The organism is Kineococcus haloalkalitolerans, assembly GCF_050871905.1.
Taxonomy (GTDB): domain Bacteria; phylum Actinomycetota; class Actinomycetes; order Actinomycetales; family Kineococcaceae; genus Kineococcus.
On record NZ_JBJLSH010000026.1, the window covers coordinates 1 to 57,010 of the forward strand.

Genomic DNA, 57,010 nt, shown 5'->3' on the forward strand with positions numbered 1-57,010 from the left:
TGTGACACCCACACGCCCCACCGGATAAACAACCTCCCCCCCCCCCCCCCCGGCGGCCGCCACCGCGCGGTGGCGCTGCAGGCCCTGGGCCACCTCGTCCTGGGGCACGGCGTCCCCGCCGGGTACCCGGAGTTCCTGCGCCAGCGGGTGGAGGTCAACTGCTTCGCCGCCGCGATCCTCGTCCCGCGCCGGGACGCGGTGCGCCTGCTGCGCGCGGCCAAGCGCGAGCGCGACATCGCCGTGGAGGACCTGCGCGACGCCTTCAACGTCTCCTACGAGACGGCCGCGCACCGCTTCACCAACCTGGCCACCCACGACCTGGACCTGCCGGTGCACTTCATGCGCGTCCACCAGAGCGGCACGGTCCACAAGGCGTACGAGAACGACGGCGTGCTGTTCCCCGTGGACGCCACCGGCGCCATCGAGGGGCAGCCGGTGTGCCGGCACTGGACGGCCCGCACCGTCTTCGAGCGCCCTCCCGGCGTCCCGCACCACCAGTACACCGACACCCCCGCGGGCACCTACTGGTGCACCGCGCAGGCCGAGCAGGAGGCCACCGGCCTGTTCTCCGTCAGCGTCGGCGTGCCGTTCGCGCACGCGCAGCACTTCCGCGGCCGGGCGACCACGTCGCGCTCGCGCTCGCGCTGCCCGGACCCCACCTGCTGCCGCCGGCCGCCCGCCGACCTGGCGCGGCGCTGGGCCGAGTACGCCCGCCCGGCCGCGCGCGCCCACTCGCACCTGCTGGCCGCCCTGCCGCCCGGCACGTTCCCCGGCGTGGACGACACCGAGGTGTACCGGTTCCTGGAGGAGCGCGCCCGAGGTGCCGAGGACTGAGGAGCGGTGCAGGCTGGGCGCGTGAGCGAACCGACGACCGGCACCCCCGACCCCGCCGCGGCCCCCGACGCGGACCCCGACGCCGACCCCGGCGAGCTGAACCCCCGCGACCTGCGCGGGGAGGAGACCGGCGACGGCGCGGACACCTCCCGCGACGGCGACGAGGCCCCCGACAGCGACGCCGACCCCGGGCAGCTGAACCCCCGCGACGACACCTGACACCGCGCCCGACCCCGTCGCGCCCCCGCCCCCGGGCGGGGGTGCGCCTGCGCCGGACGGGTGGGGAGACCGCGGCGGGGCCGGCCGGGGTCCGGACGCCGGTGCCCCGCGTGCAGGTCCCCGCCGCCCCGGTGTCAGCGACCGACCGGTGCGGGGTGCTCCAGCGGCTGCGGATCGGGCGACAGGTCGATGCCGAAGTCGGAGGCGAACACCGTGCGGGTCCCCACCAGGACGTCCTCGTGGGACTCGTCGAGGTCGAAGACGCGGGCACCGCGCATCCGGTGCACCTCCTCGCCCTCGAGGCCGTAGGTCCCGAACCCGGTGCCCGGCCCGTAGCCGAGCTGGATGCCGAAGTAGTCGCCCACGTAGTCGTTGACGTGGTCGTGACCGCAGAACATGCCCTTGACGTCTCCGCGCTCGAGGGCGGTGTGGAACAGGCCCGGGTTGAACTGCGCCGTGTACTCGCGCTCGTTGCGCTCGCCGACGATGCCGTGCTTGACGACGGCCGCCTCGTGGTCGGCCTCCGTGGAACCGGTCGGCGACCCGAACCACATGTGCCGGAACTCCCAGAGCGGGATGTGGAAGAACATCAGCCCGGGCATCGGTGCGGGGGAACGGCCCTGCAGCTCCAGGGACGTCCGCCGGTACCAGTCCACCTGGTCGGAGTGGATCGTCTCGTAGGTGTACTCCTCGACGGCTTGCCCGGCGATCGTCTCGGGGGAGTAGCGGCCGGAGTCCAGCAGCCACAGCGCGAAGGCGGTGCGCCGGGAGGAGCGCGAGCGGATCCGCAGGACCTGGTTGGAGTCGCCGCGCACACCGTCGGCGGTCGAGCCGACGTACCAGCGGTACCCGCCGAGGAACGCGCGGATGCGCGGTTCGGTCATGCCGGTGACCGGGGCGGAGTCCTCGTCGTGGTTGCCGAAGGTGATGGCCCAGGGGATCCGGCGCTCCTCCATGGGCAGGACGACGTTGTGGTACGCCTGCTGCACCTGCCGCTCCGTCTCCATGTCCCCGTTGACGACGTCGCCGTTGACGACGACGAACCCGGGCTCCTCCTGGTCGAGCGTGCGCTCGATGAGTTCGATGGTCCGCACGTCGGTGCGGTGGCTGTCCTGCGTGTCGTTGAACTGCACGACCCGGAACGTGCCGTCGTCGGCGAACCGGAGCCGGTCCGCGTGCGGGTGCTGGTGCGAGGACGCGGCGGCGGTGGCGGGGGCGGCGGCCGCCGCGACGGTGCCGAGGCCGGCGCCGAGCAGGTGGCGGCGGGAGGGCTGGGGAGGGGTCACGGCGCCACCCTGGTCCGGGCAGGTGGCGCGCGCGTTGCCGGTGGCCGACGCGCCGGTGCTCAACCGGTGACGGACGGCGTCAGCCGGCGGGCTCCACCTCGAGCAGGACCTCCACGTCGCCCGTCACCTCCGGGGTGGTGGCCGCGCTCACCCGGCCGAGCAGCCGGTAGGTGCCCGGTGCCGGGTCGAGGAGGGTGACGAACCAGGCGGTCTGGTCCTCCAGGTCACCGGCGCGCGCGTGGGCGGGCAGCGAGGACTCCCACGTCGTCCAGTCGACCGCGACCAGCTCCCCGTCCGCGCCGTCCACCGCGGTCACGGGCGTCGGCGCCGCCGCCAGCGTCCCGGGCACCGACCCGCCCGCCGGGTCCTGCAGGTGCAGGCGCACGTGCACGACGTCGCAGGGGGCCAGGTCGCGCGCCTCGTACCCGGCGAGGTCCCGCACGCTGGCGCCGACCCCCGGCCCCGTCGCCGCCCCGCCCAGCGCCGGCGCGGGCGAGCCACCGGCGCTCAGGGGCCGTGCGCGCACGACGACGTCGACCGGGCCCGCCCCCTCGCCCGTGCTGCACCCGGGCACGCCGTACGGCGCCGCAGCCTGCTGCCCGGGCTCCCCGTCGCCGGGGAGCAGGGAGCCGGCCAGCGCGCCGACGGTCAGGAGCGCGCCGAGGACCAGGCCGTGCCGCACCAGGTCGCGGCCCGGGCCCCGTCCCGCCGCCGTGCTCCCCCCGTCCACGGGCCCAGTGTCACCCCGCTCCCGCGCCCCCGCCGCCCCGCCGCCGCCCCGCCGTCGCCCCGCCCCGCGTGGACGAGCCGCGCGCCGAGCGCGTACGGTGCTGGACGTGGCTCGACGGGAGACCCTGCTCCTTCGTCGCCGCGTCGGGGCCAGCTAGGCCGGTCTCCCCGCCGCGGGACCTCGTCGTGCGCGCCGGCCGCCCCGCAGCCAGCCCACCCGAGGAGCAGAACCGTGGACAACCCGCAGACCGCGTCGCCGATGCCGGTGCACAAGTACCGCCCCTTCCACGAGCAGATCACCGTCGACCTGCCCGACCGCACCTGGCCCGCCAAGCGCATCGAGAAGGCCCCCCGCTGGTGCGCCGTCGACCTGCGCGACGGCAACCAGGCCCTCATCGACCCGATGAACACCGAGCGCAAGCTGCGCATGTTCCAGCTGCTGGTGCAGATGGGCTACAAGGACGTCGAGGTGGGTTTCCCCTCGGCCAGCCAGACGGACTTCGACTTCGTGCGCACCCTCATCGAGGACGACCTGATCCCCGGCGACGTGCGCATCCAGGTGCTGACGCAGTCGCGCGAGCACCTCATCGAGCGCACCTTCGACGCGATCCGCGGGGCGAAGCAGGCCATCGTCCACCTGTACAACTCCACGTCGGTGCTGCAGCGGCGCGTGGTGTTCGGGATGGACGAGGACGGCATCGTCGACCTGGCGCTGCAGGGCGCGCGGCTGTGCAGGAAGTTCGAGGAGACGGTCCCCGGCACGACCGTCTACTACGAGTACTCCCCGGAGAGCTACACCGGCACGGAGCTGGAGTTCGCCGCCCGCGTCTGCAACGCGGTGCTGGAGGTGTTCGAGCCCACCGCCGAGCGCAACGTCATCGTCAACCTGCCGGCGACGGTGGAGATGGCCACCCCCAACGTGTACGCGGACTCCATCGAGTGGATGTCCCGCCACTTGAACCACCGCGAGCACGTCCTGCTCAGCCTGCACCCGCACAACGACCGCGGCACCGCCGTGGCGGCCGCCGAGCTGGGGTACCTGGCCGGCGCCGACCGCATCGAGGGCTGCCTGTTCGGCAACGGCGAGCGCACCGGCAACGTCTGCCTGGTCACGCTGGGGATGAACCTGTTCAGCCAGGGGATCGACCCGCAGGTCGACTTCTCCGACATCGACGGGATCCGCCGCACCGTCGAGCACTGCAACCAGCTGCCGGTGCCCGAGCGCCACCCCTACGGCGGCGACCTCGTCTACACGGCCTTCTCCGGTTCCCACCAGGACGCCATCAAGAAGGGCCTGGAGGCGATGGAGCGCGACGCCGCGGCCGCCGGGAAGGGCGTCGACGAGATCGAGTGGGCGGTGCCGTACCTGCCGATCGACCCCAAGGACGTCGGCCGCAGCTACGAGGCCGTGATCCGGGTCAACTCGCAGTCCGGCAAGGGCGGCGTGGCCTACCTGATGAAGACCGAGCACCAGCTGGACCTGCCGCGCCGGCTGCAGATCGAGTTCAGCCGCGTGGTGCAGGAGCGCACCGACGCCGCCGGCGGGGAGGTCACCGCGGCGGAGATCTTCTCGATCTTCTCCGACGAGTACCTGCCCTCGCCCAGCGGCACCCCGGACTGGGGCCGGTTCGCGCTGCGCGCCACCCGGTCGGCCAGCGAGGTCGACGGGACCGACGCCCTGGAGGTCGACCTCCTGGACTCCGGGACGGCGACCACGGTGAGCGGCACGGGCAACGGCCCGATCGCCGCGTTCTGCGCGGCGCTGGCCGCCCTGGCCGACCGGCCGGTCGACGTGCGGGTCCTGGACTACGCCGAGCACGCGCTGTCCGCCGGTGGCGACGCCCGCGCGGCCGCGTACGTCGAGTGCGCCGTGGGGGACCGGGTGCTGTGGGGCGTGGGCGTCGACGCCAACATCACGACGGCCTCGCTGAAGGCGGTCGTCTCCGCGGTCAACCGCGCGCTGCGCTGACCGGCGGGGTGCTCCGGGCCGCTCGCGCGGTCCGGGGCACCCGCCCGGGCTCGTGTCACGTTCAACCTCGTCGCTCGCGCGCCGCGACGTCGCCCGACCGATACAGTCGTGACTTCCAGTGATCGAGCACGTGCGGAGAGGGGTGGTGCGCGTGCGTCCCCCCGAGCGCGGCGACGCGGCCGGTGCGGTCGAGCACGTCACGGGCTTCGGGCCGTACGACCTGCTGGCCGAGTGGGCCCACCGCCTCTACCTCGACGGGTTCGGCGAGCGCGCCATCACCGCCGCCCGCGAGGGGCTGGCGTTCTGCGAGGCCGCCGGCGACGAGCGCACCGCCCGCTACCTGCAGTTCATCGCCGGCGTCGCCCTGCACCAGCTCGGCCGCGCCACCGAGGCCAGCGAGGAGGCCGGGCACCTGCTGGACCGCCTCGGCACGGGCGCCGACCCGGTCTGGCGCGCCAAGGCGCTCGCGCTGCTGGCCGAGGCGCGCGTCGACCTCGGCCAGACCGCCCTGGCGATGGACCACCTGGCCGAGGGCCGGATGATCGTCTCCGCCCAGCCGCTGCGCACCTACGACCAGCTGTCGGCGACCATGTCGGTCGCCCTCGCGCTGCGCGCGCTGGCCCTGTTCGAGCCCGCCGACGAGCTCATGCGGCAGATGCTCGCCGCCACCTTCCCGCCCCCGCGCGTGCAGCTGAACGTCGCCCAGGAGGCGGCCGTCCTGCAGGTGTCGTGGGGGGCGATGCTGGAGGTGTCCGGGCGTCCCGACGAGGCGCGCGGGCACTACGCCGCCGCCGGCTCCGTCATCGCGCGCATGCGCGCGCTGGCGCTGGAGGCCGGGTACCCGGAGATGCTGGCCCGCGCCGAGGCGCTGGAGGGGTTCGTCGCCCAGCGCGGTGGCGAGGACGCCCTGGCCGAGGCGCGCCTGCGCCCGGCGATGGCCGGGTTCCGGCTGCGCGAGGAGCTCGTGGAGACGCAGGTCGCCCGCGTCGGCCTCGCCCTGGCGGTCGCCGCCCGCGGCGGGCACGCCGAGGCCCGCGACCTGCTCGCCGCCGTGCGCCGCGCCTCCTCCACCACGCAGCTGGACGTGTGGGGGATGACGGCCATGGCCGCCGAGGCCCGCACCGCCGTCCTCGAGCACGGTGACCACCCCGGTGTCGAGGCGCTGCGGACCCTGTCGCGGATCGCCTTGGCCCGGCTGTGGGAGGACCGCGAGAGCCGCTTCGAGACCCTGCGCGACCGCGTGCGGCAGCGGGAGATGGCCGAGCAGCACGCGCGCCTGGGGCGCGCGTCCCTCGTCGACCCCCTCACGGGCCTGGGCAACCGCCGCCGGCTGCAGCAGGTCCTGGAGCGCCCCGACCGCCGCTTCAGCGCCGTCCTGCTCGACGTGGACGGCTTCACCGCCGTCAACGACGAGCACTCGCACGAGACCGGTGACGCCGTCCTGCGCGCGGTGGCGGCGCTGGTGGCCGACGCCGCCGACGCCGCGGGGGGGACGGGCGTCGTCGTGCGCTACGGCGGCGACGAGTTCGCCCTGCTGCTGCCCGCTGCCCCCGGCGGCGGCCCGGACCCCCTCGTGGTGGCCGAGAACCTGCTGGACGGGGTGCGCAAGGCGCCCTGGATCGACCTGGCGGTCGGGCTGCGGGTGACCGCCTCGGCCGGCGTGGCGGGCCCGGCGCCGGCCGCGGAGGCCCTGCGCGACGCCGACCTGGCCTGCACGGCCGCCAAGCGCGCCGGTCGCGACCGCGTCCACGTCGCCTGACCCGGCGGCGCGGGGAGGGCCCGTGTCGGGGGTGTGGGGGACGATGGACCGGTGAGCCCGGGGATCGCAGGACCGCGCAGCTACCGCGACGAGGCGGTCGTCCTGCGCACCGCCAAGCTCGGCGAGGCCGACCGCGTCGTCACCCTCCTCACCCGCCACCACGGCCGGGTCCGGGCGGTCGCCAAGGGCGTGCGCCGCACCAGCTCCCGCTTCGGCGCGCGGGTGGAGCCGTTCACCCACGTCGACGTGCAGCTGGCCCGCGGCCGCTCCCTGGACGTCGTCACCCAGGTCGAGGTGATCGCCCCGCACGGGGAGGCGATCGCCGCCGACTACGGCCTCTACACCGCCGGGCACGCCCTGCTGGAGACCGCCGAGCGCTTCACCGAGGTGGAGGGCGAGCCGGCCACCCAGCAGTTCCTGCTGCTGGTGGGCGCGCTGCGGGCGCTGGCCCGCCGCGACCACGACGCGGTCCTCGTCCTGGACGCCTACCTGCTGCGCTCGCTGGCCGTGGCCGGGTACGCCGCCAGCTTCGCCGACTGCGCGCGCTGCGGCGAGGACGGCCCGCACCGGGCGTTCGCCGTCGCGGCCGGCGGGGCGGTCTGCGCGGCGTGCCGTCCGCCGGGCGCCGCCGCCCCCGACCCGCGCACCCTCGGCCACCTGGCGGCGCTGCTGTCGGGCGACTGGCCGACGGCCGAGGTCAGCGAGGAGCGCTGCCGCCGCGAGGGCAGCGGCCTGGTGGCCGCGTTCCTGCAGTGGCACCTGGAGCAGGGCATCCGCTCGCTGCGGCACGTCGAGCGCGACGTGCACCCGCGCCCGCCGGTGGCCGCCGCGGTGGTCGCGGGGAGTGACGCACCTCTCGGATGAGGTGAGCCTCACCATCGTCAGTTCAGGCTACCCTCACTCGCGGCCCGGGCGGGGTGACCTCCGCCCGGTGGACCACCGAGCCGACGAGGGAGCAGAACCGCGTGACGACCACCTCCGCCAGGACCCGCCTCGGCCTGGCGCTGACCGTCCTCGTCGCCGCCACCGGGTGCGGCGCCTCCGAGCCCGTGCAGAGCGCGCCCGTCGCCGTGCAGCGCGAGGGCGCCACCCGGTACCCGCTGACGCTGGAGAGCTGCGGGCAGGAGCTGACGATCGACGCGCCGCCGCAGCGGGTGGTCTCCCTGGACCAGGGGTCCACGGAGATCCTGCTCTCCCTCGGCCTGCAGGACGCCGTCGTGGGCACCGCGTCCTGGACCGACCCCCTGCCGCCGTCGCTGGAGGGGGCCGGCGCGGACGTGCCGCGCCTGGCCGACAACGCCCCCACCTGGGAGGTCGTCCTCGGCGCCGACCCCGACCTCGTCACGGCGTCCTTCGGGCGGCACTTCACCCGGGGCGGCGTGGCCGAGCGCTCCCGCTTCGCGGAGACGGGGATCCCGACGTACCTGTCGCCCACCGACTGCGACGGCGGCACGAGCGTCAACGGCGGCGGCACCCGCACGGCGCCGGTGACGATGGACGCCGTCTACGCCGAGGTCCGCGAGCTGGCCGAGGTCTTCGACGTGCAGCAGCGCGGCGAGGAGCTCGTCGCCGACCTGCAGCGCCGCCGCGAGGCGGCCCTGCGCGACGTCGACGCGCAGGACGTCACCGTCGCCCTCTGGTTCGCCGACACCCGCACGCCCTACGTCGCCGGTGGCCTCGGCTCGGCGAACCTGCTCACCGCCGACGTCGGCGCCCGCAACGTCTTCGCCGACCTCACCGACGACTGGCCCGCCGTCGGCTGGGAGACCGTCGTCGAGCGCGACCCGCAGGTCCTCGTCCTCGGCGACCTGGCCCGCGACCGCTTCCCCGGCGACCGGCTGGCCGACAAGGTCGCCTTCCTGCGCTCGGACCCGCTGACCGCGACGATGCCCGCCGTGCGCGAGGAGGCGTTCATCGCCCTGCACGGGGCGGAGATGAACCCCTCGATCCGCGCCGTGGACGGCCTGGAGAAGATCGCCGCCGGGCTGCGGGAGATCCGGGAACGCCCGTGACGACCACCGCCACCCGCCCCGGCGCGCCCGCCCGCGCGAGCGCACCGCGCGCCCGCCCGGCGCTCGCCGCGCCCCTGACCGTCGTCGCGGCGGCGAGCGCCCTGGTCCTGTCGGTGCTCGCCGCCACCACCCTGGGACCGGCCGACGTCTCGGCCGTCAACGTCCGCGACGTCCTGCTCAACCACCTGGGCCTGGCCGACGTCCCCGTGCGGGTCTCCGACGACGCCATCGTCTGGAGCGAGCGGCTGCCGCGCGCCCTCGTCGCCGCCTGCACGGGCGCGGGCCTGGGCGTGTGCGGGGCGGTCCTGCAGTCGCTGCTGCGCAACCCGCTGGCCGACCCCTTCGTGCTCGGGGTGTCCTCCGGCGCCTCCACCGGCGCCGTCGTCGTCGGCGTCCTGGGGCTGGGCGCCGGGCTGGGCCTGTCCGCCGGCGCGTTCGCCGGGGCGCTGCTGGCCTTCGGGCTGGTCGTCCTGCTGGCGCGCCTGACGGGCGGCTACGGCGACCGCGTCGTCCTGGCCGGCGTGGCGAGCACCCAGCTGTTCTCCGCCCTCACCTCCTTCACGGTCTTCGCCTTCGCCGACTCCGACGAGACCCGCGGGATCGTGTTCTGGCTGCTGGGGTCCCTGGAGGGCGTGCGCTGGGACGACGTGGCGCGCTGCGCCGCCGTCGTGGCCGCGGGGACGCTCTACTGCCTGGCCCGCGCCCGCACGCTGGACGCCTTCGCGTTCGGCGACGACGTCGCCGCCTCGCTGGGCGTGCACGTGGCCCGCACCCGCACCCTGCTGCTCGTCGTCACGGCCCTCGTCACGGCCGTCCTCGTCAGCGTCGTCGGTGCTGTCGGGTTCGTCGGCCTCGTCCTGCCGCACGCCGCGCGCTTCCTCGTCGGCCCCCTGCACGCCCGCCTGCTGCCCGCGACCGCCCTGACGGGCGCGGTGTTCCTCGTGTGGGTCGACGCGCTGTCCCGCGTCGCGTTCGCGCCCACCCCGCTGCCGGTGGGGGTCGGGACGGCGCTCGTGGGCGTCCCGGTGTTCATGGTCCTGATGTTCCGCCGCCGGGGCGCGTCGTGAGCCTGCGGGCCGAGCGCGTGACGTGGGAGCGCGGCGGCGCGCTCGTCGTCGACGGCGTCCACCTCGCGCCGCGGGCGGGGGAGACCGTGGGGCTGCTGGGGCCCAACGGCTCGGGCAAGTCCTCCCTGCTGCGGCTGCTCGACGGCGTCGCGCGTCCCACCAGCGGGGTCGTCCGCCTCGACGGCGAGGACCTGTCCGCGTTGCCGCGCAAGCGGATCGCCCGCAGCGTCGCCTCGGTGGGGCAGACGTCCGCGACCGAGGTGGACCTGCGCGTGCGCGAGGTCGTCGCCCTGGGGCGGCTGCCGCACCGCGGGGTGCTCGGCGGCGACCGCGCCGCCGACGAGGCCGCCGTGGCGGCGGCCCTGGCCAGCACGGGGCTGACCGCGAAGGCGGAGCACCCGTGGCACCGGCTGTCCGGCGGCGAGCAGCAGCGCGCGCAGATCGCCCGCGCTCTCGCGCAGGAACCGCGCGAGCTGCTGCTGGACGAGCCGACCAACCACCTGGACGTGCGCCACCAGCTCGACCTGCTGGGGCTGGTGGCCCGGCTGCCCGTGACGAGCGTGGTCGCGCTGCACGACCTGAACCTCGCCGCGATGTTCTGCGACAGCCTCGTGGTGCTGCGCGCGGGCCGGGCGGTCGCGGCCGGGACCCCGGCGCAGGTGCTGACGCCCGAGCTGGTCGCCGACGTGTACGGGGTGCGGGCGGAGGTCTCGCCGGACCCGGACACCGGCAGGCCGAGCGTGCGCTTCCGGCCGGGGGCGGTGCTCGCGCCGCGCGCCTGAGCGGCCCCGGCGCCCGGCGCTCAGCCGGCCGCCGGGCCGCCCAGGTTGACCCCCGTCACCCGCCACGCCCCCGGCCCGCCCTCGACGAGGGTCACCGTCGCGTTGACGATCCGCTCCACCGTCGTGCCCGTCCACGCGAGCACCCCCAGCCGGATGAGCGTGCCGTGGCAGACGACGACGAGGTCGCGCCCGTCGTGCTCGCCGGCCAGCCGCTCGAACGCCGCCGCCCCGCGCGCACCGACCACGTCGTCGGCCTCCATGCCGGGCCGCGACCCGTCGGGCCAGCGCTCGGCCAGCTCCAGCAGGTCCATGCCCTCGGCCTCGCCGAAGTCCCGCTCCACGAGCGCGTCGTCGGTCCCCGTCAGCGGGATCCCGGAGCCGGCCGCGACGATCCCGGCGGTCTCGCGGGCGCGGGCCAGCGGCGAGCTGACCACCGCGCTCCACCCACCGCCGGTGAACCAGGGCGCCAGCGCCCGCGCCTGCGCGCGGCCGGTGTCGTTCAGGGGCACGTCGGAGCGGCCCTGGAGCCGGCCGTGCAGGTTCCAGTCCGTCTCGCCGTGGCGGACGAGGGCGATGCGGGTCACGGGCGCCATCCTGCCCGCGCCCGTCCCGGTGCCCGGACCCGCCGTCCTGCGGCACGGGTGCGCCGCGCGGCGTGCCAAGCTCCTGCGTCGTGGAGACGCCAGCCCGCCGCACCGCCCTGGGCCGCCGCCGAGCCGCCGCACGCACCCCGGACGCCGCCCGGCGCGTCGTGGAGGCCCCGCCGCCGCACCCGTCGGGGGCGCGGCCGCCGCAGCTGCCGCCGGAGCTGGTGCCCCGGCACGTGGCCGTCGTCATGGACGGCAACGGCCGCTGGGCCAACGCGCGCGGGCTGCCGCGCAACGAGGGCCACCGGCGCGGGGAGGCGTCGCTGCTGGACGTCGTGGCCGGCGCCATCGAGGTCGGCGTCACCCACCTGTCGGCGTGGGCGTTCTCCACCGAGAACTGGAAGCGCAGCCCCGACGAGGTCCGCTTCCTCATGGGTTTCAACCGCGACGTCATCCGCCGCCGCCGCGACGAGATGCACCGCTGGGGCGTGCGGGTGCGCTGGGCCGGGCGCCGGCCCCGCCTGTGGCGCAGCGTCATCAGCGAGCTGGAGGCCGCGGAGGAGCTGACGCGGGACAACGACGTCCTGACGCTGACGATGTGCGTGAACTACGGCGGGCGCGCGGAGATCGCCGACGCGGCCCGCGCCATCGCGCTGGAGGCCGCGGCCGGGCGCCTGGACCCCGCCCGTGTCGACGAGCGGACCGTGGCGCGCTTCCTCGACGAGCCGGACATGCCCGACGTGGACCTGTTCTGGCGCTCCAGCGGCGAGCAGCGCACGTCGGGGTTCCTGCCGTGGCAGGCGGCGTACGCGGAGATGGTGTTCTCCGACGTGCTGTGGCCGGACGTGGACCGGCGCGCGCTGTGGGCGGCGGTGGAGACGTACGCGCGGCGCGACCGCCGCTTCGGCGGCGCCCTGGACAGCCCTGCCGCCCCGGCCGCGCCGGACGACGCGCCGCCGGTCCCGTGAGCGTCCTGGGGCGGGTGGCCGCGCCCGTCGTGCGCGAGGTGCGCGGCACGCTGCGCTGGGGCGTGCAGCACGGGATGCCGCGCCTGGCGGTGCGCCGCGGCGCCCGCGCCGGCGACCTGCAGTCGCTGCTGCTGGCCGACCCCGCCACCTGGCGCGAGCCGTACGCCTTCCACGAGCGGGTGCGCGCCGCCGGCCCCCTGCTGACGGGCCGCTTCACGTGCATGAGCGCCTCGCACGCGGTGGTGCGCGAGGTGCTGTCCGGCGCCGACTTCGGCGTCGGGGCCCTGCACGACGCGCCCGTGCCGGCGCTGCGCCGGCCGCTGGCGTGGGCCTCGCGCGAGCGGCCCACCCACCCCGTCGAGCCGCCGTCGATGCTGGCGGTCGACCCGCCCGAGCACACCCGCTACCGCCGGCTGGTCTCCAAGGTGTTCACGGCCCGCGCCGTGGAGGGCCTGCGCCCGCGGGTGGAGGAGCTGGCCGCCGAGCTGCTCGACGAGCTGGCCGGCCGCGGTCCCGTCGTCGACGTGGTGGAGGGCTACGCGCTGCGGCTGCCGCTGGCGGTCGTCGCGGAACTGCTGGGGGTCCCGGCGCACCGGCGCGAGGAGGTGCGCCGCTTCGAGGCGGGGGTGGCCGGCAGCCTGGAGGTCGCGGCCGGCTGGCGCGAGGTGCGCGCCGTGGACGCGGCGCTGCGCGGGTTCGACGCGTGGGTCGGGGAGCACCTGCAGCGGCTGCGCCGCGACCCCGGCGACGACCTGCTGAGCGGACTGGTCACCGTCACCGACGACGAGCACGGCGGCCAGCGGCTGAGCGAGCGGGAGCTGCGCGCCACCGCGGGCCTGCTGCTGGCCGCCGGGTTCGAGACGACGGTGAACCTGCTGGGGTCGGCGACGGCGCTGCTGCTGCAGCACCCGGACCAGCTCGCCGCGGCGCGCGCCGACCCGGACCTGTGGCCGGGGGTCGTGGAGGAGTCGCTGCGGCTGGAGGCGCCCGTGCAGCTGACGTCGCGGCGCGCGCTGCGCGACACCGTCGTGGCCGGGCAGCCGGTGCGCCGCGGCACCCGCGTCGTGCTGCTGCTCGGTGCGGCCGGGCGCGACCCGGACGTGTTCACCGACCCGGCGCGCTTCGACGTGCGCCGCGCCAACGCCCGCGAGCACCTGGCGTTCTCCGGCGGCCGGCACTTCTGCCTCGGCGCGCCGCTGGCCCGCCTGGAGGGGCAGGTGGGGCTGCGGGCGCTGTTCGAGCGGTTCCCCGCCCTGCAGCCGGCCGCGGGAGCGCAGCGCACCACCACGCGCGTGCTGCGCGGCTGGCGGCGCCTGCCGGTGCGGCTGGGCTGACCGCACCACCCGCAGGACCGCTCAGGCGCCCGCGCGGTGCAGCCGGGTGCGCGCCGGGACCGGCGGGCGCGCCGCGGGGCCCGCGCCGCCCGCGAAGGCGCGCGCGAACCGGTCGAAGGCGTTGAGCAGGTGGGCGCGCATCGCCTCCTCCGCCGCGCCGGGGTCGCAGGCGCCCACGGCGCGGGCCACGGCCGCGTGCTCGGCGGCCGTGACGCGGCCGTCGGTGTCGGCGGGGTAGAGCCGGAAGGCGTGCAGGTGCCCGTGCGTGCCGGCGTAGGCGCGGGCGGCGACCCGGTTGCCGGCCGCGTCGATGAGCGCCGCGTGGAAGCGGGTGTCGTGGGCGACGAGGGCGCGGCGCACGTCGCCGCCGGCGTCCAGCTCCCGCGACAGTCCGTCCACGTCGCGCAGCAGGGCCGCCGCGGGGTTCGCCAGCCGGTCCACCGCGGCCGCCCGCACCGCCCACAGGTCCACCAGCAGCCGGAACTCGAACAGCTCGCGCAGCCCGTCCAGGTCGAGCAGTTCCGTCGTGCGGTAGCCGGAGCCGCTGCGCACCACCAGGCCGTCGCCCTCCAGCCGGTGCACGGCCTCGCGCACCGGCGTCTGCGAGACCCCGAGCCGCCGGGCGAGCGCGTCGATGACGACGCGCTCGCCCGGCGCGATCTCGTTGGTGAGCACCAGCTCCCGCAGCCGCTCGTACACCGACCCGCCCGCGTTCACGGGCGTCGTCCCGCCTCCTGCGCCGCACGGTCCAGCAGGTGGTCCAGCAGCCGGCCCACGCCCCACTCCCACGGCGGCAGCTGCTCGGTGGGGCCGACCTCGTTGACCAGCGCCCCCAGGTGCGGGCCGGCGATGGTGACGACGTCGCCGTGCACGTGGGTGAACCCGCGGCCGTGCTCGCCGCGGTCCTGCACGGGCGCGAACAGCGTCCCGGTGTGCAGGACGAAACCGTCGGGGTACTGGTGGTGCGGTCCCCACGTGGCGGCCACCAGCTCCTCGAAGCTGCGGCTGAGCCGGCCCACGTCGTTGACGGCCTCCAGCAGGTACCCCTCGGGGCCGTCCACGCGCAGGGAGATCCGCTCGGTGCGGGCGTCGTCGAGGGTGAAACCGTCGTCGAACAGCCGCACGAACGGGCCCAGCGCGCTGGAGGCGGTGTTGTCCTTGGCGGCGCCCAGCAGCAGCGCGCTGCGGCCCTCCACGTCGCGCAGGTTCACGTCGTTGCCCAGGGTCGCTCCGCGCGGGACGCCCTCGGCGTCGACGACGAGGACCAGTTCCGGCTCGGGGTTGTTCCACGAGCTGGTGGCGGGGATCCCGACGCGCTCGCCGTAGCCCACGGAGGACAGCACGGGCGCCTTGGTGAACACCTCCGGGTCGGGCCCCAGGCCCACCTCCAGGTACTGCGACCACATGCCCCGCGCGAGCAGTGCCTCCTTCACGCGCGCCGCCTGCGCGGAGCCGGGCACCACCGCGGACAGGTCCCCGACGTCGCCGAGGGCGTCCAGCACCTGCGCGCGCACGCCCTGCGCGAGGTCCGGGTCGCCCGCGCAGCGCTCCTCGATGACCCGCTCGAGCATGCTGTCGACGAACGTGACGCCGCACGCCTTGACCACCTGCAGGTCCACCGGGGCCAACAGCCGCACCGCGGCCGTGTCCCGGCCCAGCGAGGCGGCCAGGACCTCCCGCACGTCCCAGCGTGCGGGGGCGTCCTCGACGGCCTCCCGCACCCGCGGGGTGGGCAGGCGCAGCAGGTGCGCGACGGTGGGGGCGGTGCCCGACAGGTCGACCAGCTCCCCACCGCGCACCGCGACGGGCACCGGCCCCCCGGTGACCGGGTCGTGCACGCGCCCGACGAGCAGCGCCCGCGGGTCCGCCGGCAGCGCGTCCGCGGGATCGACCGGGTGCGGCGTGCTCACGCGTCGCTCCGGGACGCCGCGGTCGCCGGCACCCGCCCGGCGCCGTCCGCGCCGCCGGCGAGCAGCTCGCGCCACCCCTCGCCGCCGGGGAACGTCCAGCGCTCCACCGACTCGGCGTGCATCCGCGCCCCGGTGCCGGGGCCGGTGGGGGCCGCGTAGCGCCCGCCGCGCACGACGACGGGGTCGGTGAAGTGCTCGTGCAGGTGGTCGACGTACTCGATGGCGCGGTCCTCCTGCGTGCCGGTCACGGCGGCGTAGTCGAAGAACGAGAAGTGCTGCACCAGCTCGCACAGCCCCACCCCGCCGGCGTGCGGGCACACCGGCACCCCGAACCGGGCGGCCAGCAGGAGGTTCGCGACGTTCTCGTTGACGCCCGCCACGCGCGTGGCGTCGATCTGCAGGACGTCGATCGCGCCGGCCTGCAGCAGCTGCTTGACGACGATCCGGTTGGCGACGGCCTCGCCGGTGGCGACCTTGACGGGCGCCACGCCGCGGCGGATCGTCGCGTGGCCGAGGACGTCGTCGGTGCTGGTGGGTTCCTCGATCCACCACGGCTCGTGCTCGGCCAGCGCCCGCATCCACTCCACGGCCTCGCCGACCTCCCAGCGCTGGTTGGCGTCCACCGCGATCCGCACGCCGGGGCCGACGGCCTCGCGCGCCAGCCGCATCCGGCGGCGGTCGTCGTCCAGGTCCCCGCCGACCTTCAGCTTGATCATCCCGAACCCGTCGGCGACCGCCTCGCGGGCGAGCCGCACGAGCTTGTCGTCGTCGTAGCCGAGCCAGCCGGGGGTGGTGGTGTAGGCGGGGTAGCCCTCCCGCTCCAGCTGCTGCACGCGCTGCTCCTTGCCCTCGGCGCCGGCCACGAGCAGGTCGCGCGCGGCGGCGGGGGACAGGGCGTCGGAGATGTGGGTGAAGTCGACGACGTCGACGAGCTCGTCGGGCGCGGCGCTGGACAGCACCCGCCACAGCGGCTGCCCGTCGCGGCGCGAGCGCAGGTCCCACAGCGCGTTGACCAGCCCCCCGCACGCCATGTGCGAGACGCCCTTCTCCGGGCCCAGCCAGCGCAGCTGGGAGTCGTGCACGAGGCGGCGGGAGGCCTCGCCGAGGTCGTCGAGGTCCACCTCGCTCCCGGTCAGCAGGTGCCCGTAGCTCTCCAGCGCGGCCACGACGACCTCGTTGCCGCGCCCGCAGGTGAACACGATGCCGGTGCCGACGGCGCCGTCGTCGGTGTCCACCTCCACGTGGGCGGCGGAGTAGTCGGGGTCGACGTTGACGGCGTCGGAACCGTCGAGCTCCAGCGACGTGGGGAAGCGGACGTCGCGGGTGCGGACGGCGGTGATGACGGGCACGGGTCCTCCGGGTCGGTCGCGTGGTGCGCGCCGGACCCGCCAGTGGGCAGCGGTGCGCCGTCGCACCCCCTCCTACAGGGATGCGCAGGACCGTATAGGCCTGCGCGCGCGCCCGGCAACCCTCCGGACGCACGACGGGCCCGGCACCGGGTCGCCCCGGTGCCGGGCCCGTCACGGGCGTCAGCGGGTGTCAGCCGGTGTTGCGCATGCCGGCCGCGATGCCGTTGATCGTCAGCAGCAGCGCCCGGCGCAGCACCGGCGCCGGGTCCTCGCCGGCCGCGCGCGCCCGGCCCAGCAGGCTGACCTGCAGCGCGTGCAGCGGCGCCAGGTAGGCGTCGCGCAGCTCCAGCGTCCGGCGCAGCACCGGGGCGGACTCCAGCAGCTCCGACTGCCCCGTCACCCACAGCACCTGCTCGACGGTGCGCGCGTGCTCCTCGCGGATCGTGGTGAACACGCCGCGGTCCTCCGGGCGCACCAGCTCCTCCACGTAGTGCCCGGCGATGGCCAGGTCCGTCTTGGCCAGCGTCATCTGCACGTTGGACACGAAGCTGCGGAAGAAGTTCCACGAGCCGTACATGTGCCGCAGCGTCTCGCCGTGCCCGGCCTCGCGGGCCGCGGCCAGACCCGACCCGACGCCGAACCAGCCGGGCACGTTGATCCGGCTCTGCGTCCAGCCGAACACCCACGGGATGGCCCGCAGGTCCTCCAGGCCGCCCGTGCCGCCGGGCCGGCGCGAGGGCCGCGAGCCGATGTTGAGGTTGCCCAGCTCCTCCACGGGCGTGGCCGCCAGGAAGAACGGGATGAGCGCCGGGTCGCCCACCAGGGCGCGGTAGGCGCGCTGGCCGGTGCCGGCCACGACGTCCATCGCCGCGTCCCACACGTCGAGCACGTCGCGCGGCAGCGCCGAGGTGCGGTGCAGCGTCGAGGCCTCCAGGACGGCCGACAGCGCCACCTCGAGGTTGTGCCGGGCCAGGCGCGGCTGCACGTACTTGTCGCTGATGACCTCGCCCTGCTCGGTCACCTTGATCGGGCCGTCGAGGCTGCCGTACGGCTGGGCCAGGATCGCCTCGCCCGTCGGGCCGCCGCCGCGGCCCACGGACCCGCCGCGGCCGTGGAACAGGCGCAGGACGACGCCGTGCCGGCGCGCCACGTCGCGCAGGGCGCGCTGGGCGCGGTGGATCTGCCAGCGCGAGGCGGCGATCCCGCCGTCCTTGGAGGAGTCGGAGTAGCCCAGCATGATCTCCTGCACGTCCCCGCGCGCCGCCACCACGCGGCGGTACGACGGGTCGGCGAGCAGGCCCTCCAGCAGCTCCTCGGCGGCCTCCAGCTCGGTGACCGTCTCGAACAGCGGCACGAACCCGATGCGCGCCACGTCGCCCGCGGCGTCGTCGGCGGGGTCGGCCAGGTCGACCAGGCCGACCTCGCGCGCCAGGACGACGACCGCCAGCAGGTCGTCGATGCCCTGGGTCATGGAGACGATGTAGCTCTCCACCGCGTCGTCGCCGTAGCGGTCCAGCGCCTGCCGGACCGTGCTGAACAGGCGGAACACCTCCGCGGGGGTGCCGGTGAGGTTGCGCGCCGCGGCGCCGATGAGCGGGCGGTGCCCGGTCAGCTCGCGCGAGAGCAGCGCTCGGCGCTCGGCGCGCTCCAGCTGCGCGTAGGGGCGGTCCAGCTCGCCGAGGCGGTCGTAGACGGCGGCCAGCGCCGCGTGGTGGCGCCCGGCGTGCTCGCGCACGTCGAGCGTGGCCAGGCTGAACCCGACCGCGTGCACCACGCGCAGCAGCCGCGCCACGGCCCCGTCGGCCACCAGCTGGCCGTCGTGGGCGCGCAGCGAGTCCGCCAGCAGCCGCAGCTCGGCCACCAGCTCGTCGGCGTCGGCGTAGTCCAGGCCGGGCGCGTGCGGCGTCTGGTCGTGCAGGCGCGCGCGGGTGCCCTCCAACCGGGCGGCGATGTAGGACAGCTTGAGGCGGTAGGGCTCCTGGCTGTTCAGCCGCACCCGCTCGGCGTGCACCTCGGGCAGCAGCTCGCGGTCCGTCTCCAGGCTCGCGGCCAGCTCCTCGCTGACGCCGACGACCTGGGTGGAGGCGGCCAGCTCGGTGCGCAGCTCCTCCACGGCGCGCACCAGCAGGTCCAGCGCGGCGTCGTGCTGCAGGGCCAGGACCTCCATCGTCACCTCGGGGGTGACGTTGGGGTTGCCGTCGCGGTCGCCGCCGACCCAGCTGCCGAAGCGCAGCGGGCGCCCGTCCTCGGGCAGCTGCAGGCCCAGCTCGGCCAGGCCGGCCTGCAGGTCCTCCACGAGGTCCGGCAGCACGTCGGAGGTCAGGGTGCGCAGGTAGTGCAGGGCCGAGCGCGCCTCGTCGACGACCCGCGGGCGGTCCACGCGCAGCTCGTCGGTCTGCCACAGCAGGTCCACCAGCTCGGCCAGGCGCCGACGGCCGCGCTCGGCGTCCAGGGGGCGCTGCTGCGGGTCCTCGGACGCCTCGACGATGCCGGTGATGCGCAGCAGCAGGTCCAGCACCGAGCGGCGGCTGGACTCGGTGGGGTGGGCGGTGAAGACGGGCCGCAGCTGCAGGCGGCCGATGACGGCCGCGGCGTGCTCGCGGTCCAGCTCGCCCGAGCGCAGGCCCTCGGCCACGCGCTCCAGCGTCGGCGGCAGCCCGCCGGTGGGCTGGCGGGACAGCTCCAGGCCGCGGTGCAGCTGCTCGGAGGCGTTGGCCAGCTGGAAGTAGGCGGTGAAGGCGCGGGCCAGCACGATCGCCGTGCGGTCGTCCACGCCCGACAGCAGCGCGGCCAGCTCGGTGCCGCCGTCGGGGCGGCGGGCCAGCCGGCGCACCCGCTCGACGAGGTCGAGCAGCTCGGGGCCCTCGTGCCGCGTGAGGGACTCCCCGAGCAGCTCGCCGAGCCGGCGCACCGAGGCGCGCAGGGCGGCGTGGCCCTCGTCGGAGGAGACCCCGTCCACGGACAGGGCGTCGGTCGCGGCGCGCCGCGCCGCCGGTGCCTGGTCGTCCGCAGCGGTCGACTGCGTGGTGGAGCTGCTCATCGGTCGCCCTCGCCTCCGTGCCGGTGCGGGCGTCGACGCTGACCCCGGCGCACTGCCTGCTCGTCCCGACCGCGCGGAGCGACCGCGCGGCACCGGCGCGGTGCCGGTGCGGTGCAGTCTTGCGCCTCGCCCCGCCCGGGGGGAACCGGGGTCCCCGCCGGGCGCGGGCCGGCGCGGGGCCGTGGCCGGGCGGGCGCCCGGCCGGGGCGTCAGTCGTTGCCGGCGGCGGCGGCCTTCAGCTTGGAGCCGGCGGTGAGCTTGGCGCCGTAGGAGGCGGCGATCTCGAGGGTCTCCCCGGTGCGGGGGTTGCGGCCGGTGCGGGCCGCGCGCTCGACGCGCTCGAGGGTCAGCAGGCCGGGCAGGCGGACGTCCTCCCCGCGGCCGACGGCCTCGATGAGGACGTCGCCGAAGGCGCTGAGGACCGAGTCGGCGTCGGTCTGGGTGACGCCGCTCTTCTCGGCGAGGGCGCTGACGAGTTCGCTGCGGTTCACGTGGTCTCCCTGGTCGTGGACAGTCCCGGGCACGTTACCCGCCGTGACCCGGCGCGGCGGTCCGCCCCGCCCCGGCGCGCCGAGGCCGTCTGCTACCGTCCGACTGACTGACAATCATTCTCAACAAGCGTGACCCGGAGGAGACAGCCCGTGCCCCTCGCCCCCCTGCCCGTGACCGTCCTGACCTGCCTGGACCCCGTGCTGCGCGACACCGCCGGCGCCGTGGCCGCCTGGGAGGTGCCCGGCACCGTCGTCCTGCGCTACGACCTCGGCCCCGGCCGCGACGACGGGTTGCGCCGCGTGGTGAGCGACGTCCACGGCGTCGAGGAGGACGTGCGCGTGCCCCTGGAGCACGCCTGCCTGGACTGCGCGCTGCGCGAGGACGTGCTGCCCACGCTCGTGGCGGTCGCCGCCAGCGGCCGCTGGCGCCGCGTCGTGCTGGCCCTGCCGCTGGCGGCCGAGCCCCTCGTCGTCGTGCGCGCGCTGCGGTTCGGCGAGGTCGACGGCCGCCCCGTCGCCGGCTCCTGCCGGGTGGCCTCCGTCGTGGCCACCGCCGACGCGGCCACCCTGGAGGACGACCTGCTCGGCGACGACCTGCTCGCCGAGCGCCTGCCCTCGCACGCCGGCGTCCTCGACGACGGCCGCGCCGTGGGCGAAGCCCTGGCCCACCAGCTCGACGAGGCCGACCTGGTGCTCCTGGCGGGGGAGGGCGGGGGAGACGTGCCCGCGGGGCGGGCCCGCCGGCTGCTGGCGCACCTGAGCACCGCGCCCGTGCGCGGCGTCCACGCCGTCACCGGCGCCGAGCTCGTCGCCGACCGCTGGGCCGGCCGACCCGACGCCGCCCACGACCCCGGCCGCGACGCCCCCCTGGAGCTGCGCCGCGCCCGCCCGACGGGCGCGCTGGACGGCGACGGCGTGTGGACCCTCGAGCTGACGTCCCGGCGCGCCTTCCACCCCGGCCGGCTGCTGGACGGCATCGAGGAGATCGGCAGCGGCCGGCTGCGCGCCCGCGGCGTCTTCCACCTGCCCGCGCGCCCCGGCGTCGTGTGCGCCTGGGACGGGGCCGGGGGGCAGTTGAGCATCGGCGAGGTCGGCACCTGGGACGCGGCCGGGCCGCGCACCCGCCTCGTCGTCACGGGCACCGACCCGGCCGACCGCGAGCGCGTGGCCGCCTGCTTCCCCCGGCTGCTGATGCGCGCCGACGAGCACGACCGCTCCCGGCCCGGCACGCCCGACGGCTTCGAGCCGTGGCTGGGGTCGGCGGGCGCGGACGTCCCGCACCTGGCCTGAACCGCGGGGCCCGGCGACCCCGCGACCCGCGGGTCAGCCGGTGGGCTGCTGGGCGGTGAGCTCGGCGGTGCACTGCGCGCACACGCCGAACACCTCCACGACGTGCTCGACCTGGGTGAAGCCGTGCTCGGCGCCGACCCGGCGCGCCCACGTCTCCACGGTCGGGCCCTCCACCTCCACCGTGCGCCCGCAGCGGCGGCACACCAGGTGGTGGTGGTGGCCGGTGGAGCAGCGCCGGTAGACCGACTCGCCCTCGTCGGTGCGCAGGACGTCCACGCTGCCGTCCTCGACCAGCGCCTGCAGCGCCCGGTAGACGGTCGCCAGGCCCACGCCGTCGCCGCGCTCGCGCAGCCGCGCGTGCAGGTCCTGCGCCGACAGGAAGCCCTCGGCCTCGTCCAGCAGCGCGGAGACGGCCGAGCGCTGCTTGGTGGAGCGCCGCTGGGGGGTGGCCGTCGTCGTGGCGCCCGTGGGGCGCGCGCGCTCGGGGCGCGGGGTCTGCGGGGCTGCCACGGCGGTCCTCCTCGTGCTCGTCCTGCCGCGCGTCCCGTCCCGTGACCGGCGCGCCGCGCTGCGGCCGTCGCGGACGTGCTGCCGCGACGCCCGAGCCTACGTCACCGGCGCCCCGCGCCGCCCCGCCGCGGGCCGCCGCCGCCCCGCCGCCGCCCCGCCGCCGCCCCGCCGCCGCCCCGTCACCGCGCGCCGGGACCGTCTACGCTGATCGACCGCCCCGCCCACCGCGGCGGGGTGCGCGGCCGGCCGTCCGGGCCGGTGCGCCCGTCCCTCGCCGACAACCAGCCGGATGGAGATCCCGTGGCCCAGTCCCCGACCAGCCGCCTCGACGCCGTCACCAACCTCGCCAAGCGCCGGGGGTTCGTCTTCCCCAGCGGCGAGATCTACGGGGGCACCCGGTCCGCGTGGGACTACGGCCCGCTCGGCGTGGAGCTGAAGGAGAACATCAAGCGCCAGTGGTGGCGCGCGACGGTGACCACCCGCGACGACGTCGTGGGCCTGGACTCCTCGGTCATCCTGCCCCGCCGCGTGTGGGAGGCCTCCGGGCACGTCGCCGTGTTCACCGACCCCCTCGTGGAGTCGCTGGTGACCCACAAGCGCTACCGCGCCGACCACCTGCTGGAGGCCTACGAGGCCAAGCACGGCCACCCGCCGGAGAACGGCCTGGCCGACGTCGTCGACCCGGACACCGGCCTGAGGGGCCAGTGGACGGAGCCGCGCGAGTTCTCCGGCCTGATGAAGACGTTCCTCGGCCCGGTCGACAACGAGGAGGGGCTGCACTACCTGCGCCCCGAGACGGCCCAGGGGATCTTCGTCAACTTCGCCAACGTCATGGGCTCGGCCCGCAAGAAGCCGCCGTTCGGCATCGGCCAGATCGGCAAGAGCTTCCGCAACGAGATCACCCCGGGCAACTTCATCTTCCGCACGCGCGAGTTCGAGCAGATGGAGATGGAGTTCTTCGTCGAGCCCGGCACCGACGAGACCTGGCACGAGTACTGGCTCGAGGAGCGGATGAGCTGGTACGTCGGCCTGGGCATCGACCCGGGCAACCTGCGGTTCTTCGAGCACCCGGCCGAGAAGCTGTCGCACTACTCCAAGCGCACCGTCGACATCGAGTACCGCTTCGGGTTCCAGGGCGGGGAGTGGGGCGAGCTGGAGGGCATCGCCAACCGCACCGACTTCGACCTGTCGACGCACTCGAAGGAGTCCGGCGTCGACCTGTCGTACTTCGACCAGACCAAGGGCGAGCGCTGGACGCCCTACGTCATCGAGCCCGCGGCCGGCCTGACCCGCTCCCTCATGGCGTTCCTCGTCGACGCCTACTCCGAGGACGAGGCCCCCAACACCAAGGGCGGCGTCGACAAGCGCACCGTGCTGCGCCTGGACCACCGCCTGGCCCCCGTCAAGGCCGCGGTGTTCCCGCTCTCGCGCAACGAGCAGCTCTCGCCCAAGGCCCGCGACCTGGCCGCCGAGCTGCGCGCGCACTGGAACGTGGAGTTCGACGACGCCGGCGCCATCGGCCGCCGCTACCGCCGCCACGACGAGATCGGCACGCCGTACTGCATCACCGTCGACTTCGACACCCTCGAGGACCAGGCGGTGACCATCCGCGAGCGCGACACCATGGCGCAGGAGCGCGTGGGCATCGGCCAGGTCTCCGCCTGCCTGGGGGCTCGCCTGCTCGGGGCCTCACACCCCCGGCGCGCACCCCGTACCTGCGGTAAAGCTTGCGGAAGGCCCACCGGGGACCCTCGGTGCCGCGGGGGGCCCGACGCGCGGGCCCTCCCAGCTACGAGGAGGTAGCTCGTGCACCCCCGTGCCCCCCGCCGCGCCGTCCGCCGCCTGGGCGCGTCGGCCCTCGCCCTCGCCGCCGCCGCGACCCTGACCGCCGTCGCCGCCGGCCCCGCGCAGGCGAAGAACCCCACCGCCGAGGTCGTCACCAGCACCCAGGGCGGCGGCAAGGCGGTCAGCCTCACCTTCGACGACGGCCCCAACGGCGCCGACACCCTCAGGCTCCTCGACGTCCTGCGCGAGCACCGCGTCAAGGCCACGTTCTGCCTGTGGGGCGACCACGTGCGCCAGTACCCCGACGTCGTGCGGCGCATCGCCGCCGACGGGCACACCCTGTGCAACCACACCACGCGCCACGGGTCCATGGGCGCCGAGGACCCCGAGGTGATCCGCGCCGAGCTGCGCGAGACGAGCGCCCTCATCCGCTCGGTCGTGCCGGGCGCGAAGATCCCGTTCTTCCGCGCCCCCTACGGCGACTGGGGCGCCGACGGGCGCGTGGCCCGCGTCGCCGCCGAGGAGGGCATGCAGCCGCTGGGCTGGCGCTTCGTCGTCAACGACTGGGAGCCGGCCACGGCCGAGGAGCTGGCCCAGCGGGTCCGCGACCAGCTCACCCCCGGCGCTGTGGCGCTCCTGCACGACGGCGGCGGCGACCGCCGGCCCACCGTCGACGCGGTCGCCGCGCTCGTCCCCGAGCTGAAGGCCGACGGCTGGCGCTTCGCCCGGCCGGAGGTCCGCGTCACCGCCGCCGAGGAGGGGCGCTGACGGGCACCGCGCCCGACGCCGTCCCGATCCACCTCTCCCGCTGACCCTCCCGTCGTACGCTCGTCCCGACCCGCTCGCCGCACCGTCGCGGCGCGAGATCCAGGAGACACCCGTGACCCCGAACCCGACCCCCGGCGCCCTCCGCGCCACCAGCCGGCGCTCCCTGCTCGCCGCGGTCTTCGCCGCCCCGCTGGCCGCCACCGCCCTGTCCGCCTGCGGCGGCTCCTCCGGCCCCGGCCAGACCGGCGGTGAGGGCGGCGGTGGCGCCGGCGGCGGGGCCACCATCTGGTACCTGACCGGCGACCCGAAGGAGTCCATCCGCGACGCCTACGTCGAGGCGTTCAACGAGTCCTCCGACGGCCCGGACCTGACCCCCACCGCCTTCCAGAACGACGCCTACAAGACGAAGATCCGCACCGCCGTCGGCGCCGGCCAGGCTCCGACGATCATCTACGGCTGGGGCGGCGGCGGCATGCGCGACTTCGCCCGCGCCGGCCAGATCGAGCCCCTGACGGCCTGGCTGGACGAGAACCCGCAGGTGCGCGACCGGCTGCTGGAGTCCACCTGGGCCGCCGCGACCGTCGACGGCGAGGTCTACGCCATGCCCAACGAGACGGTGCAGCCCATCGTCTTCTTCTACAACAAGCGCCTGTTCGAGCAGGTCGGCGCGCAGCCGCCGCAGACGTGGGACGACCTCATCGGGCTGGTCGGCACGTTCAAGGACGCCGGCATCGCGCCGATCTCCCTGGCCGGGCAGTCGCGGTGGACGACGATGATGTGGCTGGAGTTCCTCTTCGACCGCGTCGGCGGGCCCGAGCTGTTCCAGTCGATCTACGACGGGCAGCCCGAGGCGTGGTCGAACCCGGACTCCCTGCGGGCGCTGACGATGGCGCAGGACCTCGTGCGCGCCGGCGGGTTCGTCGACGGCTTCAACTCAATCGTCGCCGACCAGAACGCCGACCAGGCCCTGCTCTACACCGACCGGGCGGCCATGATGCTGCACGGCACCTGGACGTACGGGGCCATGAAGGCCGACGGCGGGGACTTCGTCACCGGCGGGAACCTGGGCTACGCCAACTTCCCCACGGTCACCGGCGGCAAGGGCGACCCGGGCAACAGCCTGGGCAACCCGGCGCAGTACTTCTACCTGTCGGCCACGGCCAGCGAGGAGGACAAGGAGGTCGCGCGCACCTTCTTCGCCGAGGGCCTGATGACGGACGAGGTCATCGACGCGTTCATCACCGAGGCCGGCGAGGTGCCCGTCGTCACCGGCATCGAGGACCGCTTCTCCCTCTCGGACGACCAGGAGTGGATGCAGTTCGTCTACGACGTCGTCAGCGAGGCGCCCTCCTTCCAGCAGTCCTGGGACCAGGCGCTGAGCCCCGAGGCCGCCGAGGAGCTGCTGACGAACATCGAGCAGCTCTTCCAGCTCGCGATCACCCCCGAGCAGTTCGCGGCCAACATGAACGCGGTCCTGGACTCCTGACCGCCGGCTCCCGCCCGCGCCCGACCCCCCTCCCGGGCGCGGGCGGGAGCGCCCCGCGGGCGCGTCATCATGGAGGGGTGAGCACCCTGCACGCCCCGGCCCCCGCGACCGGCGCCACGACGGGCGGCGCGGCCCCCGCGCCCGTCCTGGCGCCCCTGCGCATCGGCCCGCACGTGTCGCCCACCCCCGTCGTGCTGGCGCCCATGGCGGGCATCACCAACTCCGCCTTCCGCACGCTGTGCCGCGAGCACGGCGAGGGCTTCTACGTCAGCGAGATGGTCACCTCGCGCGCGCTGGTGGAGCGCACGCCGGAGTCGATGCGGCTGGTGACCTTCGAGCCGCACGAGCGCCCGCGCAGCCTGCAGCTGTACGGGGTGGACCCGGTGACGGTCGCCGCCGCCGTGCGCATGGTCGTCGAGGAGGACCTCGCCGACCACGTCGACCTCAACTTCGGCTGCCCGGTGCCCAAGGTCACCCGCAAGGGCGGGGGAGCGGCCCTGCCCTGGAAGGCGGGCCTGTTCCGCTCCATCGTGCGCGGCGCCGTGCGCGAGGCCTCCCGCGGCGGGCTGCCGCTGACGGTGAAGATGCGCAAGGGCGTCGACGACGACCACCTGACCTACCTGGACGCCGGCCGTGCCGCCGAGGAGGAGGGCGCCGCGGCCGTCGCCCTGCACGGGCGCACCGCCTCCCAGCACTACTCCGGGCAGGCCGACTGGGACGCCATCGCCCGCCTGAAGGAGACCGTCACGAGCATCCCCGTCCTGGGCAACGGGGACGTGTGGAGCGCCGACGACGCCCTGGAGATGGTGCGCCGCACCGGCTGCGACGGCGTCGTCGTCGGCCGCGGCTGCCTGGGCCGCCCGTGGCTGTTCGCCGACCTGCAGGCCGCCTTCGCGGGGCGCCCGGAGCGCCACCGCCCCGGCCTCGCGGTCGTCGCCGCCACGATCCGCCGGCACGCCGAGCTGCTGTGCGAGCACTACGGCGACGAGCTGCGCGGCTGCCGCGACATCCGCAAGCACGTGGCCTGGTACTTCAAGGGCTACACCGTCGGCGGGGACCTGCGCTCGCGCCTGGGCCTGGTCGACAGCCTCGCCGCGCTCGACGAGCTGCTGGCCGGGATGGACCTCTCCCAGCCCTACCCGGGCGCGCCCGCCGAGGGCCCGCGCGGACGCGCCGGCTCCCCGCAGGAGCGGGTGGCGCTGCCCGAGGGGTGGCTGGACGACCGCGAGCTGACCGGCGCGGCGCTGGAGAACGTGCGGCAGGCAGAGCTGTCGGTGTCCGGTGGCTGAGCCGCTCGCGGTGACCCACCCCGGCTACGCGCCGCAGGACCTGGAGCGCTGGGCGACCGAGCCGCCCAAGACGCACGGGCGCACCGCCTTCGCCCGCGACCGCGCCCGCCTGCTGCACTCCTCGGCGCTGCGCCGCCTGGCGGCCAAGACGCAGGTCGTCGGCCCCGGCACCGACGACTTCGTGCGCAACCGGCTCACCCACTCCCTGGAGGTCGCGCAGGTGGGGCGCGAGCTGGGCGCGGCGCTGGGCTGCGACCCCGACGTCGTGGACACCGCGTGCCTGGCCCACGACCTGGGCCACCCCCCGTTCGGGCACAACGGCGAGCGGGCGCTGGCCGAGGCCAGCGCGGACATCGGCGGGTTCGAGGGCAACGCCCAGACGCTGCGCCTGCTGACCCGGCTGGAGCCGAAGTCGGTGGCCGCCGACGGCTCGCCCGTGGGCCTGAACCTGACCCGCGCCAGCCTGGACGCCTCCACGAAGTACCCGTGGCTGCGCGGGCGCGCCCCCCGGCCCACGAGCAAGTTCGGCGCCTACGCCGACGACGCGGCCGTCTTCGCGTGGCTGCGCGACGGCGCCCCCGCCGACCGCCCCTGCGTCGAGGCGCAGGTCATGGACTTCTCCGACGACGTCGCCTACTGCGTGCACGACGTGGAGGACGCCGTCGTCGCCGGGTCGGTGCGCCTGGACTGGCTGCGCGAGGCGGAGGTGCGCGCGCGGGTCGCCGCGCAGGTGCGCGACTGGTACCTGCCCGACGTCGGCGACGACGAGGTGGACGACGCCCTGCAGCGCCTGCAGTCCCTGCCGTACTGGGCGGTCGAGCAGCCCGGCGAGGTGTACCGCGGCCGGCGCCACCTGGCGGCGCTGAAGGACATGACCAGCCAGCTCATCGGCCGCTTCGCGCGCGCCGCGGAGGAGGCCACCCGCGCCGCGCACGGCCCCGGCCGGCTGACCCGCTACGCCGCCGACGTCGTCGTGCCCGCCGGCACCGAGGTCGAGGTCGCCGTCCTGAAGGGCGTGGCCGCCACGTTCGTCATGAGCGCGCAGGAGCGCCAGCCGTTCTACGCCCGCCAGCGCGAGCTGCTCACCGAGCTGCTCGTGGCGCTGACCGAGCGCGCCCCGGACGCGCTGGAGCCGCCGTTCCGCGAGGACCACGCCGCCGCCCGCGACGACGCCGCGCGCCTGCGGGTGGTCGTGGACCAGATCGCCTCGCTGACCGACGTGTCGGCGCTCGCCTGGCACGCCCGGCTGACCTGAGGACCGCGCGGCGCGGTCCTCGCGGGCGGGACTGACAGCCAGCCTGCGGGCACCGTGCCGGAGGCGGCGTGTCGCCCGCCCCGGGACGGCGTGTCGCGTCGTGCCCGCGGGCTGGCTGCCAGGTGCGAGCCCGCGAGGAGCGGTGGGACCGCACGCCGGACGGGCATCGCGGCCGGGTGCCACGATGGCGCTGTGCCGAACACGCCGACCGAGGACGTCCCCGGCGAGCCGCGCACCGTCATGCGCCGCCGTGCCGCGTCGGCCGGCCGGTCGTCGCAGGAGCACGTCGTCGAGACCGTCGGTGGAGCTGGCACCCCCTCCTTGGACGAGGTGCTCGACCGAGCCGGCGGGCGGACGGCCGGCGACCTGCCTCTCCGCGAGGCGGTCGACGCGGTGCGCGACGACCGGGACCGCCGCTCGTGAGCGAGGTGGACAGCCACCCCTCGCGGAGGAGCACGGCCCTCGGCGCCCGCTCGTCGTGCCGGGCAGTCGAGCCGCCGTCCTGACCCGTCCTCAGACAGTCGTCGCGACCCCGCTCGCCAGCGTCCCCGCCAGCAGCGACCCGGTCAGCGGCACGGACCACCCGTCGGCGTCGAGGCCGACGACGAGGCAGTCGATGGTGCGGTCGCCGGCGGCCCAGCCGTCGGCGGTGGGCACGTACCAGTCGGGGACCAGGTCCGCGGCACCGGCGACGGCGTCCGCCCCGTCGAGGGCACCGGCCAGCGCGGCGGTGCAGGCGAGGTCGGCCTGCTCCTGCAGGGCGTCGTCGCCGGGGAAGGCGTCGGGGGAGCCTGGCGCGCCCTGCGCCGTGACCAGCACCAGCACCTCGGCGGTGTGCTCACCGGCGCAGTCGCGCACGACGACGTCCCAGCCGAGGGCGTCCGAGCCCTCCTCGTCGAGGCAGTCCCCGGTGCGCAGGTCCTGCGCCCCGTTCACCTCGTCGGACGCCGGCCAGACCGCCTCCTCCCACGCGTCCTGCCCGGAGGCGAGGAGCACGAGGGCGACGAGCGCGACCGCTCCGGCGAGGACCTGCAGACCGCCCAGCACGAGACCGGCGACGGCCAGCCCGCGCCCGGTCCGGCGCCCGCCCGCGGTGCGGGCGAGGCCCATCCCGCCCAGCACGACGGCTGGCACCCCGAGGACGCCGAGCAGGGAGCAGACGAGAGCGGCCACCGACACGCCGTCGGTGGGCCGCGGCGGCGGGGTCGCCGGCAGCACCGTGCCGGACGGCGGGGGAGGCCAGGCTCCCGGGGCGGCCGGACGGGGATCGATCACGCTCCAGGGTGCCGCGCGCGCCGTCACCGCCGGCGTCGGACGGTGGGGCGGTCCCCCGGACGGCGCACCGTCGCGCCGTCCGGGGGTACCGCCTCAGCGCACCGCGCGCCGCTGCGAGCTGATGACGCCGGTGTCGAACCCTGCGTAGTGCAGCCCGCCGTGGAAGCGGGCGTGCTCGATCTTCAGGCAGCGGTTCATGACCACCGTCAGGCCCGCGGCCGTGCCGCGCCGGGCGACGTCGTCGTCGGACAGGCCCAGCTGCAGCCACAGCGCGCGGGCTCCGACGGCGACGGCCTCGTCGAGCACGGCGCCCAGCTCGGAGGGCCGGCGGAACACGTCGACGATGTCGGGGACCCCGGGCAGCTCGGCCAGCGACGGGTAGCAGGGCCGTCCCAGCACCTCCCGCTCGCGCGGGTTGACGAACCACACCTCGTAGTCGGTGCTGGCCAGCAGGTAGGTGGAGACGAAGTACGAGGCGCGCGACGGCTTGTTCGAGGCGCCGACGACGGCGACGGTGCGGCTGGCGCGCAGCAGCCGCAGCCGCTCACCCGGGGTGGGCGGCGTCCACGCCGAGGGCGGGGCGTCCTGCGAGCCGGTGGCCCGCTCGGCCGAGCCGTCGCGGCGGGCCTGCTCCATGACCTGCTCGGGGGCGGCCGTGCCGACGTCGGGGACACCGGTCACCTCACCGGCCAGGGGGTCGCTCACGACTGCTCCTCCCCGGCGGCCGCGCCGGCCGCCGCGCTCACGGCCGCGCCGGCCGCCGCGCTCACGGCCGCGTCGAGGGCCTGGTCGAGGTCCCACAGGACGTCCTCGACGTCCTCCAGGCCCACGCTGATGCGCACGAGGTCCTCCGGCACCCCCGCGGCGGCCAGCTGCTCGGGCGTCAGCTGCTGGTGGGTGGTGCTGGCCGGGTGCAGGACCAGCGTGCGGGCGTCGCCGATGTTCGCCAGGTGCGAGCACAGCCGGCACGCCTCGATGAACCGCTCCCCGGCCGCGCGACCGCCCCGCACGCCGAAGGAGAACACCGCGCCGGGCCCTTCCGGCAGGTAGCGCTGCGCGCGCTCGTGGTGCGGGTGCGAGGGCAGGCCCGAGTAGCGCACCCAGCTGACCCGCTCGTCGGCCTCCAGCCACTGCGCCACCCGGCGGGCGTTGGCCACGTGCTCGCGCATGCGCTGCGGCAGCGTCTCCACGCCCATCAGCAGCAGGAACGCCGAGTGCGGCGACAGCGTCGCGCCGATGTCGCGCAGCTGCTCGCTGCGCAGCTTGGTGAGGAACCCGTACTCGGCGAAGTTCCCCCACCAGCTCAGGCCGCCGTAGCTGGCGACGGGCTCGGTCATCGAGGGGAAGCGGCCGTTGTCCCAGGGGAACGTGCCCGCGTCCACGACGACGCCGCCGAGCGTCGTGCCGTGCCCGCCGAGGAACTTCGTGGCGGAGTGGATGACGACGTCCGCGCCGTGCTCGATGGGCCGGCACAGGTACGGGGTGGCGGTGGTGGCGTCCACGACGAGCGGCACCCCGGCCTCGTGGGCGACGTCCGCGAGCGCCCGCACGTCGGCGACGACGGTGGAGGGGTTGGCGACCAGCTCGGTGAAGACCAGCTTGGTGCGCTCGGTGATCGCCGCGCGCACGGCCTCGGGCTCGGGCTCGACGAACACCGTGTCCACCCCGAAGCGGCGCAGCGTCACGTCGAGCTGGGTGACGGTGCCGCCGTAGAGGTTGTTCGACGCGACGATCTGGTCGCCCGCGCCGGCGAGCGCCGCGAAGGTCAGGAACTCCGCGGACTGCCCGCTGCTGCACGCCACGGCGCCCAGCCCGCCCTCCAGGGAGGCCATCCGCTCCTCCAGCGCGGCCACCGTGGGGTTGGAGATGCGGCTGTAGATGTTGCCGTACTTCTGCAGGGCGAAGAGGTTGGCGGCGTCGGCCGCGTCCTCGAAGACGAAGCTGGTCGTCTGGAAGATCGGGACGGCCCGCGCGCCCGTCGTCGGCTCGGGCACGGCGCCCGCGTGGACGGCGCGGGTGCGGAAGCCCCAGGGGCGGTCGCTGCGCACGTCGGGGCGCGCCGGGTGCTGCTCGTGGCTCACCCGGGCGATCCTGCCACCGCCCGCCCACGGTCCCGTCCGCCCGCCCGGTCGCGCCCGCGGCCGGCGCAGCGCCGGGGGCGGCCGCGTCGGGGCCGCGACCTAGACTCGAGGGCGTGCCCGGCCTCATCCACCGCGACGACATCGCGGCCGTCAAGGAGGCCGCGCGGCTGGACGAGGTGATCGGCCAGTACGTGACGCTGCGCCCGGCGGGTGTGGGCTCGCTGAAGGGCCTGTGCCCCTTCCACGACGAGCGCACCCCCAGCTTCACCGTCCGCCCGGCCGTGGGGCACTGGAAGTGCTTCGGCTGCGACGCCGGCGGCGACGTCTTCGAGTTCCTGCAGCGCCACGACGGCCTGAGCTTCACCGAGGCGGTGGAGCAGCTGGCCGGGCGGGTGGGCGTGCAGCTGCGCTACGTCGACGAGGGCGGCCGCCAGGGCCAGCGCCCCGCGGTGCCCGGCGGGCAGCGCCAGCGGCTGCTGGAGGCGCACCGGGTGGCCGCCGAGCTGTACGCCGAGCAGCTGGAGGCGCCGGGCGCGGCGGACGCGGCGCGCCGCTTCCTGGCCGAGCGCGGCTTCTCCCGCGAGCAGAGCGCCCGCTTCGGCGTCGGCTTCGCCCCCGCGGGCGGCGACGTCCTGCTGCGGCACCTGCGCGGGCGCGGGTTCACCGAGGAGGAGCTGGTCACCTCCGGCCTGGCCGGGCGCGGGCAGCGCGGGCTGTACGACCGCTTCCGCGGGCGGCTGGTGTGGCCGATCCGCGACGTCAGCGGCGCCACCGTCGCCTTCGGCGCGCGGCGGCTGTTCGACGACGACCGGATCGAGGCCAAGTACCTCAACTCCCCGGAGACGCCCGTCTACAAGAAGTCGCAGGCCCTGTACGGGCTGGACCTGGCCAAGCGGGACATCTCCCGCCGCCACCAGGTCGTCGTCGTCGAGGGCTACACGGACGTCATGGCCTGCCACGTGGCGGGTGTGACGACGGCCGTGGCCACGTGCGGCACGGCGTTCGGCGAGGAGCACGCCCGCGTCGTGCGGCGGATGCTGGGCGCGGACGCGGGCGGCGCGGAGGTGGTCTTCACCTTCGACGGCGACGAGGCCGGGCAGAAGGCGGCGCTGCGCGCCTTCGAGCTGGACCAGCGCTTCTCCGCGCAGACGTACGTGGCGGTGGAACCGTCCGGGCAGGACCCGTGCGACCTGCGGCTGTCCTCCGGCGACGCGGCGGTCGAGGCGCTGGTGGCCTCGCGGGTGCCGCTGTTCGAGTTCGCGATCCGCTCGACCCTGCGCCGCTTCGACCTCGACAGCGACGAGGGGCGCCTGGCGGCCGTGGACGCGGCCGCACCGATCATCGCGGGCATCCGCGACCGGGGGCTGCAGCAGCGCTACGCGGTGAACCTGGACCGCTGGACCGGCTTCCTCGACGAGCGCTTCGTGCTGGACCGGGTGCGCCGGCACGCGGGGCACGGGCGGACGGGTGCGGCGGCGGGCGGCGGCCCGCGCGCGGAGGCGGCCCCCCAGCGGGCGGGGCAGCAGGGCGACCGCGAGCGCCCCGCCGCCGCGGGCGCCGGCCGCGGCGCGCCCGAGCAGGCGGCGCCGGCGCGCCCGGCGGCCCCGGACCCGGTGGTCGACCTGGAGCGCCGCGTCCTGGCCGTCGTGCTGCAGGCCCCGTGGGCGGTGGCCGAGGACGTCGCCACCCTGGAGGCCGACGCCTTCACGGTGCCCGCGCACCGGCAGGTCCACGACGCGGTGACGGCCGCGGGCGACCTGCTGGAGACGTCCGGCGGGCCGGCGTGGGTGTCGGCCGTCCTGGAGTACGTCGACGGCGCCGTGGCCGACCTGGTGCGCGAGCTGGCGGTCGTGGACCTGCCGGTCGGCAGCGAGGAGGAGCTGGAGCGCTGGGGGCGGTCGATGGCGGCGGCGCTGGCGGCCGCGGCGGCCACCCGGGCCGTGGCGCAGGCCCGGCGGGCGCTGCAGCGGCTGGACCCGGCGGGGCAGGCCGAGGAGTACCGCGCCGCCTCCGAGGAGCTGTTCCGGCTGGAGGCCGCGCGCCGCGCCTGGCAGGAGCGCATCACCGCCGGCTGACGCGAGCCCGGGGCCGCCCGCGACACCGCCCGGTGGCGGGTACGCCGGACGGGGGCTGCTAAGGTTGACGTGCTGTAGCCGGGTGCACCGCGGTGCGCACGGCTGTGGTCCCGCATAGCTCAATTGGCAGAGCAGCCGGCTGTTAACCGGCAGGTTGTTGGTTCGAGTCCAACTGCGGGAGCGTTGACGAGAGGGGCCGCGCGGTGCGCGGCCCCTCTCGTCGTCCCGGGGCCCCTCAGCGGGGGAAGAGCCCGCTGTAGGCGTTGAGCGCCGGCTGGCCGCCCAGGTGCGCGAACAGGACGGTCGAGGTGGGCGGGATGTCGCCGCTGCGCACGAGGTCGACCAGGCCCGCCATCGACTTGCCCTCGTAGACGGGGTCGAGGACCACGCCCTCCAGCGAGGCGGTCAGCCGCATCGCGTCGAGGGTGGAGTCGACGGGGATGCCGTACAGGTCGCCGGCCCACCCCTCCAGCACGGTGATCTCGTCGTCGCGCAGGTCGCGGCCCACGTCGATGAGGTCGGCGGTGCGGCGGGCGATCCGCTCCACCTGCGCGCGCGTCTCGGCGATCTTCGCGGAGGCGTCGATGCCGATGACGCGGCGCGGACGGTCCTGCGCGGCGAACCCGGCGATCATCCCCGCGTGCGTGGAACCGGTGACGGAGCAGACGACGACCGTGTCGAAGAAGACGCCCAGCTCCTCCTCCTGCTGCTGCACCTCCTGCGCCCAGCGGGCGAAACCCAGCCCGCCCAGCTCGTGGTCGGAGGCGCCGGCGGGGATGCCGTAGGGCGTGCCGCCGCGCTCGCGCACGTCCTGCAGCGCCCGCTCCCAGGAGTCCTTGAACCCGATGCCGAAACCCTCGTCGACCATCCGCACCTCGGCGCCGGTCAGCCGCGACAGCAGGATGTTCCCGACGCGGTCGTTGACGGCGTCGGGCCAGTCGACCCAGTTCTCCTGCACCAGCACGGCCTTCAGGCCCAGGTGCGCGGCGACGGCGGCGACCTGGCGGGTGTGGTTGGACTGCACCCCGCCGATGGACACCAGCGTGTCCGCGCCCTTGGCGAGGGCGTCGGGCACGAGGTACTCCAGCTTGCGGGTCTTGTTGCCGCCGTAGGCGAGCCCGGAGTTCACGTCCTCCCGCTTGGCCCACACCTGCGCGCCGCCGAGGTGGCGGCTGAGGTTGCGCAGCGGGTGGACCGGGCTGGGGCCGAAGGTCAGCGGGTGGCGGGGGAAGTCGTCGAGGCGCACGGGTTCTCCTCCTCGCCCGGCGCGGCCGGGACGGGGTCGGGGTTTCGGGGGTTCCGGGGGTTCCGGGGGTTCCGGGGGTTCAGCCGGCCGGTTCGGCCGGGACCAGGGGGTCGAGGGTCAGCCAGTTCTCGCGGGCCAGCCGCCCGGCGGTCTCGGCGTCCCCGGCGAGCGCGGCCGCGGCGATGCGCTCGTGCTGGGCGACGGACGCGCGCCCGGACAGCGTCGAGAACCGGGTGCGCTCCAGGCGGCGCAGCAGGGGAGTGGCCTGCTCCAGCGCCGAGCGCAGCAGCGGGTTGTCGCACACGTCGAGGAACACGCCGTGGAAGGCGTCGTCGGCGGCGATCGCGGCGTCCGCGTCCCCGGCGCGCAGGGCGTCCGCGAACGCGGTGTTCGCCCGCTCCAGCTGCCCGGCGTGCTCCTCGCCCAGGTGCGGCGTCGCCTCGCGGGTCGCCAGCTCGTGCAGGGCGGCGGCCACCGACTGCGCGTGCCGGGCCGCGCGGGCGTCCAGGGGGGCCACGACGGTCGAGCGACCGGGGCGGGTGTGCACGAGCCCGGCCTGCTCCAGGCGGGCCACGGCCTCGCGGATGGGGGTGCGGCTGACGCCGAGCCAGCGCTCCAGCTCCGCGTCGCGCAGCCGCTCGCCGGGTTCGAGGGTCCCATCGACGATCGCGTCGCGCAGCCGGCGGTAGGCGTCCTCGCGCAGCAGGGTGCGCTGGCGGGCGGGGGCGTCGTCGGGGACTGGCATGCGATATATCGGACACCGCCGGCGGGGCGGTGTCAAACACCGTCCTCGCGCCGCGCCGCCGAACAGCGGTGGGCGAGGTCCTTCCAGAGGTCCGACGACCCTTGACGACCGTGCTGGCGAAGTGCAATATATCGCATGCCGCAAGCAAGGGACACGTGCTGGAGACCGCTCCACCCCTCACCGTGCCGCTTGCACACCCCGGTCCCCGCAGCACTCCCGCTGCGGCGCGGAGGGCGCTCGCGCGGCCGTCACCGGAGAGGAACCAGCCCATGACCACCAGCACCGCGACACCCGCCACGGACACCCGCAAGCCCACGGTCGTGCTCGTCCACGGCGCCTTCGCCGACTCCTCGAGCTGGAACGGCGTCGTCGCACCGCTGCGGCGCGACGGCTACCGCGTCGTCGCAGCCGCCAACCCGCTGCGCGGCCTCCGCGCCGACGCCGAGCACCTGCGCAGCGTCCTGGACAGCGTGGAGGGCCCGGTCGTGCTCGCCGGCCACTCCTACGGCGGGACCGTGATGAGCGAGGCCGCCGACGGCCACCCGCGGGTGCGGGCCCTCGTCTTCGTCGCCAGCTTCCTGCTCGAGGTGGGCGAGAGCACCGGCGAGCTCGCGGCCAAGTTCCCCGGGGCCCAGCTCGGGGCGGCCCTGGACGCCGTGCCGCTGCCCGGCGGGGGCACGGACCTCTACATCCGGCAGGAGCAGTTCCGGGAGGTCTTCGCCGCCGACGTCCCCGAGGACGTCGCCGCGCTGATGGCCGTCACGCAGCAGCCCGTCACCGCCGACGCGCTGGCGGACACGGCCACCCGGGCGGCGTGGCGGGGCACCCCCTCGTGGACCCTGATCACCCTGCAGGACCTCGCGATCCCCGCCGACTCGATGCGCTTCATGGCCCAGCGCGCGGGGTCGCACGCCGTCGAGGTCGACGCCTCGCACGCGGTCACCGTCTCCCGGCCGGACGTCGTCGCCGACCTCATCGACCGGGCCGCCCGGGCGACCGGCGACTGACGCCGGGCTGCCGCCGTCCGGCGAGCCGGGTCAGGACACCCGGCGGCGGTCGTGGACCGTCGAGCGCGTCACCCGTCGACGACCACCGCAGGGAGGGGCCGGGTCAGAGCCACCCCTGGCCGCCCGCTCTCCCGTTGTCGATCTGCCGCCCGATCTCCTGCCGAGCCCGCGCGCGCTCGTCCGTCCCGGCATCGCCGCGTCGCAGCCGGGCCCGCACGTCCAGGCGCCACGCGGCCAGCGCGAGGAGCGCGAGGACCGCCACCACCAGCACCGTCGTCATCCGCTCAGGGTGGCACCGGCGGAGGACCTGCACCAGGACGTACGGCCCCCGGACGCAGGAGTCCCACCCCCGGCCGTGGCCGGGGGTGGGACTGCCGGGCTCAGGCGCCCAGGCCGAGGAGGGACCGCACCTCCGCCAGGACGGACGCCGGCACGGTGCGCTCACCGCCCAGGACGTAGACCGACCGGATCCGGCCCGCCCCGGCCCGCAGGTACGCGCGCGCCTCGTCCGACAGCTCAGCACCCACCAGCAGCACGGGGGCCTGCCGGCGTCCGGCGGCGGGGGCGCCCGCCAGGGCGTCGGGGAAGTTCGCCCCGGTGGCCAGCACCACCGTCGTCGCCGCTGGGAACAGGGTCGCGGCCACGTCGGCGGAGGTGGCGTAGCGGTCGGGACCGGACAGGCGGTCCACCGCGAACCCGTGACCGCGCAGCTCCGCCAGGACGCCCTCGCCCACCGAGCCCGGCCCACCGGCGACGTGCACGCGCACGTCGTCGCCCAGCCGCTGCAGGAACGCCAGCACCCGCGGGTCCAGCCTGCCCGGAGCGGTCAGCAGCACCGGGGCGTCCGCGCCGGCGGCGAAGGCGGCCCCCGACAGGGCGTCGGCGAAGCCCGCCGTGCCGGTCAGGACGACCTCGTCCACGCGCGCGCCGGAGTCCAGCAGCACCTGCCCCAGCAGCAGGGCCGTCCCGACGCGGTCCTCGCCGGCGGTGCGCACCACCTCGTACCCGGCGGCGCGCAGGTCCTCGACGACCGAGGGCGCGATGGCGCTCTCCCCGCCCAGGACGTGGACCGTCCCGCTGCTGCCCAGGGTGCGGACGATCTCGGCGCGCACGCTCGCGGGCAGCTCGGCCGTGGCGGTGAGCAGGACCGGGGCCCGCCGCGCCAGCGCCGCGGGGGCGGCGGCCAGCGCGTCCGCGAAGCCGTCCGAGCGGGCCAGCAGCACCGCGTCGGCCTCGCCGTCGACGGGGAAGTCCTCCCGCGCCAGCCGGTTCGCGGTCTCGAAGCGGTCCGCGCCGCTGAGGCGGGCGCTGCCGCCGCCGACCTGCACCTCGACGGGCACGCTCACCGGGGTCCCGGCCTCCGGCGTGGCGGTGACCGTGACGGTGTACGTCCCCGCGCTCGCGTAGGCGTGCTTGCCGAAGCCCTTCACCTCGTGCGGCGACCCGACGGTCCGCAGGGGCTGCGGCGCCGAGCCGTCGCCGAAGTCGACGACCAGCTCCACACCCGTCGCGGCGGCCGGACCCCGGCCCAGGACGGTGCCGTCCCCGTCGTCGGACCCGTCGTCGGACCCGTCGTCGGACCCGTCGTCGGACCCGTCGTCGGACCCGTCGTCGGACCCGTCGTCGGACCCGTCGTCGTCGCTGTCCTCGCCGTCGTCCTCGCCGCTCCCGCCGTCGCCGTCCTCCGGCTCGTACTCGGCCGCGACCGTCACCACTCCGCTGGGCGTGGCGATCGCCGGGCGCACCTCCACCTCCAGCACGTCCGCGGCGTCGTCGGCGCGCACGTCCCCGCGCACGTCCGCGTGCGCGGGCAGGGTCAGGGCGCTCAGGCACAGCGCCATCGCCACGGCCGCGCGGCGCGGCCCTCGTCCGGTGCGGTTCTCCGCCACGTCGTCCTCCTGGTGGTCCGTCGGTGCGAACCAGGCATCGGCGGGCGGAGCGCGGGAGGAGATCGACCGCGCGGGCGACCCCCGGCCGGAGCAGCCGTCACCCCGGCCCGGTCCCTCACGCGTCGGCGGGCGAACCCTCGCGCCGGCGGTAGAGCGCCACCCCCGGCGCGCTCGTCAGCCCCGCCGCGGCGACCGAGGCGACGATCGCCAGCGACCCGACGGCGAACAGGTGCTCGCCGTCGGGCGGGGACCACCGCTGCACGTGCGCCAGGTAGTAGACGCCCGCCACGCCCAGCGGCCCGAACCAGCCGAGGAAGAGGGCCTGCGAGGTCCCGGTCCCCGCCAGCCGCAGCGCCGGCAGGGTGGCGGGCAGGCGCCGCAGCAGCACCACCCACGCCGCGAACGCGAACGCGCCCGGGCCCAGCGCCGCCCAGGCGCCCAGCGGCAGCACGGACCCCAGGACGAGGAACACCGCGACGAGCGCCACGCGCGACAGCGACTCGTGGAACGACGTCACCGGCTCGCGCAGGTCCTCCTGGGGCAGCGCCAGCGACAGCGCCAGCCCGGCGAGGAAGGCGGCCAGGACACCGCTGCCGCCCAGCAGGTGCGCCGCCGCCAGGGCCGTCAGGGCCGTCGCCGGGCCCGTCAGCGGCAGGTACGTCTCGGCGACGGCGCTCTCCCGCTCGGCGAACCGCAGCAGCTGCGCGGCGAGCAGGCCCAGCGCCGGACCCACGACGAGCGCCACGCCGACCTCGCGGCCGGCCTCCACCGCCCAGCGGTGCACCGACTCGCCGACGGGGTGCGCCAGGAGCAGGCCCGACAGGACGACGAAGGGCACGGCGAGGCCGTCGTTGGCGCCCGACTCCAGCTGCAGCGACATCCGCAGCCGGCGCGGCAGCGACGTGCGGGCCAGGACGCCGCTCGTGACCGTGGAGGCGACGCCCGGGTCGGTCGGGGTGAGCACCGCGCCGAGCAGGAGGGCGACGGCCACGGGGACGCCGAGCAGCAGCCCGGCGCCCAGCGCCGTGACCAGCCACATGGCCGGCATCACCACCAGCAGCAGCACCACCAGGCGCCGGGCGCTGCCGCGCAGGTCCTCCGGGCGGGCGCGCAGCCCGATGGAGGAGGTCAGCAGCCCGAGCGCCACGAGGGTGACCAGCTCCAGCAGGGCGTGGCGGGGGACGCCGGCGGTGAGGTCGACGACCCCGGTGACCTGCGGGCCGAGGACGGCGCCGACGACGAGGGCCAGCAGGACCGGCGACAGGGACACGCGCCTGGTGACGCGGCTGACGAGCACGAGGCACAGCAGGGTGCCCGCCAGGACGAGCACGCCGGTGGCGAGGTCGTCGGTCGTCACGGGACCTCCGGGGGACGGTGCGGACCGGGGGAGGCGCGCGACGCTTGCACACCTGCAACGGGCCAGGCTACGAGCACGCGGGCGTGGCGCCAGTCGGCGACGGGCCCGCTGGCGCACCCGGCCCGGCCCCGGTAGGCACGCGGGGACCACCGGACCCGACGGCCAGGAGGCCACCCCCGTGCTCGGCACCCTCTTCGACGTCCTCGGCGCGCTCGTCGTGCTCGTCGTGTGCGCGGACGCCCTGGCCACCACGCTGCACGTCGGCCAGGCCGGGCCGCTGACCCGGCACGGCCTGGGGCTGCTGTGGCGCGGGCTGCTGCGCCTGCACCGGCACGACACCTCCTCCCGGCTGCTGGCCGCCGCCGGCTCGGTCATGCTCGTGCTGACGGTGCTCGGCTGGGTCGTCGGGCTGTGGGTGGGCTGGACCCTCGTGCTGTTCGGTTCCGACCGCGTCGTGGACTCCACGACGCGGGAGTCCGTGCCGTTCGCCGACGTCGTCTACTACGCCGGCTTCTCGCTGTTCACCCTCGGCGTGGGGGACGTCGTCGCGGCCGGTTCGACCGGGCGGCTGCTGTCGACGCTGGCCAGCTTCACCGGCCTGTTCGTCATCACCCTGTCCATCACCTACCTGCTGTCCGTGGTCTCCGCGGTCGTCGCCAGCCAGGCGCTCGCCGTCCGCATCACCGCCCTGGGCGAGGACCCCGCGGCGGTCGTGCGCGGCGGCTGGACCGGGCAGGGGTTCAGCTCGGCGTTCGTGCAGCAGCTCATCGCGCTCACCGACCTGGTGGCCAGCAGCGCGGAGACGCACCTGGCGTACCCGGTGCTGCACTACTTCCGCGGCAGCGAACCGTCCTCGTCCGCGGTGGTCGCCCTCGCCCGCCTGGACGACGCCCTCCTGCTGCTGCAGCACGCCGTCCACCAGGACGCGCGCCTCGAACCCGGCGTCGTGGAACCGCTGCGGCGCACCGTGGAGCGCTACCTGGACACCACGTCCTCGGCCCGCGTCGGCGGGGACCTGCCCGCGCCGCCCGCCCCGGACACCGAACCCCTGGCCCGCGCGGGCGTCCCGCTCGCGGACGCCGCTGAGTACGCCGTCGGCGTGGCGGCCGCCGAGCAGCGGCGCACCAGCATGCGCCGGCACCTGGACAGCAACGGCTGGTCGTGGGAACCGGTCGGCGGGGGAGCGCTCGGGTAGGGTCGCCGCGGCACGGCCGCTCGAGGTCGCCACCCGGTGCGGGCGGGGCGGGGCGGGCCGCGCGGGGCGGTAGCTCAGTCGGTCAGAGCAGGGGACTCATAATCCCTCGGTCGTGGGTTCGAGCCCCACCCGCCCCACGGGCGTCGGACCGCGGTGCGGGTACGCCAGGGTTCAGCTCGCGAGGGCCCGCACGCCCAGCGCCGACGGCAGGTCGGCGCCCATCGCCGCGGAGTACCACTCGCGCAGCGCCTCCCACGAGGCGATCACGTCGTCCGCCTTGCTGCCCCCGCGGTGCTGCGCCAGCCGGCCCGGCTCCTCGGTGGCGGGCAGCAGGCCGGTCAGCAGCCCGAGCAGCTCGTCGCCGAGCCGGCGCCCGTCCAGCGCGCGCAGCAGGTCCACGACCGCCGCGGCGGGGACGTCCAGGAGCGCCGCGACCGGGGCGGCGTCGGTGCGGATCGTCGTCGGGGCGGCACCGGTCAGCCGGGTGGTGACGGTGAGCTCGACGGGGCGCGGGTGCGGGACGGTCATGGCTCTGTCGATCGTCACGTCGGCCCGCGACCTTGAGCCGGCCGCCACCGCCCGCGTCACCGGGCGGCGCCCACCGGGTGCGCCAGCGCGGCCCGCCGCAGGCGCTGCACGACCTCCCGGGCGACCAGCACGACCGCCACCGACACGGCCGCCACCGCCCACCCGGGGGCGACGTCGAGCACCGCGACGGCCGCCAGGCCCGCGCACTGGGTGATGAGGACGAACCCGCCGCGCGCGGACAGCCGCTCCACCTGCGCGGCGTCCCGGCGCGGCGCCACGGGCACGGCCGCGACCGCGCAGGCGGTGGCGGCGGCGGCCAGGACGGTCAGTCCGGCGAAGACGCCGTTCGCGGCTGCCGGGCGGCCCGCCCACCCCACGGCCACGGCGGCCGCCAGGGTCGCGGTCATCACCGCCGTGCTCACCGCGAGCGCGAGCGCCAGCGCCCGGGCCGCCCGTCCCGGCAGCGGCCGCGGCAGCAGCAGGAGCACCGCCGTCAGCAGCGAGACGACGGCCGCCGCGGCGTGGACGGTGATCAGCGTCGTGTGCACGGGCTCCAGCGTGCGCCGCCGCACCGCGCGTCGGCAGCGGCGTGCGGTGGACGCGGGTCGTCCACCGGCCGGTGGACGACCCCGTCCGGCGGCGGCGTCAGCGGCGGGCGGTCAGCGGCGCAGTTCCGCCAGCGCCGCCAGGGCCGCGGGGTGCAGGCGCTGGCGGGTGCGCGGTTCGCCGCCGGGCGGGGTGATGTCGACGGTCTCGCACAGGCCCGCCTCGCGGAAGGCGCGCCACACGCCCTCGGGCCAGTCGTCCGGCAGCCGGTTCACCGCGGCCGAGCGCTCGCGCTCGGGCAGGGTCTCCAGCAGGGCGCGGGTCCGGCGGACCACGTCGACGTCGCTCATGGGGGGTCAGCCTGCCCGAAAGCCGCCGCGTCAGCGGGCCCGGGCCGTCACCAGGTGCTGCAGGCGGGGTTCGTGGCCCGGTGCGGCGCCGTGCCGCAGGTCCAGCGCGAGCACCTCGTGCAGGGGTTCGGCGGCCACGTCGGCGAACCCGGCGGCCCGCACCGCCTCGACGGTCGCGGCGATGGAGGGCGCCTCCGCCAGCGGCAGCGCGCGGCGGGCCCGCTCGTCGTAGGCGGTCCGGAACTCCTCGCCCGCCCCGTCGCCGTCGTGCAGACCGCGGGGGAACCACGGCGCGTCGACGAGCGCGAGGACGCCGCCGGGGCGCAGCAGCCGCCGCCACGCCGCCAGCGCGGCCGCGGGGTCGCGCAGCGTCCACACGACGTACCGGTTGACGACGGCGTCGAAGCCGCCGGGCGCGAACCCCGGGGCGACGGCGTCGTCGCGCAGGAAGCGCGGCGCGCGGCCCGCCGGCAGGAGCGCGGCGTGGGCGCGGGCCCGCGCGAGCATCCCCGCGGACAGGTCGGTGCCCGTGACGCGGTGGCCCAGCCCGGCCAGCAGCAGCGCGACGCGGCCGCTGCCCGTGCCGACGTCCAGCACGTCCGCCGGCGCCGCCGGCAGCGCGCCCGCCCACACCCGCGTCCACACCGCCTCGTCCTCGGCCAGCCGCTCGGCGCGGCGCTGCCCGGCGTCGTAGGCGTCGGCCCGCCACGTCCAGTAGGCGTCCAGCCGCTCCTGCAGACCCGGGTCGGGAGCGTCGACGGTGGTCGTCAGCGGTTCAAGCACGGATCTCCTCGGGGACGGGCGGGGTGCGGGCGCCGGCGCGGGGCCGGAAGGCGAGCAGCGGCCCGTCGGGGACGCCCTCGCCGCGGGCGACGTCGAGGTCCACCCGGCGCACCGACACCTCGTAGACCGGTGCGAGGACCGCGGGGACGAGGACGTCCGCGGGGGCGCCGGCGGCCACGAGGCGCCCGCGGTGCAGGACGGCGACGTCGTCGCAGTAGCGCAGCGCCAGGTTCAGGTCGTGCAGCACGACGACCGCCGAGCGCGCGCCGCCCTGGTCGCCAGCACCGCCGGCGTCGCGGGACCCGTGCACGAGGGAGCGCACGAGGTCGAGCACCTCGTGCTGGTAGCGCACGTCGAGGTGGTTGGTGGGCTCGTCCAGCAGCAGGTGCGCCGCCTCCTGGACGAGGGCGCGTGCGACGAGGACGCGCTGCTTCTCCCCACCGGACAGCCCGGACAGCCGCCGGCCGGCCAGGTGCAGGGCCCCGACGCGGGCCAGCGCGTCCGCGGCGGTGCGGTGGTCGGCGGCGCTGGTGCGCGAGAACGCCGAGCGGTGCGGGGCGCGGCCCATGAGGACGACGTCGGAGACCAGCAGCGGCAGGTCCCCGCCGTGCTCCTGCACGACCACGGCCACCCGCCGGGCGACGTCCCGGGCGCGCAACCGGGTCACGTCCGCCCCGTCGAGGAGCACACGGCCCCGGGACGGCACCAGCGCGCCGTGCAGGGCGCGCAGCAGGGTCGTCTTGCCGCTGCCGTTGGGGCCGACCAGACCCAGCACCCGCCCGTCGGCGACGGTGACGTCGACGCCGTCGAGGACGGCGGTGCCGGAGTACGCGAAACCCACGCCCTCGGCGCGGATCACGGCCCGAACTCCCCGACGATCCGCTCCAGGCCGGTGACGGTCAGCGCGGTGGGCGGTTCGGTGAAGTTGAACAGCTGGGTCAGCACGCGGTCCTCGCGCACGGCGCTCAGCGCCGTCGCGCCCGGCAGGGACGTCACCGCGGCCTCGACGGCGGCGGGGTCGCCGTCGCTGTGCAGGAGGACGAGGACGTCCGGGTCGCGCGCCAGCAGCTCCTCGCCGCTCACCTCGAACACGCGCTCGCCGACGTCGGCGAAGACGTTGTCGAACCCGGCCGCGTCCAGCTGCGGGGTGGCGGCGCTGGCCCGCCCGTAGGCGTAGGTGACGCCGCCGCCGACCGTCGGGTAGAGCACGGCGGCGGTGCGCCGCGGCTGCCCGGACTCCGCGACGCGCCGTTCGACGGCCGCCACGCGCTCGCGCAGCTCGCCGGCGAACTCCTCCGCGCGCTCCTCGCGGTCGAAGACCCGCCCGTACAGGGCCAGCTGGGAGTGGACGTCCTCGAACGACGGCTCCTGCGGCCCGCCCGCCGGGCACAGCGCCGGTTCCTCCAGCAGCGGGATCCCGGCCGCGGCCAGCCCCGCCCGGTCCACGGAGTCGACCTGGCCCAGGACGAGGTCCGGCCGCTGCGCCAGCACCACCTCCCGGGAGATCTGCAGGTGGCCGTCCGTGTCGGTCTCGTCGGTCAGCAGCGGCACGGCGTCCAGCTCGGCCAGCGTCGCCGCGTCGTAGTACTCCGCCGGGTACAGCCCGGCGCGGGCGACGACGCGGTCCAGCGCGCCCAGGGCGTGCAGGGCCGGCACGGGGGCGCTCTTGAGCAGCACGACCCGCTGCGGCGGCGCCTCGATCGTCACCTCGGCGCCGCAGTTGACGACCGTCAGCGGGAACCCGTCGGGCACGTCGGCGGAGCCCGCGCCCCCGGCGGAGGGCGCCCCGCACCCGGCGAGGAGGAGCGCGAGGACCGCCGTGGTGGCGGCGGCGCTGGTCGGTCGGGTCGGCACGGGTCCTCCGGGCGGGTGGGGGCGGCTCACCGCGCGGCGTGCAGGCCGCGGACGAGGACGAGCAGGAACGGGGCGCCCACCAGGGCGGTGACGATGCCGATGGGCAGCTCCTGCGGCGCGAGCAGCGTGCGGGCCACGAGGTCGGCCAGGACGAGGAACCCCGCGCCCAGCAGCGCGCTGACCGGCACCACCCAGCGGTGCGCGGCGCCCACCAGGCGCCGCGCCAGGTGCGGGACGACGAGGCCGACGAACCCGATGCTGCCGGAGGCGGCGACGAGCACCCCGACGCAGGCGGCCACCAGGACGAGCAGCCGGGTGCGCAGGGCGGCGGGGGAGGTGCCCAGCGTGCGGGCCGTCTCGTCGCCCAGCGCCAGGGCGTCCAGCTGCGGCGCCCACAGCAGCAGCAGCGCGAGCGTCAGCGCGACGACGGCGACGACCACCGCCAGCGGCGCGCCCCAGCGCGCCAGGCCCAGCGAGCCCAGCAGCCAGAACATCACCGAGCGCGCGCCCTCGGCCGAGCCGGAGGCGAAGACGAGGAAGCTCGTCGTGGCGGTCAGCGCGTAGCCGACGGCGACACCGGCCAGCAGCACCCGCACCGGCGTCACCTGCCCGGCAGAGCGGGCCACGGCCAGCACGAGCGCCCCGGCCGCGAGCGCCCCCGCGAAGGCGCTGCCGGTCAGCGCGTGCTCGCCCAGCCCGGCGCCGGCGCCGAGCAGCAGAGCGGCGGCCGCGCCGGTGGAGGCGCCGGAGTTCACGCCCAGCAGGTACGGGTCGGCCAGGACGTTGCGCACGACGGCCTGCAGGACCACCCCGCACACGGCCAGGCCCGCGCCGACGGCCAGGCCCAGCAGCACGCGCGGCAGGCGGACCGCCAGCACGACGGTCTCCTCCACGGGCGTCCACGTCGGCTCCAGGCCCAGCCCGGCGGCCGCGGCGAGCAGCCGCAGCAGCGTGCCGGGGGCGACGGCGACGGCACCGACGGCCAGGGCGAGCGCGGCGGACGCCAGGCACGCCAGCGCGAGGCCGGCGGTCAGCAGCAGGCGGCGGCGCTCGCGCGCGGCGACGCCCAGCGGGTCGCGCGGGTCCACGGACCCGAGGTGCCCGTCGGGCCCGGCCGGGTCGCCGGCGACCACCGGGGACGGCGTCCCGGACCGCGGCACGGCGCCCCCCTCGACCTGCGGGTCGGGGACGTGCCCCCGGCCGGCTTGTTGCGAGGAGCTTGCAACAAGCCGGCGAGGAGGGTCAACCGCGGCGGGTCCGCGACGGACGGGGTCAGAGCAGGTAGCGGTACAGCGGCTCGTCGCCCGTGATCCGCTCGAACGTCGGGGGCGCGGCCTCCATGCGCTGCAGCAGGCCCGGCAGGTCGTCGGGGGAGGGCACCTCGATGCCCACCAGCGCCGGCCCGAACTCGCGGTTGTTGCGCTTGACGTACTCGAAGTGCGTGATGTCGTCGTCCGGCCCGAGCACCTCGTCCAGGAACCGGCGCAGCGCGCCCGGCTCCTGCGGGAACTCCACGAGGAAGTAGTGCTTGCGGCCCTCGTGCACCAGGGCCCGCTCGACGATCTCCGCGTACCGGCTGACGTCGTTGTTGCCGCCGGAGACCACGCAGACGACGCTCTGGCCCTCCCGCACGCCCAGCCCCTGCAGCAGCGCGGCCGTGGCCAGCGCGCCCGCCGGCTCGGCGATGATCCCGTCGGTCTGGTACATCGCGAGCATCTCCACGCACACCGCGCCCTCGGGGACGGTGACCAGCTCCGCGCCCGCCGCCGCGACCACCGGGTGGGTGGCTGCGCCCACGCGGCGCACCGACGCCCCGTCCACGAACGTGTCGACGCTGTCCAGCAGCACCGGGCCGCCCGCGCGCACGGCCGCGGCCATCGACGGCGCCCCCAGCGGCTCGGCGCCCACCACCCGCACCCCCGGGTGCCGGCGGGTCAGCCACGTCAGCATCCCCGCGATCAGGCCGCCGCCGCCGACGGGCACGACGAGGACGTCCGGCGGGTCCTCGCCCAGCGCGGCCAGCTGCTCGACGACCTCCAGCGCCACCGTGCCCTGCCCGGCCATCGTCCGCGGGTGGTCGAAGGCGGGCACGAGCGTGGCGCCCGTGCCCTCCGCCCACGCCGCCGCCGCGGCCGCGGAGTCGTCGTAGGTGTCGCCCACGACGAGGGTCTCCACGTGCTCGCCGCCCAGGGCCGCGATGCGGTCGCGCTTCTGCCGCGGCGTCGTGCGCGGCAGGTACACCCGCCCCGGCACGCCGAGGGCCGCGCACGCGTAGGCCACGCCCTGCCCGTGGTTGCCGGCGCTCGCGCACACCACGCCGCGCGCGCGCTCGCGCTCGCCGAGCTGGGCGATGAGGTTGTAGGCGCCGCGCACCTTGTACGAGCGCACGACCTGCAGGTCCTCGCGCTTGAGCCGCACCCGCGCGCCGGTGGCGGCCGACAGCCGCGCGCTCGGCTCCAGCGGGGTGGTGGCGACGACGCCGGCCAGGCGCCGCGCGGCCTCCTCGACCGCCCGCGCGCCGTCCTCGGGCAGCGCGGCGGGGGGCGCGCCGGTGGGGGCGCCGGTGGGGGCGTGGACCGTCATGGGGGCCAGTGTCGCGCGCCACCGGCCCCGGGCGTGCACGGGTGCGCGCCGCGGCCCGCGCTCGTCGACCCGCGCGGGGCCCGGGACGGCCGACGGCCGGGCCCGGGCGGAGAGACCCCGCCCGGACCCGGCCGTCCGGTGGTGCGCCCGCTCAGGCGCCGATGGTCATCTGGTCCGGGTGGCTGCCGACGCGGCCGTCGCGCTCCAGCCCGGCGATCTGGTCCAGGTCGGCCTCGGCCAGCTCGAAGTCGAAGAGCGCGAAGTTCTCACGGATGCGCTCGGGCGTCACCGACTTGGGGATGACGAGGTTGCCGATCTCGATGTGCCAGCGCAGCACGACCTGCGCGGGGGTGCGGCCCAGGCGGTCGGCGATGGCGCGGACCGTCGGGTCGTCGATGACGCCCTTGCCCGAGGACAGCGGGCTGTACGCCTCGGTGACGATCTGGTGCTTGGCGTTCTCCTCGCGCAGCTCGCGCTGCTGCAGGAAGGGGTGCAGCTCGATCTGGTTGACGGCCGGCACGACCGTCGTCTCGGCCAGCAGGCGGTTCAGGTGGTGCGGCTCGAAGTTCGACACGCCGATCGCGCGGGCGCGACCGTCGGCGTAGATCTTCTCGAACGCCTTCCAGGTGTCGACGTAGGCGTCCTTGACCGGCAGCGGCCAGTGGATGAGGTACAGGTCGACGTGGTCGAGGCCCAGCTTCTCGAGGCTGGCGTCGAAGGCGCGCAGGGTCGTGTCGTAGCCCTGCTCGGCGTTCCACAGCTTGGTGGTGACGAACAGCTCGTCGCGGGGCAGGCCCGACGCGGCCAGGGCGCGGCCCACGCCGCGCTCGTTGCCGTAGATGGCGGCCGTGTCGATGTGCCGGTAGCCGGTCTCGAGGGCGGTCTCGACGGCGGGGACCACCTCGTCGTCGCCGACCTGCCAGACGCCGAAGCCGAGCTGGGGGACGCTCACCCCGTTGTTCAGGAGGATCTGGGGAACAGCTGCGCTCATGCCCGCGAGGCTAGCCAGCGGCCCGTGGACCCGCAGGTCGGGCTCGGCGGGCGGGGGCGGCGGGGAGCTGGTGAGCGCCGGACCGGGAGCGCCTCACGGCGCACGGCCGCTCGTAGCGGCTGTCAATGGAACCCGGGGCTGCCGCGGCCCGGCGCCCGCACCCACCGTAACCCCGTCCGGCGCCCGCGTCAGCCCCGCGGGGGTCTGCGCGGGGGACTCAGCCCAGCTCGCCGGCGCGCCAGCGCTGGGCGGCGGTCTCCAGCTGCTCGGCGGTGCGCACGAGGCGGCCGGCGGAGCGGGTCAGCTCCCCGGCGGGCCCGGGGGCCCCGCCGAAGCGGGGGTCGTCGGCGTGGTGGGCGCGGCCGACGGCCACCAGGCGGCAGAAGGCGGCCGCGCGCTCCAGCGTCACGGCGAAGTCGCCGCGCGAGACACCGGTCAGGACCGCGTCGACGACGGCGACGACCTCCTCCGGCCCGGGCGGGTCGGCCACGCCCGCGACGACCTCCAGGACCGGCGCGAAGCGGCGGCCCTCGGCGTACTGGCGCGAGACGGCGACGGGCGCGCGCTGGACCCACGTGCGCAGCGCGTACAGGCGCCACAGGGCGCCGGCCAGGGAGTCGGCGGGCGCGTCGGCCCACAGGTCGGCGATGACCTCCAGGCCCTCGTCCTGGGCGAGCGTGACGACGCGGCGGGTCACCTCGGCGTCCTGCGCCGAGCGGGCGCCGTGCACGAGGGCGCTGGCCGCGGCGTGCGCGGCCTCCTGCAGCGCCGAGGGGTCCACGCCCCCGGCGAGGGCGACGAGCGCGTCGTCACCGGGCATGGCGGGCCGGTGGTGGCGCCTGGCGGCGGGTTCCTCGGGCACCGCTCGATGGTGCCACCGCCCGCGGGCCCCGGCGGACGGGCGGGGCGGGCGCGGGTGGGCGGGCGCGTCAGCCGCGGAAGGGCGGCGGCGGGACGGCGAGCGTGGCGCGCGGCAGGTCGGCCAGGCGCAGCCCGCCGTGCCCGAGCGCCTCGTCGCACAGCGACTCCACGCTCCAGCCGAGCTGGCTGCCGAACAGCGTCACCGTCACGCGGTAGATGGTGATCTCGTACTTGGTGGGGGTGCCGTAGGCGACGTGGACGCGGCCGATGAGCTCGGCGCCGGCGGCGTTGTCGGGTCCGTTCCAGGGGCGGTCCCAGCGCGTCCACAGCGACGGGCCGGCCTGCCACACCCCGCCGTTGGTCACGTCCCGCAGCGCCAGCTCGACCAGCACGGAGCGGGCCGCCTCCTCGGGCACGATGGCGGCCGGCCGGATGACCTCCGAGACCTCACCGGCGGCGCGGGCCGCGGGGGCGGTGGGGTGCTGGTCGTCCACAGCGGGTCGTCCTCTCGTCGTGCCGGCGGTCTCGGTGGGTCCTCGGCAGCGACGGCCGCGACCTTGAGCCCGGCGCGCGCACCGTCTCGGACCGTCCCGGCGTGGAGATCTCGTGCACGGTCGTGGACGGTGAGCGACGTCTGGGGCATGATGTCCCCGTACGAGGAGTACGCCGTGTAGTTGGCACGTCACTGATGGACACAGCTGGTCGACCTGTCGCCGTGGGGCCGTAGGGGAAGACGTCCCCCACCGACGCAGAGGAGAACGGCATGTCCGGTGCGACCACCCGCGGCGTGCTCTTCGTGCACTCCGCACCGCGCGCGCTGGTGCCCCACATCGAGTGGGCAGCGGGCGGGGTCCTCGGCGTGCGCGCGTCCCTGGACTGGACGCTCCAGCCGGTCGCCGCGGGCTGCCTGCGCGCCGAGCTGAGCTGGCAGGCGCCCCAGGGCACCGGCGCCCGGCTCGCCTCTGCGCTGCGCGGGTGGTCCCACCTGCGCTTCGAGGTCACCGAGGAGCCCAGCCAGGGCTGCGACGGCGGCCGCTGGAGCCACACCCCGTCCCTCGGCATCTTCCACGCCGTCACCGACGTCCACGGCAACGTGCAGGTCCCCGAGGACCGCGTCCACGCCGCCCTCGACCTGCTCTCCGGCCCGCACGCCGACCCGGCCGCCGCGCGCCGTGCCCTGGAGCTGGCCGTCGGCGAGGCCTGGGACCGGGAGCTGGAGGCCTTCCGCCACGCCGGGGACGACACCCCCGTGCGCTGGCTGCACCAGGTCGGCTGAGAGGCCGGCCGACACGTCGGCCGGCAGGTCGGCCGAGCCCGGCGGCCCCGTGCGGGGGGCCGCCACCACCGGGCCGACGCGGTCGCGGACCGCGGGCCCGGACGCGCGGAGGCCCGCGCCCCGGGGAAGGGGCGCGGGCCTCCGTCGCGGACCGCCGGACGGCTCAGACCGAGCGCAGCACCAGGCTGACGTTGTGCCCGCCGAAGCCGAACGCGTTGTTCAGCCCGATGAGCGGACCCTCGCCCGCCAGCGGCCGCGGGTCCTTGCGCACGACGTCCAGCGTCACCTCGGGGTCGAGGTCGTCCACGTTGATCGTCGGCGGGGCCAGCCGCTCGCGCAGCGCGAGGATCGTCAGGATGCTCTCCACGGCGCCGGCCGCGCCCAGCAGGTGCCCGGTCATCGACTTGGTCGCCGAGACCGCGATCCCGTCCGCCGCCGGCCCCAGGGCCAGCCGCAGACCGCGGTCCTCGGCCACGTCCCCGGCCGGGGTGGAGGTGGCGTGCGCGTTGACGTGCGCCAGGTCCCCCGGGGCCAGGTCCGCCGCCGCCAGGGCGTCCTTGACGGCCCGGCTGACGCCCGCGCCCGCCGGCTCCGGCGCCGCCACGTGGTGGGCGTCGGCCGACAGGCCCGCGCCCAGCAGCTCGGCGTGGACCCGCGCGCCGCGCGCGCGGGCGTGCTCCTCGGACTCCAGCACCACGATGCCCGCGCCCTCGCCGAGGACGAACCCGTCGCGCTGGGTGTCGAAGGGCCGCGAGGCGCGGGCCGGGTCCTCGTTGCGCCGCGACAGGGCGTGCATGGCCGCGAAGGAGGCGATGGGCAGCGGGTGGATCGCCGCCTCGGTGCCGCCGGCGATGACCATGTCCGCGCGCCCGGAGCGGATCATGTCCGCGCCGTAGGCCAGCGCCTCCGCGCCCGAGGCGCAGGCGCTGACGGGCGTGTGCGCGCCCGCGCGGGCGGTGAACTCCAGGCTGATCGCCGACGTGGGCCCGTTGCCCATGAGCATCGGCACCGTCAGCGGCAGGACGCGGCGCGCGCCCTTCTCCTTGAGCGTGTCGTAGGCCGTCAGCAGCGTCCAGATGCCCCCGATGCCGGTGGCGACCACCGAGGCCAGCCGCAGCGGGTCGACCTCGGGGGTGCCCGCGTCGGCCCACGCCTCGCGGGCGGCGATGACGGCGAACTGCTGGGAGGGGTCCAGGCGCTTGACCTCGCGGCGCTCCAGGACGTCCTCGGCCGGGACGGCGGCCTGCGCGCCGAAGGTGATCGGCAGGTCGAACTCGGAGGTCCAGGAGGCCTGCAGGGGGCGGGCGCCCGAGCGCCCGGCCAGCACGGCCTCCCACGTCGAGGCGACGTCGCCACCCAGCGGTGTCGTCGCTCCCAGTCCGGTGACGACGACGCGGCGAGCGGTCGTGGTCATGGTCGGTCAACTCCTTCGAAGCGGTGGCGGGTGCCGGTCGCGGTGGGGGTGCCGGCCGGCCCGCGAGGGCCGGCCGGCGGCGGGCTCAGCCCTGGGCCTGGGAGATGTAGGCGACGGCGTCGCCGACGGTGCGCAGGTTCTTCACGTCCTCGTCGGGGATGCGGACGCCGAACTTCTCCTCGCAGTTCACGACGATCGTCATCATCGACAGCGAGTCGATGTCCAGGTCGTCGGTGAAGGACTTGTCGGCCTGCACGCTGTCGGTGGGCAGGCCCGTCTCCTCGTTCACGATCTCGGCGAGACCGCTGAGGATCTCCTGCTCACTGGCCATGCGTCGCTCCTTCGTCGTCCGGGCGCCGGCACCTCCGGCGCCCTCCTCGTCCTGGGCGCGGGGCCCGCGGCCCCAGGTCTGCGGCCCGTCCCCGGTGGGGCGGGCCGGTCCGCGCGCCGCGCCCCCGCCGGGGGCGCGGCCGGTCCTCACGGCAGGCGCACCACCTGCGCGGCGTACGACAGACCCGCGCCGTAGCCGATGAACAGCGCCAGCCCGCCCGAGGGGGCGTGCCCGTCGGCCACGGCCCGCTCCACGGCCAGCGGCACCGAGGCCGCCGACGTGTTGCCCATGTCGACGATGTCGCGGGCCACGTGCACCGACTCCGGCAGCTTCAGCTGCTTGACCATCGCGTCGATGATGCGCGCGTTGGCCTGGTGGGGCACGAAGACGTCCAGCTGGTCGGCGGTGACGCCCGCGGCGTCCATCGCCTGCTGGGCCACCGGCGCCATCTGCCACACGGCCCAGCGGAAGACCGACTGGCCCTGCTGCTCCAGGTACGGCCAGCGGGCCGGGTCCTGCGCGGCGGCCTCGGCGGCCACCGGGTCCACGGCGGCCGGCTGGCGCAGCTCCAGCCAGGAGTGCTTGGAGCGGATGGCGTCGGCCTGACCGCCGTCGGAGCCCCACACCGTCGGGCCGATGCCCGGCTCGGCGGACGGGCCGACGACCGCCGCGCCGGCGCCGTCGGCGAACAGGAACGCCGTGGAGCGGTCGTGCTTGTCGGTGAAGTCGGACAGCTTGTCGACACCGACGACGAGCACGTGCTCGGCGGTGCCGCCGCGCACCAGGTCGCTGGCCAGCGCCACGCCGTGGCAGAAGCCCGCGCACCCGGCGGACACGTCGAACGCCGCGGCCGGGGTCGCGCCGAGGCGGTCGGCGAGCACGGCGGCCGCCGCGGGCGTCTGGTACGGGTGCGAGACGGTCGCGAGCACGACCGCGTCGACGTCGGAGCCGGTCAGCCCGGCCGCGGCCAGCGCCTTGGCCGAGGCGTCCTCGCTCATGTCGACGACGGAGACGTCCTCCGCGGCCCAGCGGCGGGTGCGGATGCCGGTGCGCTGCTGGATCCACTCGTCGGAGGAGTCGATCCAGGTGCACACCTCGGCGTTGTCGATGACGCGCGGCGGGCGGTGGGCGCCGAAGCCCAGGATCCGCGCCTCGCGCGTCGGGGCGGTCGTGATCCGGACCGTCACGGGCCCACCTCCTGCGGTGTCTGCTGCTGCGTCTGCTGCGTCTGCTGCGCCGCCGTCAGCTGCGTCGGGGCGGTCGCGGTGGCGCCGCCGTGGTCGGCGATGAGCGTACGGGCCCGGTCGAGGTCCTCCGGCGTGCGCAGCGCGAGGGTCTCCACGCCCTTCAGCTGCCGCTTGGCCAGGTTGACCAGGGTGCCCGCGGGGGCCAGCTCGACGAGCGCGGTGACGCCGAGGCGCGCGAACGCCTCCGTGCACAGGTCCCAGCGCACGGGCCGGCTGACCTGCGCCACCAGCCGGCGCAGCAGTTCGCGCCCGTCGGTGACCAGCGCGCCGTCGGCGTTGGCGGCCACCGGCACGGCGGCCGTGCCCGGCTCCAGCCCCGCCGCCAGCGCCTCCAGCGTCCCCACGGCCGGGGCCATGTGCTCGGTGTGGAAGGCGCCGGCGACCTGCAGCGGCACCACGCGGGCCTTCGCGGGCGGCTCGGCGCGCAGCGCCTCCAGCGCCTCCAGCGTCCCCGCCGCCACGACCTGCCCGCCGCCGTTGGCGTTGGCCGCCGTCAGCCCGTGCCGGGCCAGGACCGCCGCGACCTCCTCGGGGTCGCCGCCCAGGACGGCGGACATGCCCGTGGGTCGCTGCGCGGCCGCGGCGGCCATCGCCCGCCCGCGCTCGCGCACCAGGACGAGGGCCTGCTCGGGGCTCAGGGCCCCGGCGGCCGCCGCGGCCGTCAGCTCGCCGACCGAGTGGCCCGCCACCGCGCCGGCCGCGGCGGCCAGCTCGGCGGGGGAGGCGAACAGCTCCCGCAGGGCCAGCAGCCCGCCGGCCACGATGAGGGGCTGGGCGACCGCGGTGTCGCGCAGGGTGTCGGCGTCGGAGACCGTCCCGTGCGCCACGAGGTCGCTGCCGACGACGGCGGAGGCCCAGCGCAGCCGGTCGGCGGCACCGGGCAGCTCCAGCCACGGCGCGAGGAAGCCGGGGGCCTGCGACCCCTGGCCGGGGAAGACGAAGACGAGCACAGGAGGAGCCTCCCCCGGACGGCGGGCCCGGGGCGGTCACGACGCTCACCGACTTCACCGCCCCGGTTTGTGGGAACCCTCCAAAGACGGACCGTCGGCGGCGGGTCTGCTCCCACGCCTGGTGAGCGAGCGTGCGCCCCGAGTCACCGCCGGGCGGGCCGGCGCGGTGGTCGCGGGTGCCCGCCGCTCCTCCGCCGGCGGGGTCCGCGAGGGGGCCGGCGAGGGGGCCCGCGCGGAGGCCGGGGCCGGGGCGGGGGGAGCGGCCGCGAGCGGCTCCGCCAGCCGGCCCAGCGCCACCGCCGTCTGCAGGACCCACCGCTCGCGCGGGACGGTCGGCGTCCACCCGCACACCTCCCCGACGCGCCGCAGCCGGTAGCGCACCGTGTTGGCGTGCACGAAGAGCTCCCGCGCGCACGCCTCCAGCGACCCGCCGGAGGCCAGGTAGGCCGTCAGGGTCTCCAGCAGCGCACCGCCCGCCGCCGCCAGCGGGCGGTAGGCCCGGTCCACCAGCGCCCGGCGCGCCGTCGCGTCCCCCGACAGCGCGCGCTCGGGCAGCAGGTCGTCGGCCAGCACCGGCCGCGGCGCCTCCGGCCAGCCGCGCGCCGCGACGGCGCCCGCCAGCGCGGCGCGCGCCGAGCGGGCCGCCACCGGCAGCGAGGCCACCGTGGGGCCGACCACCACCGGGCCCGCGCCGAACTCCGACTCCGCCAGCCGCGCCGCCGTCGCCAGCGCGTCCGGCACCCCGGACAGGACGACCACCAGCCGCTCGCCCTGCACGCCCACCAGCGCCTCGCCGCCCGCCGCGCGCGCCACCCGCCGCACCCGCGGGACGACCCCGGCGGCCGCCACGTCGCCCGAGGCGCCGATGACGACGGCCGTGGCGGCGTCCAGCGTCCAGCCCAGCGCGGCCGCGCGGGAGGCGATGACGTCCTCGCCGTCCCCGCGCAGCACGGCGTCCACCACGAGGGCCTCCAGCCGCGCGTCCCACGCCCCCCGCGACTCCGCGGCCCGCGCGTAGACGGCGGCGGCGGCGAAGGCGACCTCGCGCGAGTAGCGCAGCAGCGCCTGGCGCACCGCCACCAGCTCCGCGGCGTCCACCGCCCCCGCGGCACCGGCGGGGAGCGCCGGGTCGGCGCTGGCGCGCAGCACGTCGTCCACGCCCTCCTCGACGACGGTGATCGCCGTGCGGACCAGCTCCACCGTCTGCTGCAGCGTCACGGTGCGGGTCAGCTCCCGCGGCGCCGTGCCGAACACGGCGGTGCCCGCCAGCAGGTCCGGGTCGGGGTCGCTGAGCCAGCGGATGAAGTCGGTGAACCCGGCCTGGGCGACGAGCCCCACCCAGGAGCGCTCGTCGGCCGGCAGGGCGCCGTACCAGGGCAGGCGCTCCTCCATGGCCGCGGCGATGGAGGAGGCGAAGTGCCCGGCCGCCGCCTCCAGGCGACGCACGGTCGCCGGCGACGGCTCGGACCGCGCGGCGGGCCGGGCCGGCTCCGCGGCGGGCCCGTCGACGGGCTCCCCGACGGGCTCCCCGGTCGGCTCGGCGTCGGGCTCGTCGGCGGGCACGCCCCGACACTACGCAGCGGCCGGGCGGCCGGGCGCCCCCGCCGTGCCCCGCCCTCCCCGTCGCGGGGACGGGCCGGCGCGGACCCCCTGGGCTAGGGTGCCGGTGCGGCGTCCCCACGCGGGCAGGTCCTCGCGAGGACCGCG

53 protein-coding genes, 2 tRNA genes and 1 pseudogene are annotated in these 57,010 nt (G+C 76.6%); 23 read left to right on the forward strand and 33 right to left on the reverse strand.

From position 1 onward, the window contains the following. The first annotated feature begins 69 nt into the window (after positions 1-69). On the forward strand, positions 70-834 hold the full coding sequence (locus ACRYMY_RS11540; RefSeq protein WP_432547402.1) for an ImmA/IrrE family metallo-endopeptidase: 765 nt from the start codon (positions 70-72) through the stop codon (positions 832-834). A gap of 21 nt (positions 835-855) precedes the next feature. After that, positions 856-1,053: a hypothetical protein gene (locus ACRYMY_RS11545; RefSeq protein WP_432547403.1), complete on the forward strand. Its 198-nt coding sequence runs from the start codon at positions 856-858 to the stop codon at positions 1,051-1,053. Positions 1,054-1,187: 134 nt separating this feature from the next. Here ACRYMY_RS11545 and ACRYMY_RS11550 read toward each other — a convergent pair whose 3' ends face one another. Beyond that, positions 1,188-2,339 (reverse strand): metallophosphoesterase family protein, encoded by a 1,152-nt coding sequence (locus ACRYMY_RS11550; protein ID WP_432547404.1) that lies wholly within the window; start codon positions 2,337-2,339, stop codon positions 1,188-1,190. A gap of 79 nt (positions 2,340-2,418) precedes the next feature. After that, positions 2,419-3,069: a hypothetical protein gene (locus ACRYMY_RS11555; protein WP_432547405.1), complete on the reverse strand. Its 651-nt coding sequence runs from the start codon at positions 3,067-3,069 to the stop codon at positions 2,419-2,421. Positions 3,070-3,327: 258 nt separating this feature from the next. On the opposite strand from ACRYMY_RS11555, the gene leuA reads away from it, so the two are divergent. The 6 genes from leuA (at position 3,328) to ACRYMY_RS11585 (ending at position 10,657) form a co-directional block, all read left to right on the forward strand. After that, entirely contained in the window at positions 3,328-5,037 is a 1,710-nt protein-coding gene (leuA, locus tag ACRYMY_RS11560; protein WP_432547449.1) for a 2-isopropylmalate synthase, read from the forward strand. Between the two features lie 151 nt (positions 5,038-5,188). Then, entirely contained in the window at positions 5,189-6,796 is a 1,608-nt protein-coding gene (locus tag ACRYMY_RS11565; RefSeq protein ID WP_432547406.1) for a GGDEF domain-containing protein, read from the forward strand. A gap of 51 nt (positions 6,797-6,847) precedes the next feature. Beyond that, positions 6,848-7,660, forward strand: a complete 813-nt coding sequence (gene recO / locus ACRYMY_RS11570; protein WP_432547407.1) for a DNA repair protein RecO — start codon at positions 6,848-6,850, stop codon at positions 7,658-7,660. A 101-nt stretch (positions 7,661-7,761) separates the two neighbouring features. Further along, entirely contained in the window at positions 7,762-8,808 is a 1,047-nt protein-coding gene (locus ACRYMY_RS11575; RefSeq protein ID WP_432547408.1) for an ABC transporter substrate-binding protein, read from the forward strand. Next, a complete protein-coding gene (locus ACRYMY_RS11580; protein WP_432547409.1) occupies positions 8,805-9,875 on the forward strand; it encodes a FecCD family ABC transporter permease in 1,071 nt (356 codons plus the stop codon). Before ACRYMY_RS11575 ends, ACRYMY_RS11580 begins: the two co-directional genes overlap by 4 nt. Then, entirely contained in the window at positions 9,872-10,657 is a 786-nt protein-coding gene (locus ACRYMY_RS11585) for an ABC transporter ATP-binding protein (RefSeq protein ID WP_432547410.1), read from the forward strand. Before ACRYMY_RS11580 ends, ACRYMY_RS11585 begins: the two co-directional genes overlap by 4 nt. A gap of 20 nt (positions 10,658-10,677) precedes the next feature. On the opposite strand, the gene ACRYMY_RS11590 is transcribed toward ACRYMY_RS11585, so the two are convergent. Further along, entirely contained in the window at positions 10,678-11,241 is a 564-nt protein-coding gene (locus ACRYMY_RS11590; RefSeq protein WP_432547411.1) for a histidine phosphatase family protein, read from the reverse strand. A 167-nt stretch (positions 11,242-11,408) separates the two neighbouring features. Here ACRYMY_RS11590 and ACRYMY_RS11595 point away from each other — a divergent pair, with 167 nt between their 5' ends. Next, positions 11,409-12,212: an isoprenyl transferase gene (locus ACRYMY_RS11595; protein WP_432547450.1), complete on the forward strand. Its 804-nt coding sequence runs from the start codon at positions 11,409-11,411 to the stop codon at positions 12,210-12,212. A gap of 38 nt (positions 12,213-12,250) precedes the next feature. Next, positions 12,251-13,546, forward strand: a complete 1,296-nt coding sequence (locus ACRYMY_RS11600; protein ID WP_432547451.1) for a cytochrome P450 — start codon at positions 12,251-12,253, stop codon at positions 13,544-13,546. Between the two features lie 21 nt (positions 13,547-13,567). Here ACRYMY_RS11600 and ACRYMY_RS11605 read toward each other — a convergent pair whose 3' ends face one another. The 5 genes from ACRYMY_RS11605 to ACRYMY_RS11625 all read right to left on the reverse strand — a co-directional run bounded on the left by ACRYMY_RS11605 (position 13,568) and on the right by ACRYMY_RS11625 (position 20,336). Beyond that, positions 13,568-14,263 carry a GntR family transcriptional regulator gene (locus tag ACRYMY_RS11605; RefSeq protein WP_432547412.1) on the reverse strand — a complete coding sequence of 232 codons (696 nt, stop codon included), beginning with the start codon at positions 14,261-14,263 and terminating at the stop codon, positions 13,568-13,570. Next, entirely contained in the window at positions 14,260-15,456 is a 1,197-nt protein-coding gene (locus ACRYMY_RS11610; protein WP_432547413.1) for a fumarylacetoacetate hydrolase family protein, read from the reverse strand. Before ACRYMY_RS11610 ends, ACRYMY_RS11605 begins: the two co-directional genes overlap by 4 nt. Further along, a complete protein-coding gene (locus tag ACRYMY_RS11615; RefSeq protein WP_432547414.1) occupies positions 15,453-16,805 on the reverse strand; it encodes an enolase C-terminal domain-like protein in 1,353 nt (450 codons plus the stop codon). Before ACRYMY_RS11615 ends, ACRYMY_RS11610 begins: the two co-directional genes overlap by 4 nt. Before the next feature lie 190 nt (positions 16,806-16,995). Further along, complete coding sequence (gene ppc / locus ACRYMY_RS11620) at positions 16,996-19,845, reverse strand: phosphoenolpyruvate carboxylase (protein ID WP_432547415.1); 2,850 nt, start codon at positions 19,843-19,845, stop codon at positions 16,996-16,998. A gap of 209 nt (positions 19,846-20,054) precedes the next feature. Then, on the reverse strand, positions 20,055-20,336 hold the full coding sequence (locus ACRYMY_RS11625) for an HU family DNA-binding protein (RefSeq protein ID WP_369053862.1): 282 nt from the start codon (positions 20,334-20,336) through the stop codon (positions 20,055-20,057). A gap of 150 nt (positions 20,337-20,486) precedes the next feature. Between ACRYMY_RS11625 and ACRYMY_RS11630 the strand changes: the two genes are divergently transcribed. Beyond that, positions 20,487-21,626, forward strand: a complete 1,140-nt coding sequence (locus ACRYMY_RS11630; RefSeq protein ID WP_432547416.1) for a GTP-binding protein — start codon at positions 20,487-20,489, stop codon at positions 21,624-21,626. Between the two features lie 33 nt (positions 21,627-21,659). On the opposite strand, the gene ACRYMY_RS11635 is transcribed toward ACRYMY_RS11630, so the two are convergent. After that, entirely contained in the window at positions 21,660-22,136 is a 477-nt protein-coding gene (locus tag ACRYMY_RS11635; RefSeq protein ID WP_432547417.1) for a Fur family transcriptional regulator, read from the reverse strand. Positions 22,137-22,436: 300 nt separating this feature from the next. Here ACRYMY_RS11635 and ACRYMY_RS11640 point away from each other — a divergent pair. The 6 genes and pseudogenes from ACRYMY_RS11640 to ACRYMY_RS11665 all read left to right on the forward strand — a co-directional run. Continuing rightward, positions 22,437-23,825: pseudogene (locus ACRYMY_RS11640) on the forward strand (glycine--tRNA ligase); the annotation flags it as partial. A gap of 117 nt (positions 23,826-23,942) precedes the next feature. Next, positions 23,943-24,689 (forward strand): polysaccharide deacetylase family protein, encoded by a 747-nt coding sequence (locus tag ACRYMY_RS11645; protein WP_432547418.1) that lies wholly within the window; start codon positions 23,943-23,945, stop codon positions 24,687-24,689. Between the two features lie 112 nt (positions 24,690-24,801). After that, positions 24,802-26,175: an extracellular solute-binding protein gene (locus ACRYMY_RS11650; protein ID WP_432547419.1), complete on the forward strand. Its 1,374-nt coding sequence runs from the start codon at positions 24,802-24,804 to the stop codon at positions 26,173-26,175. An 86-nt stretch (positions 26,176-26,261) separates the two neighbouring features. Beyond that, a complete protein-coding gene (gene dusB / locus ACRYMY_RS11655) occupies positions 26,262-27,464 on the forward strand; it encodes a tRNA dihydrouridine synthase DusB (RefSeq protein WP_432547452.1) in 1,203 nt (400 codons plus the stop codon). Further along, entirely contained in the window at positions 27,457-28,719 is a 1,263-nt protein-coding gene (locus tag ACRYMY_RS11660; protein WP_432547420.1) for a deoxyguanosinetriphosphate triphosphohydrolase, read from the forward strand. Before dusB ends, ACRYMY_RS11660 begins: the two co-directional genes overlap by 8 nt. A gap of 192 nt (positions 28,720-28,911) precedes the next feature. Then, on the forward strand, positions 28,912-29,142 hold the full coding sequence (locus ACRYMY_RS11665; protein ID WP_432547421.1) for a FitA-like ribbon-helix-helix domain-containing protein: 231 nt from the start codon (positions 28,912-28,914) through the stop codon (positions 29,140-29,142). A gap of 90 nt (positions 29,143-29,232) precedes the next feature. Here ACRYMY_RS11665 and ACRYMY_RS11670 read toward each other — a convergent pair whose 3' ends face one another. The 3 genes from ACRYMY_RS11670 to ACRYMY_RS11680 all read right to left on the reverse strand — a co-directional run bounded on the left by ACRYMY_RS11670 (position 29,233) and on the right by ACRYMY_RS11680 (position 32,075). Beyond that, entirely contained in the window at positions 29,233-29,994 is a 762-nt protein-coding gene (locus ACRYMY_RS11670) for a DUF4190 domain-containing protein (RefSeq protein ID WP_432547422.1), read from the reverse strand. A 93-nt stretch (positions 29,995-30,087) separates the two neighbouring features. Beyond that, positions 30,088-30,699: a CoA-binding protein gene (locus tag ACRYMY_RS11675; protein WP_432547423.1), complete on the reverse strand. Its 612-nt coding sequence runs from the start codon at positions 30,697-30,699 to the stop codon at positions 30,088-30,090. Beyond that, positions 30,696-32,075 carry an O-acetylhomoserine aminocarboxypropyltransferase/cysteine synthase family protein gene (locus tag ACRYMY_RS11680; RefSeq protein ID WP_432547424.1) on the reverse strand — a complete coding sequence of 460 codons (1,380 nt, stop codon included), beginning with the start codon at positions 32,073-32,075 and terminating at the stop codon, positions 30,696-30,698. Before ACRYMY_RS11680 ends, ACRYMY_RS11675 begins: the two co-directional genes overlap by 4 nt. Positions 32,076-32,188: 113 nt before the next feature. Between ACRYMY_RS11680 and dnaG the strand changes: the two genes are divergently transcribed. Further along, positions 32,189-34,150, forward strand: a complete 1,962-nt coding sequence (gene dnaG / locus ACRYMY_RS11685; protein WP_432547425.1) for a DNA primase — start codon at positions 32,189-32,191, stop codon at positions 34,148-34,150. A 108-nt stretch (positions 34,151-34,258) separates the two neighbouring features. Beyond that, positions 34,259-34,331: transfer RNA gene (locus ACRYMY_RS11690), tRNA-Asn, on the forward strand. 54 nt (positions 34,332-34,385) lie between these two features. On the opposite strand, the gene ACRYMY_RS11695 is transcribed toward ACRYMY_RS11690, so the two are convergent. Then, positions 34,386-35,396 carry a 1-aminocyclopropane-1-carboxylate deaminase gene (locus ACRYMY_RS11695; RefSeq protein WP_432547426.1) on the reverse strand — a complete coding sequence of 337 codons (1,011 nt, stop codon included), beginning with the start codon at positions 35,394-35,396 and terminating at the stop codon, positions 34,386-34,388. Between the two features lie 79 nt (positions 35,397-35,475). Further along, positions 35,476-36,141 (reverse strand): GntR family transcriptional regulator, encoded by a 666-nt coding sequence (locus ACRYMY_RS11700; protein WP_432547427.1) that lies wholly within the window; start codon positions 36,139-36,141, stop codon positions 35,476-35,478. Between the two features lie 269 nt (positions 36,142-36,410). Between ACRYMY_RS11700 and ACRYMY_RS11705 the strand changes: the two genes are divergently transcribed. Next, positions 36,411-37,148, forward strand: coding sequence for an alpha/beta fold hydrolase (locus tag ACRYMY_RS11705; protein WP_432547428.1), 738 nt, complete (start codon positions 36,411-36,413; stop codon positions 37,146-37,148). Positions 37,149-37,251: 103 nt separating this feature from the next. Here the strand turns inward: ACRYMY_RS11705 and ACRYMY_RS11710 are convergent, their stop codons facing one another. From ACRYMY_RS11710 to ACRYMY_RS11720, 3 genes are all read right to left on the reverse strand, one after another. Then, positions 37,252-37,428, reverse strand: a complete 177-nt coding sequence (locus ACRYMY_RS11710; protein ID WP_432547429.1) for a hypothetical protein — start codon at positions 37,426-37,428, stop codon at positions 37,252-37,254. A gap of 100 nt (positions 37,429-37,528) precedes the next feature. Then, entirely contained in the window at positions 37,529-39,037 is a 1,509-nt protein-coding gene (locus ACRYMY_RS11715; RefSeq protein ID WP_432547430.1) for a cell wall-binding repeat-containing protein, read from the reverse strand. A gap of 115 nt (positions 39,038-39,152) precedes the next feature. Continuing rightward, a complete protein-coding gene (locus ACRYMY_RS11720; protein WP_432547431.1) occupies positions 39,153-40,394 on the reverse strand; it encodes a cation:proton antiporter domain-containing protein in 1,242 nt (413 codons plus the stop codon). Positions 40,395-40,572: 178 nt separating this feature from the next. Here ACRYMY_RS11720 and ACRYMY_RS11725 point away from each other — a divergent pair, with 178 nt between their 5' ends. Together ACRYMY_RS11725 and ACRYMY_RS11730 are read left to right on the forward strand one after the other, a co-directional pair. Next, positions 40,573-41,589, forward strand: coding sequence for an ion channel (locus ACRYMY_RS11725; RefSeq protein ID WP_432547432.1), 1,017 nt, complete (start codon positions 40,573-40,575; stop codon positions 41,587-41,589). Between the two features lie 63 nt (positions 41,590-41,652). Beyond that, positions 41,653-41,726 (forward strand) — tRNA-Ile (locus ACRYMY_RS11730). A 34-nt stretch (positions 41,727-41,760) separates the two neighbouring features. On the opposite strand, the gene ACRYMY_RS11735 is transcribed toward ACRYMY_RS11730, so the two are convergent. The 11 genes from ACRYMY_RS11735 to ACRYMY_RS11785 form a co-directional block, all read right to left on the reverse strand. Further along, positions 41,761-42,117 (reverse strand): hypothetical protein, encoded by a 357-nt coding sequence (locus tag ACRYMY_RS11735; protein WP_432547433.1) that lies wholly within the window; start codon positions 42,115-42,117, stop codon positions 41,761-41,763. 56 nt (positions 42,118-42,173) lie between these two features. Next, positions 42,174-42,665: a hypothetical protein gene (locus tag ACRYMY_RS11740; RefSeq protein ID WP_432547434.1), complete on the reverse strand. Its 492-nt coding sequence runs from the start codon at positions 42,663-42,665 to the stop codon at positions 42,174-42,176. 111 nt (positions 42,666-42,776) lie between these two features. Then, positions 42,777-43,013, reverse strand: coding sequence for a hypothetical protein (locus ACRYMY_RS11745; protein ID WP_432547435.1), 237 nt, complete (start codon positions 43,011-43,013; stop codon positions 42,777-42,779). A gap of 30 nt (positions 43,014-43,043) precedes the next feature. Next, complete coding sequence (locus ACRYMY_RS11750; protein ID WP_432547436.1) at positions 43,044-43,796, reverse strand: class I SAM-dependent methyltransferase; 753 nt, start codon at positions 43,794-43,796, stop codon at positions 43,044-43,046. After that, positions 43,789-44,655 (reverse strand): ABC transporter ATP-binding protein, encoded by an 867-nt coding sequence (locus tag ACRYMY_RS11755; RefSeq protein WP_432547437.1) that lies wholly within the window; start codon positions 44,653-44,655, stop codon positions 43,789-43,791. The genes ACRYMY_RS11750 and ACRYMY_RS11755 overlap by 8 nt, the downstream gene beginning before the upstream one ends. Beyond that, a complete protein-coding gene (locus ACRYMY_RS11760; RefSeq protein WP_432547438.1) occupies positions 44,652-45,650 on the reverse strand; it encodes an ABC transporter substrate-binding protein in 999 nt (332 codons plus the stop codon). The genes ACRYMY_RS11755 and ACRYMY_RS11760 overlap by 4 nt, the downstream gene beginning before the upstream one ends. A gap of 26 nt (positions 45,651-45,676) precedes the next feature. Then, positions 45,677-46,738 (reverse strand): FecCD family ABC transporter permease, encoded by a 1,062-nt coding sequence (locus ACRYMY_RS11765; RefSeq protein ID WP_432547453.1) that lies wholly within the window; start codon positions 46,736-46,738, stop codon positions 45,677-45,679. A gap of 184 nt (positions 46,739-46,922) precedes the next feature. Continuing rightward, positions 46,923-48,233 carry a threonine ammonia-lyase IlvA gene (gene ilvA, locus ACRYMY_RS11770; RefSeq protein ID WP_432547439.1) on the reverse strand — a complete coding sequence of 437 codons (1,311 nt, stop codon included), beginning with the start codon at positions 48,231-48,233 and terminating at the stop codon, positions 46,923-46,925. A 151-nt stretch (positions 48,234-48,384) separates the two neighbouring features. Then, the gene (locus tag ACRYMY_RS11775) at positions 48,385-49,224 is read right to left on the reverse strand and encodes an aldo/keto reductase (protein WP_432547440.1); all 840 of its coding nucleotides are present in this window, start codon (positions 49,222-49,224) and stop codon (positions 48,385-48,387) included. A gap of 217 nt (positions 49,225-49,441) precedes the next feature. Further along, positions 49,442-50,086: a hypothetical protein gene (locus tag ACRYMY_RS11780; protein WP_432547441.1), complete on the reverse strand. Its 645-nt coding sequence runs from the start codon at positions 50,084-50,086 to the stop codon at positions 49,442-49,444. 67 nt (positions 50,087-50,153) lie between these two features. Continuing rightward, the gene (locus ACRYMY_RS11785) at positions 50,154-50,579 is read right to left on the reverse strand and encodes a hypothetical protein (protein ID WP_432547442.1); all 426 of its coding nucleotides are present in this window, start codon (positions 50,577-50,579) and stop codon (positions 50,154-50,156) included. Between the two features lie 269 nt (positions 50,580-50,848). Here ACRYMY_RS11785 and ACRYMY_RS11790 point away from each other — a divergent pair, with 269 nt between their 5' ends. Next, positions 50,849-51,361 (forward strand): DUF3145 domain-containing protein, encoded by a 513-nt coding sequence (locus ACRYMY_RS11790; protein WP_369053939.1) that lies wholly within the window; start codon positions 50,849-50,851, stop codon positions 51,359-51,361. Between the two features lie 163 nt (positions 51,362-51,524). Here ACRYMY_RS11790 and ACRYMY_RS11795 read toward each other — a convergent pair whose 3' ends face one another. The 5 genes from ACRYMY_RS11795 to ACRYMY_RS11815 form a co-directional block, all read right to left on the reverse strand. Beyond that, on the reverse strand, positions 51,525-52,775 hold the full coding sequence (locus ACRYMY_RS11795; RefSeq protein ID WP_432547443.1) for a beta-ketoacyl-[acyl-carrier-protein] synthase family protein: 1,251 nt from the start codon (positions 52,773-52,775) through the stop codon (positions 51,525-51,527). A gap of 85 nt (positions 52,776-52,860) precedes the next feature. Continuing rightward, positions 52,861-53,106 (reverse strand): acyl carrier protein, encoded by a 246-nt coding sequence (locus ACRYMY_RS11800; RefSeq protein WP_369053942.1) that lies wholly within the window; start codon positions 53,104-53,106, stop codon positions 52,861-52,863. Between the two features lie 146 nt (positions 53,107-53,252). Continuing rightward, a complete protein-coding gene (locus tag ACRYMY_RS11805) occupies positions 53,253-54,293 on the reverse strand; it encodes a beta-ketoacyl-ACP synthase III (protein ID WP_432547444.1) in 1,041 nt (346 codons plus the stop codon). Beyond that, entirely contained in the window at positions 54,290-55,303 is a 1,014-nt protein-coding gene (locus ACRYMY_RS11810) for an ACP S-malonyltransferase (protein WP_432547445.1), read from the reverse strand. Before ACRYMY_RS11810 ends, ACRYMY_RS11805 begins: the two co-directional genes overlap by 4 nt. A gap of 54 nt (positions 55,304-55,357) precedes the next feature. Further along, the gene (locus ACRYMY_RS11815; RefSeq protein ID WP_432547446.1) at positions 55,358-56,866 is read right to left on the reverse strand and encodes a PucR family transcriptional regulator; all 1,509 of its coding nucleotides are present in this window, start codon (positions 56,864-56,866) and stop codon (positions 55,358-55,360) included. Positions 56,867-57,010: the final 144 nt, after the last annotated feature.

Bases quoted from the DNA above. Each gene is read 5' to 3' on its own strand.
- leuA (WP_432547449.1), top strand. From the start codon at position 3,328: ATGCCGGTGCACAAGTACCGCCCCTTCCACGAGCAGATCACCGTCGAC.
- ppc (WP_432547415.1), bottom strand. From the start codon at position 19,845: ATGAGCAGCTCCACCACGCAGTCGACCGCTGCGGACGACCAGGCACCG.
- ACRYMY_RS11700 (WP_432547427.1), bottom strand. From the start codon at position 36,141: ATGCCAGTCCCCGACGACGCCCCCGCCCGCCAGCGCACCCTGCTGCGC.
- ACRYMY_RS11705 (WP_432547428.1), top strand. From the start codon at position 36,411: ATGACCACCAGCACCGCGACACCCGCCACGGACACCCGCAAGCCCACG.
- ACRYMY_RS11710 (WP_432547429.1), bottom strand. From the start codon at position 37,428: ATGACGACGGTGCTGGTGGTGGCGGTCCTCGCGCTCCTCGCGCTGGCC.
- ACRYMY_RS11735 (WP_432547433.1), bottom strand. From the start codon at position 42,117: ATGACCGTCCCGCACCCGCGCCCCGTCGAGCTCACCGTCACCACCCGG.
- ACRYMY_RS11745 (WP_432547435.1), bottom strand. From the start codon at position 43,013: ATGAGCGACGTCGACGTGGTCCGCCGGACCCGCGCCCTGCTGGAGACC.
- ilvA (WP_432547439.1), bottom strand. From the start codon at position 48,233: ATGACGGTCCACGCCCCCACCGGCGCCCCCACCGGCGCGCCCCCCGCC.
- ACRYMY_RS11775 (WP_432547440.1), bottom strand. From the start codon at position 49,224: ATGAGCGCAGCTGTTCCCCAGATCCTCCTGAACAACGGGGTGAGCGTC.
- ACRYMY_RS11790 (WP_369053939.1), top strand. From the start codon at position 50,849: ATGTCCGGTGCGACCACCCGCGGCGTGCTCTTCGTGCACTCCGCACCG.
- ACRYMY_RS11795 (WP_432547443.1), bottom strand. From the start codon at position 52,775: ATGACCACGACCGCTCGCCGCGTCGTCGTCACCGGACTGGGAGCGACG.
- ACRYMY_RS11800 (WP_369053942.1), bottom strand. From the start codon at position 53,106: ATGGCCAGTGAGCAGGAGATCCTCAGCGGTCTCGCCGAGATCGTGAAC.